The 56,929-nt window shown below is 72.5% G+C and carries 46 protein-coding genes (1 of these 46 only partly in view); 23 read left to right on the top strand and 23 right to left on the bottom strand.

The window, feature by feature from the left end:
- Both Q8W71_RS11200 and xth read right to left on the bottom strand, forming a co-directional pair.
- Positions 1 to 69: the 5' end (the start) of a glutathione S-transferase family protein gene (locus Q8W71_RS11200; protein WP_305525442.1), read on the bottom strand. The gene continues 555 nt to the left of window position 1, outside the view; only the first 69 of its 624 coding nucleotides appear in the window; its start codon is at positions 67 to 69; the stop codon falls past the left edge of the window.
- A 29-nt stretch (positions 70 to 98) separates the two neighbouring features.
- Complete coding sequence (gene xth / locus Q8W71_RS11195; protein ID WP_305525441.1) at positions 99 to 893, bottom strand: exodeoxyribonuclease III; 795 nt, start codon at positions 891 to 893, stop codon at positions 99 to 101.
- An 89-nt stretch (positions 894 to 982) separates the two neighbouring features.
- Between xth and Q8W71_RS11190 the strand changes: the two genes are divergently transcribed.
- From Q8W71_RS11190 to glpX, 3 genes are all read left to right on the top strand, one after another.
- Positions 983 to 1,696: a ceramidase domain-containing protein gene (locus Q8W71_RS11190; RefSeq protein ID WP_305525440.1), complete on the top strand. Its 714-nt coding sequence runs from the start codon at positions 983 to 985 to the stop codon at positions 1,694 to 1,696.
- Between the two features lie 98 nt (positions 1,697 to 1,794).
- On the top strand, positions 1,795 to 3,111 hold the full coding sequence (locus tag Q8W71_RS11185; RefSeq protein ID WP_305525439.1) for a homoserine dehydrogenase: 1,317 nt from the start codon (positions 1,795 to 1,797) through the stop codon (positions 3,109 to 3,111).
- A gap of 152 nt (positions 3,112 to 3,263) precedes the next feature.
- Positions 3,264 to 4,241: a class II fructose-bisphosphatase gene (glpX, locus tag Q8W71_RS11180; RefSeq protein ID WP_305525438.1), complete on the top strand. Its 978-nt coding sequence runs from the start codon at positions 3,264 to 3,266 to the stop codon at positions 4,239 to 4,241.
- Between the two features lie 88 nt (positions 4,242 to 4,329).
- Here the strand turns inward: glpX and Q8W71_RS11175 are convergent, their stop codons facing one another.
- Positions 4,330 to 5,256: a L,D-transpeptidase gene (locus Q8W71_RS11175; RefSeq protein ID WP_305525437.1), complete on the bottom strand. Its 927-nt coding sequence runs from the start codon at positions 5,254 to 5,256 to the stop codon at positions 4,330 to 4,332.
- Between the two features lie 410 nt (positions 5,257 to 5,666).
- Here Q8W71_RS11175 and Q8W71_RS11170 point away from each other — a divergent pair, with 410 nt between their 5' ends.
- From Q8W71_RS11170 to Q8W71_RS11155, 4 genes are all read left to right on the top strand, one after another.
- Complete coding sequence (locus Q8W71_RS11170) at positions 5,667 to 6,917, top strand: MFS transporter (RefSeq protein WP_305525436.1); 1,251 nt, start codon at positions 5,667 to 5,669, stop codon at positions 6,915 to 6,917.
- A gap of 215 nt (positions 6,918 to 7,132) precedes the next feature.
- Positions 7,133 to 8,425 (top strand): MFS transporter, encoded by a 1,293-nt coding sequence (locus Q8W71_RS11165; protein WP_305525435.1) that lies wholly within the window; start codon positions 7,133 to 7,135, stop codon positions 8,423 to 8,425.
- Between the two features lie 7 nt (positions 8,426 to 8,432).
- On the top strand, positions 8,433 to 9,653 hold the full coding sequence (locus Q8W71_RS11160) for a CaiB/BaiF CoA transferase family protein (protein WP_305525434.1): 1,221 nt from the start codon (positions 8,433 to 8,435) through the stop codon (positions 9,651 to 9,653).
- 18 nt (positions 9,654 to 9,671) lie between these two features.
- Positions 9,672 to 10,484 (top strand): enoyl-CoA hydratase/isomerase family protein, encoded by an 813-nt coding sequence (locus tag Q8W71_RS11155; protein WP_305525433.1) that lies wholly within the window; start codon positions 9,672 to 9,674, stop codon positions 10,482 to 10,484.
- Between the two features lie 284 nt (positions 10,485 to 10,768).
- Here the strand turns inward: Q8W71_RS11155 and Q8W71_RS11150 are convergent, their stop codons facing one another.
- Genes Q8W71_RS11150 through dctP form a run of 3 tightly spaced genes read right to left on the bottom strand, consistent with a single transcriptional unit; the run spans position 10,769 to position 13,814 of the window.
- On the bottom strand, positions 10,769 to 12,121 hold the full coding sequence (locus Q8W71_RS11150) for a TRAP transporter large permease (protein ID WP_305525432.1): 1,353 nt from the start codon (positions 12,119 to 12,121) through the stop codon (positions 10,769 to 10,771).
- Entirely contained in the window at positions 12,118 to 12,795 is a 678-nt protein-coding gene (locus Q8W71_RS11145; RefSeq protein WP_305525431.1) for a TRAP transporter small permease, read from the bottom strand. The genes Q8W71_RS11150 and Q8W71_RS11145 overlap by 4 nt, the downstream gene beginning before the upstream one ends.
- Positions 12,792 to 13,814, bottom strand: coding sequence for a TRAP transporter substrate-binding protein DctP (dctP, locus tag Q8W71_RS11140; protein WP_305525430.1), 1,023 nt, complete (start codon positions 13,812 to 13,814; stop codon positions 12,792 to 12,794). Before dctP ends, Q8W71_RS11145 begins: the two co-directional genes overlap by 4 nt.
- Before the next feature lie 197 nt (positions 13,815 to 14,011).
- Between dctP and Q8W71_RS11135 the strand changes: the two genes are divergently transcribed.
- Positions 14,012 to 14,659 carry a GntR family transcriptional regulator gene (locus tag Q8W71_RS11135; protein ID WP_305525429.1) on the top strand — a complete coding sequence of 216 codons (648 nt, stop codon included), beginning with the start codon at positions 14,012 to 14,014 and terminating at the stop codon, positions 14,657 to 14,659.
- 116 nt (positions 14,660 to 14,775) lie between these two features.
- Positions 14,776 to 15,723 (top strand): class I SAM-dependent methyltransferase, encoded by a 948-nt coding sequence (locus tag Q8W71_RS11130; RefSeq protein WP_305525428.1) that lies wholly within the window; start codon positions 14,776 to 14,778, stop codon positions 15,721 to 15,723.
- Here Q8W71_RS11130 and Q8W71_RS11125 read toward each other — a convergent pair.
- Positions 15,702 to 16,379 (bottom strand): GntR family transcriptional regulator, encoded by a 678-nt coding sequence (locus tag Q8W71_RS11125; protein ID WP_305525427.1) that lies wholly within the window; start codon positions 16,377 to 16,379, stop codon positions 15,702 to 15,704. The two genes, Q8W71_RS11130 and Q8W71_RS11125, sit on opposite strands and share 22 nt — an antisense overlap.
- Before the next feature lie 58 nt (positions 16,380 to 16,437).
- A complete protein-coding gene (locus Q8W71_RS11120) occupies positions 16,438 to 19,383 on the bottom strand; it encodes an FAD-binding and (Fe-S)-binding domain-containing protein (protein ID WP_305525426.1) in 2,946 nt (981 codons plus the stop codon).
- 282 nt (positions 19,384 to 19,665) lie between these two features.
- Between Q8W71_RS11120 and Q8W71_RS11115 the strand changes: the two genes are divergently transcribed.
- Together Q8W71_RS11115 and Q8W71_RS11110 are read left to right on the top strand one after the other, a co-directional pair.
- On the top strand, positions 19,666 to 21,177 hold the full coding sequence (locus Q8W71_RS11115; protein WP_305525425.1) for a carboxypeptidase M32: 1,512 nt from the start codon (positions 19,666 to 19,668) through the stop codon (positions 21,175 to 21,177).
- 419 nt (positions 21,178 to 21,596) lie between these two features.
- Complete coding sequence (locus tag Q8W71_RS11110; RefSeq protein WP_305525424.1) at positions 21,597 to 23,729, top strand: molybdopterin-containing oxidoreductase family protein; 2,133 nt, start codon at positions 21,597 to 21,599, stop codon at positions 23,727 to 23,729.
- 156 nt (positions 23,730 to 23,885) lie between these two features.
- Here Q8W71_RS11110 and Q8W71_RS11105 read toward each other — a convergent pair whose 3' ends face one another.
- The 3 genes from Q8W71_RS11105 to Q8W71_RS11095 all read right to left on the bottom strand — a co-directional run bounded on the left by Q8W71_RS11105 (position 23,886) and on the right by Q8W71_RS11095 (position 30,566).
- Positions 23,886 to 27,359 carry a YhaN family protein gene (locus Q8W71_RS11105; protein ID WP_305525423.1) on the bottom strand — a complete coding sequence of 1,158 codons (3,474 nt, stop codon included), beginning with the start codon at positions 27,357 to 27,359 and terminating at the stop codon, positions 23,886 to 23,888.
- A 2-nt stretch (positions 27,360 to 27,361) separates the two neighbouring features.
- Positions 27,362 to 28,612: a metallophosphoesterase family protein gene (locus Q8W71_RS11100; RefSeq protein WP_305525422.1), complete on the bottom strand. Its 1,251-nt coding sequence runs from the start codon at positions 28,610 to 28,612 to the stop codon at positions 27,362 to 27,364.
- 178 nt (positions 28,613 to 28,790) lie between these two features.
- Positions 28,791 to 30,566: a chloride channel protein gene (locus tag Q8W71_RS11095; RefSeq protein ID WP_305525421.1), complete on the bottom strand. Its 1,776-nt coding sequence runs from the start codon at positions 30,564 to 30,566 to the stop codon at positions 28,791 to 28,793.
- Positions 30,567 to 30,728: 162 nt separating this feature from the next.
- Here Q8W71_RS11095 and Q8W71_RS11090 point away from each other — a divergent pair, with 162 nt between their 5' ends.
- Positions 30,729 to 31,202: a MarR family winged helix-turn-helix transcriptional regulator gene (locus Q8W71_RS11090; RefSeq protein WP_305525420.1), complete on the top strand. Its 474-nt coding sequence runs from the start codon at positions 30,729 to 30,731 to the stop codon at positions 31,200 to 31,202.
- Between the two features lie 21 nt (positions 31,203 to 31,223).
- Complete coding sequence (locus Q8W71_RS11085; RefSeq protein ID WP_305525419.1) at positions 31,224 to 32,057, top strand: endonuclease/exonuclease/phosphatase family protein; 834 nt, start codon at positions 31,224 to 31,226, stop codon at positions 32,055 to 32,057.
- Here Q8W71_RS11085 and Q8W71_RS11080 read toward each other — a convergent pair.
- The 4 genes from Q8W71_RS11080 to Q8W71_RS11065 all read right to left on the bottom strand — a co-directional run bounded on the left by Q8W71_RS11080 (position 31,948) and on the right by Q8W71_RS11065 (position 35,254).
- Positions 31,948 to 33,384 carry a phospholipase D-like domain-containing protein gene (locus tag Q8W71_RS11080; RefSeq protein WP_305525418.1) on the bottom strand — a complete coding sequence of 479 codons (1,437 nt, stop codon included), beginning with the start codon at positions 33,382 to 33,384 and terminating at the stop codon, positions 31,948 to 31,950. The genes Q8W71_RS11085 and Q8W71_RS11080 overlap by 110 nt on opposite strands.
- A gap of 96 nt (positions 33,385 to 33,480) precedes the next feature.
- Positions 33,481 to 33,777 (bottom strand): hypothetical protein, encoded by a 297-nt coding sequence (locus Q8W71_RS11075; protein WP_305525417.1) that lies wholly within the window; start codon positions 33,775 to 33,777, stop codon positions 33,481 to 33,483.
- A gap of 129 nt (positions 33,778 to 33,906) precedes the next feature.
- Complete coding sequence (locus Q8W71_RS11070; RefSeq protein WP_305525416.1) at positions 33,907 to 34,713, bottom strand: enoyl-CoA hydratase; 807 nt, start codon at positions 34,711 to 34,713, stop codon at positions 33,907 to 33,909.
- 79 nt (positions 34,714 to 34,792) lie between these two features.
- Positions 34,793 to 35,254, bottom strand: a complete 462-nt coding sequence (locus Q8W71_RS11065) for an AMP-dependent synthetase (protein ID WP_305525415.1) — start codon at positions 35,252 to 35,254, stop codon at positions 34,793 to 34,795.
- Positions 35,255 to 35,508: 254 nt separating this feature from the next.
- Here Q8W71_RS11065 and Q8W71_RS11060 point away from each other — a divergent pair, with 254 nt between their 5' ends.
- Positions 35,509 to 35,937 carry a hypothetical protein gene (locus Q8W71_RS11060; protein ID WP_305525414.1) on the top strand — a complete coding sequence of 143 codons (429 nt, stop codon included), beginning with the start codon at positions 35,509 to 35,511 and terminating at the stop codon, positions 35,935 to 35,937.
- Positions 35,938 to 35,945: 8 nt separating this feature from the next.
- Here Q8W71_RS11060 and Q8W71_RS11055 read toward each other — a convergent pair whose 3' ends face one another.
- Positions 35,946 to 36,635, bottom strand: coding sequence for a uracil-DNA glycosylase (locus Q8W71_RS11055; protein WP_305525413.1), 690 nt, complete (start codon positions 36,633 to 36,635; stop codon positions 35,946 to 35,948).
- A 262-nt stretch (positions 36,636 to 36,897) separates the two neighbouring features.
- On the opposite strand from Q8W71_RS11055, the gene hemH reads away from it, so the two are divergent.
- Positions 36,898 to 37,980, top strand: a complete 1,083-nt coding sequence (gene hemH, locus Q8W71_RS11050; RefSeq protein ID WP_305525412.1) for a ferrochelatase — start codon at positions 36,898 to 36,900, stop codon at positions 37,978 to 37,980.
- Between the two features lie 164 nt (positions 37,981 to 38,144).
- Positions 38,145 to 38,303 (top strand): hypothetical protein, encoded by a 159-nt coding sequence (locus Q8W71_RS11045; RefSeq protein ID WP_305525411.1) that lies wholly within the window; start codon positions 38,145 to 38,147, stop codon positions 38,301 to 38,303.
- An 18-nt stretch (positions 38,304 to 38,321) separates the two neighbouring features.
- Here Q8W71_RS11045 and Q8W71_RS11040 read toward each other — a convergent pair whose 3' ends face one another.
- The gene (locus Q8W71_RS11040) at positions 38,322 to 39,221 is read right to left on the bottom strand and encodes a peptidylprolyl isomerase (RefSeq protein WP_305525410.1); all 900 of its coding nucleotides are present in this window, start codon (positions 39,219 to 39,221) and stop codon (positions 38,322 to 38,324) included.
- Between the two features lie 349 nt (positions 39,222 to 39,570).
- Here Q8W71_RS11040 and secA point away from each other — a divergent pair, with 349 nt between their 5' ends.
- From secA to Q8W71_RS11005, 7 genes are all read left to right on the top strand, one after another.
- Positions 39,571 to 42,456 carry a preprotein translocase subunit SecA gene (secA, locus tag Q8W71_RS11035; RefSeq protein WP_305525409.1) on the top strand — a complete coding sequence of 962 codons (2,886 nt, stop codon included), beginning with the start codon at positions 39,571 to 39,573 and terminating at the stop codon, positions 42,454 to 42,456.
- The gene (gene bioD, locus Q8W71_RS11030; protein ID WP_305525408.1) at positions 42,453 to 43,121 is read left to right on the top strand and encodes a dethiobiotin synthase; all 669 of its coding nucleotides are present in this window, start codon (positions 42,453 to 42,455) and stop codon (positions 43,119 to 43,121) included. Before secA ends, bioD begins: the two co-directional genes overlap by 4 nt.
- A gap of 127 nt (positions 43,122 to 43,248) precedes the next feature.
- Positions 43,249 to 45,204, top strand: coding sequence for a potassium transporter Kup (locus Q8W71_RS11025; RefSeq protein WP_370875386.1), 1,956 nt, complete (start codon positions 43,249 to 43,251; stop codon positions 45,202 to 45,204).
- 310 nt (positions 45,205 to 45,514) lie between these two features.
- Positions 45,515 to 45,937 (top strand): CsbD family protein, encoded by a 423-nt coding sequence (locus Q8W71_RS11020; RefSeq protein ID WP_305525407.1) that lies wholly within the window; start codon positions 45,515 to 45,517, stop codon positions 45,935 to 45,937.
- Between the two features lie 139 nt (positions 45,938 to 46,076).
- The gene (gene ahcY / locus Q8W71_RS11015; protein WP_305525406.1) at positions 46,077 to 47,477 is read left to right on the top strand and encodes an adenosylhomocysteinase; all 1,401 of its coding nucleotides are present in this window, start codon (positions 46,077 to 46,079) and stop codon (positions 47,475 to 47,477) included.
- Between the two features lie 301 nt (positions 47,478 to 47,778).
- Positions 47,779 to 50,322: a sensor histidine kinase gene (locus Q8W71_RS11010; protein WP_305525405.1), complete on the top strand. Its 2,544-nt coding sequence runs from the start codon at positions 47,779 to 47,781 to the stop codon at positions 50,320 to 50,322.
- Positions 50,323 to 50,378: 56 nt separating this feature from the next.
- On the top strand, positions 50,379 to 51,608 hold the full coding sequence (locus Q8W71_RS11005) for an MFS transporter (protein WP_305525404.1): 1,230 nt from the start codon (positions 50,379 to 50,381) through the stop codon (positions 51,606 to 51,608).
- Positions 51,609 to 51,618: 10 nt separating this feature from the next.
- Here Q8W71_RS11005 and Q8W71_RS11000 read toward each other — a convergent pair whose 3' ends face one another.
- The 6 genes from Q8W71_RS11000 to tolQ form a co-directional block, all read right to left on the bottom strand.
- Positions 51,619 to 51,909, bottom strand: a complete 291-nt coding sequence (locus Q8W71_RS11000; protein WP_305525403.1) for an acyltransferase family protein — start codon at positions 51,907 to 51,909, stop codon at positions 51,619 to 51,621.
- Between the two features lie 18 nt (positions 51,910 to 51,927).
- Positions 51,928 to 52,773 carry an acyltransferase family protein gene (locus Q8W71_RS10995; protein ID WP_305525402.1) on the bottom strand — a complete coding sequence of 282 codons (846 nt, stop codon included), beginning with the start codon at positions 52,771 to 52,773 and terminating at the stop codon, positions 51,928 to 51,930.
- Between the two features lie 112 nt (positions 52,774 to 52,885).
- Positions 52,886 to 54,232, bottom strand: a complete 1,347-nt coding sequence (tolB, locus tag Q8W71_RS10990; protein ID WP_305525401.1) for a Tol-Pal system beta propeller repeat protein TolB — start codon at positions 54,230 to 54,232, stop codon at positions 52,886 to 52,888.
- 50 nt (positions 54,233 to 54,282) lie between these two features.
- On the bottom strand, positions 54,283 to 55,581 hold the full coding sequence (tolA, locus tag Q8W71_RS10985; RefSeq protein ID WP_305525400.1) for a cell envelope integrity protein TolA: 1,299 nt from the start codon (positions 55,579 to 55,581) through the stop codon (positions 54,283 to 54,285).
- A 10-nt stretch (positions 55,582 to 55,591) separates the two neighbouring features.
- Positions 55,592 to 56,038, bottom strand: a complete 447-nt coding sequence (locus Q8W71_RS10980; RefSeq protein WP_305525399.1) for an ExbD/TolR family protein — start codon at positions 56,036 to 56,038, stop codon at positions 55,592 to 55,594.
- 12 nt (positions 56,039 to 56,050) lie between these two features.
- Complete coding sequence (gene tolQ / locus Q8W71_RS10975; RefSeq protein WP_305525398.1) at positions 56,051 to 56,767, bottom strand: protein TolQ; 717 nt, start codon at positions 56,765 to 56,767, stop codon at positions 56,051 to 56,053.
- Positions 56,768 to 56,929 lie beyond the last annotated feature (162 nt).

Genomic DNA, 56,929 nt, shown 5'->3' with positions numbered 1-56,929 from the left:
GCCCTTCTCCGCGAGCGCGACCAGGACCTTGCGGACGAACGGCGAGACGCTGGTGCCGTAGACGATCACGATGAGCCCTCCCACGATTTCGGGCGAGCTTACCCCGCGCTCAGCTCCACCGTCACCGGCACGTGGTCGGACGGCTTGTCGAGGCCGCGCAGGTGTTTCTGCACCGAGGCCGAGACCAGCCGGTCGGCGGCCTGCGGCGACAGCAGCAGGTGGTCGATGCGGATGCCGAAGTTCCGCGGCCAGCACCCGGCCTGATAGTCCCAGAAGGTGTAGAGCCCGTCGCGCGGGTCGCAGGCGCGCAGCCCGTCGGTCAGGCCCTCCGCCAGCAGCGCCCGGAACGCCGCCCGCGATTGCGGGAGGAACAGAGCGTCGCCCCGCCACGCCTCCGGGTCGGCGGCGTCCGAGGGTTCGGGGATGACGTTGTAGTCGCCCGCGAGCACCAGCGCGGTCTCCGCCCGCATCAGGTTCCTGGCATGAAGCCGCAGCCGCTCCAGGAAGGCGAGCTTGTAGGGGTATTTCGGGCTGTCGACGGGGTTGCCGTTCGGCAGGTAGATCGAGGCGACTCGCACCGGCGCCGTATCCGCGCCGGAGACCAGCGCCTCGATGTAGCGGGCCTGGACGTCCTCGCCGTCCCCCGGCAGGCCGCGGCGGATCTCGCTGATCGTGAGCGGCGCCCGCACCAGCAGCGCCACGCCGTTATAGGCCTTCTGCCCCAGGGTCTCGACCGCGTAGCCCGATGCCTCGACCTCGGCGCGGGGAAAAGCCTCGTCCTGGCACTTCAGCTCTTGCAGGCAGACCACGTCCGGTCGCGCCTCGTCGAGGAAGGCGGTGAGGTGCCCGACCCGCTGCTTGATCGAGTTGACGTTCCAGGTGGTGATCCGCATCGATCCCGTCCGTGCCCGCGGCCGTCATCCGATCTTCGCGCCCGGCTGACAAGACGCGGCCGGCGGGGACGGGGCGGAGGGCGCGGGTTTTGGCGATCGACTGGGTCGAGCCGATCCGCGCCTATTGCGAGCGTGGCGACGGCGGCTTCTGGGCCGAGCCGTTCGGGGCGGTCTCGAACGCCGCGTTCCTCGTGGCCGCCGCGGCGGCGGCGCTCCGGGCCCGGGCCGCGCGGGATCCGGCCGCCCTGGCGCTCGCCGGCCTCGTCGCCGTCGTCGGGTTCGGCTCGTTCCTGTTCCACACCCTGGCGGTGTTCTGGGCGATGCTCGCCGACGTGGTGCCGATCGCCGCCTTCGTCGTCGCCTACGTCCTCCTCGCCCTGCGCCGCTTCCTGGACCTGTCGTGGCTCGCAGCGACTCCGCTCACCGTCGCTTTCGCCGCCATCGACCTCGGGCTGACGCCGGTGCTGGAGGCGGCCACCGGCCTGCCCCTGGCGCGCCTCACCAACGGCTCGCTCGACTATCTGCCCGCCGCCCTGGCCCTCGCCGGGGTCACTGCCGCGCTCCTCGTCCGGCCCGATCCGGCGGGCCTGCGCCGGACGACGGCCCTGCGGCTCGCCGGAATCGCGGCCCTGTTCCTCGTGTCGCTCGCCCTGCGCACGGTCGATCGCGCCGCCTGCGCGGCGATCCCGTTCGGTACGCACGGGTTCTGGCACGTGCTGAACGCCGCGGTGCTCTACGCGCTGGTCGCCACCGCCGTGCGCCACCGAACCGGCGCCACGGCGGATTCTTGCGGGCGCACCTGAAACGTTGCAGAAGTGCGCACCGCAACACGGAGGGGCCGCGTCGCGGGCGCCTCCGGACGCCCGTCCGACGGGTCGTCGCCGCGGCCACGGAAGGATCCATGTCGCAGTCTCTCCGCCTCGGCGTCGCCGGGCTCGGCACCGTGGGTGCGTCCGTCGTCCGCATGATCGACCGTCGCCGGGCGGCACTCGCCGCCGCCGGCCTCGACATCCGCGTCGCCGCCGTCTCCTCGCGCGACCGAGGGCGCGACCGCGGCCTCGACCTCGCCGGGATCGACTGGTTCGACGACCCCGCGGCGATGGCGGGCGCGGAGGGCGTCGACTGCGTCGTGGAGCTGATCGGCGGCGCCGAGGGGCCGGCCCGGGCGACCGTCGAGGCGGCGCTCCGGGCGGGCAAGCCGGTGGTGACCGCCAACAAGGCCCTGCTCGCCCGCCACGGGGCGGCGCTCGCCGAGGCCGCCGAGGAACGGGGCGTCGCGCTCGCCTACGAGGCGGCGGTGGCGGGCGGCATCCCGGTGATCAAGGCCCTGCGCGAGGGGCTCGCCGGCAACGCCGTGTCGCGCGTCTACGGGATCCTCAACGGCACCTGCAACTACATCCTCAGCCGCATGGAGCGCGAGGGCCTGACCTTCGAGGTCTGTCTCAAGGACGCGCAGGCGCTGGGCTACGCCGAGGCCGACCCGACCTTCGACGTGGAGGGCTTCGACACCGCCCACAAGCTCGCGATCCTCACGAGCCTCGCCTTCGGCACGCGGATCGACGCCGAGGGCGTGTCGGTCGAGGGCATTTCCCGGGTCCAGCCGCTGGACCTGCGCATGGCCGACGAACTCGGCTACCGGATCAAGCTGCTGGGCGTCGCGCAGGGCACCGCGGCCGGGATCGAGCAGCGCGTCCACCCGACGATGGTGCCCAAATCCTCGGCGATCGCCCAGGTGATGGGCGTGACCAACGCGGTGACCATCGATGCCGACGCGGTGGGCGAGCTGACGCTGATCGGCCCCGGCGCCGGCGGGGAGGCGACCGCCTCGGCGGTGTTCGCCGACATCGCCGACGTGGCCCGCGGGATCGTGCGCCCGACCTTCGGGGTCGGCGCCGCCCGGATGCGCCCGAGCGAGCGGGTCGAGATGCAGCGGCACGAGGGCGGCTACTACATCCGCCTGACGGTCCACGACCGCCCGGGCGTCGCCGCCGGCGTCGCCCAGCGCATGGCCGAGCGCGAGATCTCGATCGAGAGCATCCTCCAGCGCCGGGTCGAGGGCGCGGCACCCGACCCGCACGGCCGCTCCGGCCGGCCGGTGCCGCTGGTGCTGATCACCTACGCCGCCACCGAGGGCAACATCCGCGCCGCCCTCGACGCGATCGGCGGCGACGGGCTGCTCGCCGAGCCGCCGCAGCTCATCCGCATCGAGCGGGAGTAGGGCATTCGGGGCGGAAGGACATTCGGAACGGATGACGAAACCGAAGCCGGACACATACGATATACGGTGAGGCGGGAAGCGGCGGGATGTCCGGTCGCGGCCGCGACGGGATCCGACGCGAAGATCGGGCCCGGACTTAGAGGCAGGGAACGATGTCAGACGGGTCCAGAAGCTCGCGCGCGGTGCCGCGCACGCTCGCGCTCGAACTCGCCCGCGTCACCGAGCGCGCCGCCATCGCTGCCGCGCGGCTGCGCGGCAAGGGCGACGAGAAGGCGGCCGACCAAGCGGCGGTCGACGCGATGCGCGACGAGCTGAACGGCCTGCCGATCCGCGGCACCGTGGTGATCGGCGAGGGCGAGCGCGACGAGGCGCCGATGCTGTTCATCGGCGAGCAGCTCGGCCGGGGCGAGGGGCCGGAGGTCGACATCGCCGTCGACCCGCTGGAGGGCACCACCCTCTGCGCCAAGGACATGCCCGGCGCCATCGCCGTGATGGCCATGGCCGAGCGCGGCTCACTGCTCGCCGCCCCCGACGTGTACATGCAGAAGATCGCGATCGGCCCGGGCTACCCGGCCGGCCTCGTCGATCTCGACGCCAGCCCCGCCGACAACATCGGCGCCCTCGCCCGCGCCAAGGGCGTCGCGCCGGACCAGATCACCGCCCTGATCCTCGACCGGCCCCGCCACGCCGCCCTCGTTGCCGAAGTCCGCGCCACCGGCGCCGCCGTCCGGCTGATCTCGGACGGCGACATCGCCGGCATCATCTTCACGACGAGCCCGGAGGAGACCGGGGTCGACATCTATCTCGGCACCGGCGCGGCACCGGAGGGCGTGCTCGCCGCGGCGGCCCTGCGCTGCATCGGCGGGCAGATGCAGGGACGGCTGATCCTCGACACCGCCGACCGGCGCCGCCGTGCGACCGAGATGGGCATCCGCGACCACGATCGGAAATACGAGCTGACCGATCTCGCGGGCGGGGACGTGATCGTCGCGGCGACCGGCGTCACCGACGGGGCGCTCCTGCGCGGCGTCCGCTTCCGGCCCGACCGCATCCAGACCGAGACGATCGTCTACCGCTCCGAGGCCGGCACCGTCCGCCGCATCCTCGGCGAGCACCGGCGCCCGGCCTAGGACCCGCCGCCGCGCGTTCCTGAAACGGCGAAGGGCCGCCGACCCGGTTGAGGGGCGACGGCCCGGGTCGATGCCGCGGAGCGGGCGGTCAGTTCAGGACGACGACCTTGGCGCCGACATTGACGCGGCTGAACAGGTCGATCGCGTCCTGGTTGATCATCCGGATGCAGCCCGAGGACACGCTCCGGCCGATCGTCTCCGGCTCGGTGGTGCCGTGGATGCGGAACAGCGTGTCCTTGTTGCCCTGCCACAGGTACATGGCGCGGGCGCCGAGCGGGTTGCGGTTGCCGCCGGGTACGCCCAGGCCGCTCTGGAGCTTGTCGACCTGCCCGGCGAGGTCGGGACGGCGGGCGATCATCTCCTTGGGCGGGTACCAGTCCGGCCACGCCTGCTTCGAGTTCACCGTGGCGCTGCCCGACCACGAGAAGCCCTGCTTGCCGACGCCGACGCCGTAGCGGCGGGCGCGGCCGTTCTCCTCGACGAGCGTGAGCTGGTGCGCCCGCGGGTCGACGATGATCGTGCCCGGCTCGTAGGGGCCGTGATAGGCGATCTCCTGGCGCAGGAACGCCGGGTTCGTCTTCTTGTAGTTGAAGGCCGAGATCGGGAAGACGTCGTCGTTGATCGGGCCGTAGATCCGCGCGTAGTCGATCGGACCGTTGTCGGGGGCGCGGATCACGGCCTTGGCCTTGGCGGCCTCGATCGGCGACAGGCCCTCGACCGGCGGCGCGGCCGCCGTGCCCCCGGGGGGCTCCACCGCCGTGCGGGCCGGCGGCGCCACCTCGGTGCCGGGCACCGGGCGCCCGTAATCCATCCGGCCGGTATAGGGCACGTAGCGGCCGCCGCGCTTGAGGTAGAGCGCGCCGTTCTGGTCCTGGTAGAGCTGCTGGTCGTCGACGGGGGCGCCGTAACCGTCGATCCCGGCGGCGGCGACCGGGCCGCGGTTCTGGGCGAGGGCCGGCGGGGCGACCGCGAGGGCGGCGAACCCGGCGAGGAGGAGGCGGATCGGGGCGGACATCGATGCAATTCCCTGCGTGGCGCGACCGCGGTCGTTCCGGCGGCGCGCGGGAGCGGGCGCCCTGAGACGCGGCCAAGCTCCGTCCGGGTTTTAGCAAGTTCCGATCCAGGGCGCCAAGATCCGGGCCGGCCACACCGGGCCGCGACGGCGCGGGCATCTGGACTTCTGCCGGTCTGTGTTGCCGGAGTGCCGCAAGGTTCGGCAGCCGCCGGTGCGAAAGCCGGCGGAATTCCGGGGGCGCGGCCCCGGCGAAGGCCTGCGCCGACTTGGCACGCTCGCTGCATCGCTCCCGACGCCGCGCCTGCTGCGGCGCGCGGAGCAACGGCGCTCCAGACTGCGGACGGTGTGCGTCCGGCCCCCCGGCATGCGCGGACCCGACGCGGTCCGCCTCAGCAGACGAGCACCCAGCGATGGCCAGCTTCAAGACGGTGATGAAGTCGGGGCACCCCCCGACGCTGTTCGCGGCGTTCCTGTATTTCGATTTCTGCTTCGCGATCTGGGTGCTCAACGGCGCGATGGGGCCGTTCATCACCGAGACCTACAAGCTCACCCCGGCCCAGACCGGCTTCATGATCTCCCTGCCGATCCTGGCCGGGGCCATCATGCGCTTCCCGCTCGGCGTGCTCGCCCAGTATATCGGCCGCAAGAACGCCGCGCTCACCGAGATGGGCGTCATCGTCCTGGCGATGGTCTACGGCTTCTTCTTCGTGTCCTCCTACAACGACGTGCTGGCGATGGGCGTGCTGCTCGGCATCGCCGGCGCCTCGTTCGGCGTCGCCCTGTCCCTGGGCTCCGGCTGGTTCCCGCCCGAGCACAAGGGGCTGGCCATGGGCATCGCGGGGGCCGGCAATTCGGGCACCGTGCTCGCCGTGCTGTTCGCCCCGCCGCTCGCCCAGGCCTACGGCTGGCAGGCGGTCTACGGCTTCGCCGGCGCGGTGATGCTGCTGCCGATCGCCGTGATGATCGCGCTGGCCAAGGAGCCGCCGGACTGCCACGAGCAGACCTTCAAGCAGCACGTCTCCTGCCTGTTCACGAAGGACGGCTGGGCATTCTCGCTGATCTACGTGATCACCTTCGGCGGCTTCATCGGCCTGTCGAACTTCCTGCCGACCTTCTTCTACGAGCAGTTCGCGGTGACCAAGGTCGAGGCCGGCCGGCTGACCATGCTCGCGGCGCTGATGGGCTCGGGCATCCGGATCGTGGGCGGCTACTTCGCCGACCGGGTGGGCGGTGTCGCGGTGCTCTCCGTGGTGCTGCTGGCGGCGATCGGCGCGTTCCTGGGGCTGACGGCGACGCCGTCGCTCGCGGCCACGACCGTGCTGTTCATGTTCTGCTTCGCGGCGCTCGGCGCCGGCAACGGCGCGCTGTTCCAGCTCGTGCCCCTGCGCTGGCCGTCGAACACCGCGGTGGCGGGCTCGATGATCGGCGAGGTCGGCGCGCTCGGCGGGGCGATCCTGCCGAACGTGATGGGCCTCTCGAAGCAGTACACCGGCTCCTTCGCCACCGGGTTCGTGCTCTACGCGGCCTTCGCCGCCGTGGTGCTCGGCTGCCTGTTCCTGTGGCAGCGCACGTGGGTCGGCACCTGGGTCGGGCCGCGCGGCAAGGCCCTGGGCACGCAGCCGGCCGGGGAGGGCGGCGAGCTGCGGCCGGCCACGGCCTGAACGACAGCAGATTTCGGCCGCGTCCCGCGCGGCTCTGGACGGCGACGGGGGCCTTCGGGCCCCCGTTCGCGTTTTCATCCCGTCTCCGGTGACAGAATGCGCGACGGTGTTGCCATCGGCGCCGGGAGCGGTTTGAATAACGCATACGAAAAGTGCCCGTCCGCGGTCGAGGCGCGAGAGGGCCGGCGCGGACGGCGCTCACCAGGGAGGGATCGATGATGAAGCGCGTGAGCGCCACGAACGGCGTGCTCGGGCTGCTCTGCCTGATGTACTTCATCACCTATCTGGACCGGGTGAACATCGCGACTGCCGGGTCCGTGATGATGAGCGACCTCGGCATGTCGAACACGCAGTTCGGCCTGATCCTCTCGGCCTTCGCCTACCCCTACGCGATCTTCCAGGTGATCGGCGGCTCGGTCGGCGACCGGTTCGGGGCCCGGCGCACGCTGATGATCTGCGGCATCATCTGGGCGTCGGCGACCATCCTCACCGGCATGGTCGGCGGCCTCGTCAGCCTGTTCCTCGCCCGCGTGCTGCTGGGCTTCGGCGAGGGCGCGACCTTCCCGACCGCGACCCGGGCCATGCAGAACTGGACGGCGCCGGGCCGCCGGGGCTTCGCGCAGGGCATCACCCACGCCTTCGCGCGCCTGGGCAACGCGGTGGCGCCGCCGATCGTCGCCTTCCTGATCTACCACGTCGGCTGGCGCAGCAGCTTCGTGATCCTCGGCGTGGCGAGCTTCGTCTGGGTGGTGATCTGGTACCTGTACTTCCGCGACGACCCGTCCGAGCACCCCGCCATCACGCGGGCCGAGCTCGACACGCTGCCGCCGCCGCGCAAGGTCGGCGCCCGTCAGTCGGTGCCGTGGGGGGCGCTGACCCGCCGCATGCTGCCGGTGTCGGTCACCTATTTTTGCTACGGCTGGACCCTGTGGCTGTTCCTCGGCTGGCTGCCGAGCTTCTTCAAGCAGAGCTACGGCCTCGACCTGAAGAACTCGGCGCTGTTCGCCTCGGGCGTGTTCTTCGCGGGCGTGGTCGGCGACACGGTCGGCGGCATGCTCAGCGACGGCATCCTGCACCGCACCGGCAACGTGAAGCTCGCCCGGCTCTCGGTGATCGTCGTCGGCTTTCTCGGTGCGGCGGCGAGCCTGACCGGCGTGTTCTTCACCCGCGACCTGACCCTCGTGGCCCTGCTCCTGTCGTCCGGCTTCTTCTTCGCCGAGCTGGTGATCGGTCCGATCTGGTCGGTGCCGATGGACATCGCCCCGAAATACGCGGGCACCGGCAGCGGCCTGATGAACACCGGCTCGGCCATCGCCGCGATCGTCTCGCCGATCGTGTTCGGGCTGATCGTCGACATGACCGGGAGCTGGACGCTGCCCTTCGTCGGCTCGATCGGCCTGTGCTTGCTCGGCGCCGGCCTCGCCTTCACCATGCATCCCGAGCGGGAATTCGTGGAGCCCGCGGCGGGGCCGGACGGCCGGGTGGCCGGCGTGACGGCGGGGGAGTAGGCGGGCCATGGCCGTGACGTCGCACAGGAGCGGCCCGCTCGCGGGCATGCGGGTGATCGAGCTCGCCCACATCATGGCCGGCCCGGTCTGCGGACTGATGCTCGGCGACATGGGCGCGGAGGTGATCAAGGTCGAGAAGCTCGACGGCGACGACACCCGCCGCACCGTCCCGCCCGCCCTGGAGGGCGAGAGCGCCGCCTACATGATGATGAACCGCGGCAAGCGCGGCATCAGCCTCGACCTCAAGCATCCCGACGGGATCGCGGTGCTGCGCCGCCTCCTCGACGGCGCCGACGCGCTGATCGAGAACTACCGCGCGGGCACGATGGAGCGGCTCGGTCTCGGCTACGAGACCCTGCGGCAGGACTACCCGGGCCTCGTCTACTGCTCGCTCTCGGGCTTCGGCCGCAGCGGCCCCTACCGGGACCGGGCCGGCTTCGACCTCGTGGCGCAGGGCATGAGCGGGCTGATGTCGGTGACGGGGGAGGGGCCCGGCCGGCCGCCGATGAAGTGCGGGCCGCCGGTGACCGACATCACCGCCGGCATCCTCGCGGCGATGGGCGTGCTCGCGGCCTACTCCAACCGCCTGCGCACCGGGCGCGGGCAGGCGGTCGACACCTCCCTGTTCGAGGCCGGCATCACCCACACCTACTGGCAGTCGGCCATCGCCATGGCGACCGGGGTGGCGCCGGGGCCGATGGGCTCGGCCCACCCGCTCAACGCCCCCTACGAGGCGTTCGAGACGGCGGACGGCTGGATCACCATCGGCGCCGCCAACCAGACCAACTGGCTGCGGCTGCTCACGGCGATCGGCGCCGAGGAGCTGGCGCAGGACCCGCGCTTCGCGCTCAACCGCGACCGGATGGCCAACCGGCTGGAGCTGGCCGCGACGCTCGCGCCGCGGTTCCGCGCGCACGGCTCCGCGGACTGGCTGGCGCGGCTGGAGGCGGAGGGCGTGCCGGCCGGGCCCGTGCTCGACGTAAACGCCATGCACCGGGACCCCCAGGCGCTCGCCCGGGAGATGGTGGTCGAGGTCGAGCACCCGCGCGTTGGGCCGATGCGCACGCTCGGCCTTCCCATAAAATTCTCGGACACGCCGGGCCGCGTCCACGGGCCGGCGCCGCTGCTCGGCGAGCATTCCCGCGCGATCCTGGCGGAGGCCGGCTACGCGGCCGACGCGATCGACGACTTGATCGCCCGGGGCATCGTGCGCGAGACCGTGGCCTGAGGATTTGGAGGTCCGCCGATGAACGCTCACGCTCAGACCGACGAATTGCTGTTCACGACGGACGAATCCGGCGTCGCCCGGATCGTCCTGAATCGGCCGCAGGCGCGCAACGCGCTCACCTTCGCGATGTATCGCGGCCTCGTCACCTGCTGCGAGCGGATCGCGGACGACGCGTCCGTCAAGGCGCTGATCATCACCGGCGCGGGCGACAAGGCGTTCGCGGCCGGCACCGACATCGCCCAGTTCCGGAGCTTCGAGACGGCGGAGGACGCGCTCGGCTACGAGCGCTTCATGGATCAGGTGCTCGGCAGCCTGGAGCGGCTGCGGGTGCCGACCATCGCGGCGATCGCGGGCGCCTGCACCGGCGGCGGCGCGGCCATCGCGGCCGCCTGCGACCTGCGGGTCGCGACCCGCGACGCCCGGTTCGGCTTCCCGATCGCCCGGACGCTCGGCAACTGCCTCAGCCAGGGCAACCTGAAGCGGCTCGCGAACCTGATCGGCCCGGCGCGGGTCAAGGACATCATCTTCACCGCCCGCCTCGTCGGGGCGGAGGAGGCGCTGGCGATCGGCCTCGTGGGCGAGGTCGTGGACGACCGCACCGCCCTGGACGAGCGGGTCGACACCCTGGCCGGCCTGCTCGCCAACCACGCGCCGCTGACCATGCAGGCGACCAAGGAGGGGCTGCGTCGGCTCGCCGAGGAGGAGCCGGCGGCCGACGGCGCGCCGCGGCCGGGCGATGACCTGATCCTGATGTGCTACATGAGCCAGGATTTCCGGGAGGGCATGGAAGCCTTCCTCGGCAAGCGCGCGCCGCGCTGGGCGGGGCGCTGACCATCACCGATCCATGATTCGCGGCTGATACGGTTTCCGATTGTGGGGGTGCGGGATCGGCGCTCCGTCTTTGCGAGCGGAGCGAAGCAATCCAGCGGCGCCACCCTTGGAGAGCGCCCGCTACCCTGGGTCGGTGCGCTACCGCTCGCGATGACGGCGCGGGCCGCGATCACCGAATGGTCCAGACCGGAAACGGCACGACGCCATTGGCGATCCGGGCATCGCCTCTCCCCGCGTGCGGGGAGAGGGAAACCGGCGGCCGGCTCAGGCAACGGATGGCGTGGCTACCTCGTCTGCGACAGCAGCAGGTCCGGCAGCCACATCGCGATGCCCGGCACGAGGCAGAGGATCAGGATCGCCACCGCCATCAGGATCACGAAGGGCAGGGTGCCCCAGATGATGTCCGAGAGCGGGATGTCGGGGGCGATGTTCTTGATCACGAAGATGTTCAGGCCCACCGGCGGGTGGATCAGGCCCATCTCCATGGTGATCGTCATCACCACGCCGAACCACACGAGGTCGAACCCCGCGGCCTTCAGCGGCGGCAGGATGATCGGCGCCGTCATCAGGATGATCGAGACCGGCGGCAGGAAGAAGCCGAGCACGATCACCAGCGCCAGGATGGTGACGAGCAGCACCCAGGGCGAGAGCTGCATCGCCACGATCGCCGCGGCGGCCGATTGCGAGATGTGCAGGTAGCTCATCACGTAGGCGTAGAGCAGCGACATGCCGATGATCAGCATCAGCATGGTCGACTCACGCAGGGTGGCGGTGAGGATCGGGTTGAGGTCCTTCGCCTTCCACACCCCGTAGATCACGGCGATGAGGCCGAGCGCGAGCAGGCCGCCGAGGCCGGCCGTCTCGGACGGGGTCGCGTAGCCGCCGTAGAGCGCGACCATGACGCCGGTGAGCAGCACCACGAACGGGATCACCCGCGGCAGCGTCGAGAAGCGCTCCCGCATGGTGTAGTTCTCTTCGGCCAGGATGGCCGAGGCCGGGCCGCCGCGTTCCAGGGCGGCCTTGGCGTCCGCGTATTCCGAGCGGAACCGGTACATCGCCCAGAGCGCGAACAGGATCACCAGCAGGATGCCGGGTCCGATGCCGGCCAGGAACAGCCGGCCGAGCGACTGCTCCGCGGCGACCGCGTACAGGATCATGGTGATCGAGGGCGGCAGCAGGATGCCGAGCGTGCCCCCGGCCGCGATGATTCCGGCGGCGAAGCCCGGCGAGTAGCCGCGCTTGCGCATCTCGGGGATGCCGGCCGAGCCGATCGCCGAGCAGGTGGCCGGGCTGGAGCCGGCCATGGCCGCGAACAGGGCGCAGGCGAACACGTTGGCGATGCCGAGCCCGCCGGGGATGCGGTGCATCCAGGCGTGCATCGCCGAGTAGAGGTCCTGGCCGGCGCGCGAGCGGCCGATCGCGGCGCCCTTCAGGATGAAGAGCGGGATCGACAGCAGGGTGATCGAGGCCATCTCCTCGTAGACGTTCTGCGCCACCGTATCGAGGGAGGCGGCGGGCATGAACACCCACATGAAGGCCAGCGCCACGAAGCCGAGCGCGAAGGCGATGGGGATGCCCGAGAGCATCGCCCCCAAGGTCGCCCCGGCGTAGAGGAAGCCGATCGCGGCGGTGCTCATCGCTTGCGCTCTCCGATCAGCTCGCTGCCGTCCGGCGTCAGGTCCGGGCGGTCGCGCATGTCCTTGTTGATGTCGGAGCCCAGCCCGATCTTCGGCTTGGCCCAGCCGGCCGCCCGCGGCCCGTAGAGCACGGCCTCGGCGATCTGGATGGCGAACTGGACGCAGAGCAGGCTCATGCCGAGCGCCATCAGCGTGTAGGGGATCCACAGGGGCGGTCCCCAGGTCGACTGCGAGATCTGCCCGTCGACCCAGGCCTCGTGGTCGAGGGACCAGCTCTTCCAGGCGAAGAAGACGCAGAACAGGAAGCTGACGATGTCGGCCATCAGCAGCCGCGCGCGGTTCACCGCCGGCGACAGCAGCCCGGTCAGGGCCTCGATCGCCACGTGGCCGCGTTTGGCCTGCACCGCCGCCGCCGAGAAGAAGGTGGCGCCGACGATCAGGAACACCGCCATCTCGTCCTGCCACTCCGTCGGCTCCCGGAAGTAGTAGCGGATGACGACGCTGTAGCTCAGCACGAGGCAGGCCGCGACGAGGCAGAGCCCGCCGAGGCCGAGGATGACGCGGTTGAGCAACCGCATCGCGTTGTCGATCGCCCCGAGGGGCCCGGGGATGGAGGAGACGTCCGAGGCCCGGGTTTCGGGTGCAGCGGTCGCCGCATCGAATCCGTGGCTCATGCGACCTGCTCCGCCAGCTTGAGGAGTTCGGCGCAGCTCGCGCTCTTGCCCGCGTAATCCTTCCAGGCGGTGGCGCGGGCGATGTCGCGCCAGCGGCCGAGCGTCGGCTCGTCGAGCTGCACGACCTTGGCGCCGGCCTTGGCGAACAGTTCCTCGACGCGGGTGTCGTCGGCCTTGGCCCCGGCCTGCCCGAAGGGCTCGAGCTCGGCCCCGACCGCCATGATCAGGTCCTGCTGGTCCTTGGGGAGCCGGTCGAACACGATCTTCGACATCATGATCGGCTCCAGCATGAACCAGTACGAGCGCTCGCGGCCGGAGACGAGGCCCTTCGACAGCTCCTCCAGGCGGAACGAGATCAGGCTGGTGGACGAGGTGATCACCGCGTCGCAGGCGCCGGTCTGCATCGCGGCGTAGGACTCGTTCGAGGGGATCGACAGGGTGGCCGCGCCCGCCTCCTTGAGCATCATGTCCATCTCGCGCGAGCCGCCGCGCACCTTGCGCCCCTTCACGTCCTCGGGGGTGAGCAGCGGCGCCTCGCGGCTGGCGACGCCGCCGGCCTGCCAGACCCAGGAGACCAGGACGATGCCCTTGGCCAGCATGATCTCGGTGAGCTTGCGGCCGACCGGCGCCGTCTTCCAGGCGAGCGCCTGCGCGTAGGAGGTCACCAGCGCCGGCATCAGGCCGATGTTGGTCTCGGGCACCTCGCCGCCCGCGTAGGGCATCGGGTAGAGGGACATGTCGAGCGCCCCCTTCCGCATCGCGCCGAACTGGGCGTTGGTCTTCATCAGCGAGGAGCCGGGATAGACCTGCACCTCCAGCGCGCCCTTCGAGCGCTCGCCGACCTGCTTGGCGAACATCCGGCACATCCGGTCCCGGAAATCGCCCTCGTCGATCGTGCCGCCGGGGAACTGGTGCGACAGCTTCAGGATCGTGGCCGCCTGGGCGGCGCCGAGGCCGAAGCGCAGCAGGGCCGGCGCGGCCAGGGTTGCGGCCACGAGGCCGCGGCGTGTTGGCGTCATGTCTCCTCCCGCACCGCAACAAGGCGGCCGATCTTATTTTGCGCCGCAACAAGTGCCGCCGCTTCAAGTATGCTTGAACGCCGGCCCTGTATACGTTGTCAACGGTCCGGCATAATCATGGGCGAACAACGCGGGAATTTCGTCGGACGGCGCCGGGACTCGGCGAACCGTGACCGGCCCGCCGGGAGGTCGCAGCCATGAGCCACGCGCAGCGCTTGAGGCAGGCGATCGAGGACGAGATCGTCTCGGGCACGCTCTCGGTGGGATCGCGGCTCGACGAGATGCAACTCGCGGCCCGCTTCGGCGTGTCGCGCACGCCGATCCGCGAGGCACTGTTGCAACTCACGGTGAGCGGCCTCGTCGAGGCGAAGCCGCGCCGCGGCGCCATCGTCAGCGCTCCGGAACCGCACCTGCTGCTGGCCATGTTCGAGACGATGGCGGAGATCGAGGCGTCCTGCGGGCGTCTCGCGGCGCGGCGCCATACCCGCGAGGACGCCGCGGACCTGCGCACCGCGCTCGCGGCCTGCACCGCCGCAGCGGAGGACGTGGAGGGCTACTACCGCGAGAACTACGTGTTCCACACGGTCATCTACCGGGCCTGCCGCAACGCCTTCCTCGCCGAGCAGGCGCTGTCCCTCCATCGCCGCCTCTCGCCATACCGCCGCTTGCAGTTGCGGGCGCGGCACAGGCTGGCGCACTCGCTGGCGGAGCACGAGGCGATCGTCGCCGCGATCCTCGCCGGCGACGAGGCGGGCGCGGCCGAGCAACTGCGGGTCCACGTGCTGATCCAGGGCGACCGCTTCGCCGACTTCGTCGCCGGGATGCGGGAGGCCACCGCCGCGTGAGCGCCGGGCAAGGACCAGTTAGGCATCCCGGTTGCGGGGGATTGCGGAGGCCGCGAAAGTAACTCGACTGGAAGTTGTATAAGCGACATGATGCTCGCCTCTGGGGTGAGGACATCATGTTGAAGGATCTGGTGCAGAGCGCCGGCCGACGGGCAGGCGTCGACATCTTCCGGGCGAGCAGCGAGCCGTTTCGCTGGAGCCACACGGTGCACGACTACTATCCGGTCGTCCCGAGCGCCCGCTGGCAGCCCGGTACCCTGCCGCACGGGCGGCTGAGCGCCGTCCTGGCCCGGGAGCACGCGGCCTACGAGCGCTTCCTGGACTTGCTGGACGCCCACGCGGACCTGCTGCACGCGGTACCCCACGAGGCCGGCGTCGCCGACGCGAAGACGCCCTACTGGAACAACACGTGGTTCACGGCGCTGGACGCCGCCGCCCTCGTGACCATGCTCGCCTGGAAGCGTCCCGCCCGCTACCTCGAGATCGGCTCCGGCACCTCCACGCGCTTCGCGCGCTACGCGGTCGACGCCCTGCACCTTCCGACGCAGCTCACCTCGATCGACCCGATGCCGCGGCTGGCGATCGACGCGCTCTGCGACTGGACCGTGCGAAGCCCGCTCGAAGCCTGCGACCTGAAGGTCTTCGACGAGCTTCGGGCCGGCGACATCCTGTTCTTCGACGGCTCGCACCGCGCCTTCACCAACTCGGACGTGACGGTGTTCTTCTTCGAGGTGCTGCCGCGGCTCCGGCCGGGGGTGATGGTGCATATCCACGACATCTTCATCCCCGACGACTACCCGGCCGCCTGGAACCACCGGCTCTACAACGAGCAGTACCTGCTCGCGGCGATGCTGCTGTGCGGGGCCCCGCCCTTCCGCGTCAGCCTGCCGGTGACCTACGTCTGCAAGCACGCCGCCTACGGTGCGCGGGTGCGGCGCGCCTTCGCGGCCCGAGGTCGGAGGCCGGACATCCCGTTCCTCTACCCGAACGATGCCGGGGCCCCCGGCGCCTCGTTCTGGATCGAGACCGCCGTCCCCGGCGATCAGGCCGGGGCGACGCCGTAGCTCGCCGCGATGACCGGCTTCTTGCCGCGGATGTGCTCGCGCAGCAGGTGGGCGAGCGCCGCCCCGTCGCGGGCGCGCAGCAGCACGATCATCTGCTCGTGCTCCGACATCGCCCGGGCCCACTGCTCCGGCGTCTGGTGGGCGCGGTAGCGCGAGCGCTGGATCCGGCCCGACAGGCTCTGGTAGAGGCCGCCGAGGATGGCGTTGCGGGCCGCTGCCATGATCGCCTCGTGGATGCGGCGGTTGTTGCTGAAGTAGCCGGCCTCGTCGCCCGCCCGCCACGCCACCACCATCGCATCGTGGTCGGCCTGGATCGCCGCGATCTCCGCGTCCGAGATGGAGCGGCAGGCGAGGTCGCCCGCGGTCGCTTCCAGGCCGGCGATCACCTCCATCATCTCCTCGATCTCGCGCTCGGAGATGCTCGCCACCCGCGCCCCGCGGTTGGGCAGCAGTTCCAGCAGCCCCTCGGTGGCCAGGATCTTGATCGCCTCGCGCAGGGGCGTGCGCGAGATGCCGAAGCGCTCGGTCAGCTCGGTCTCGTTGATCCGGGACTTGGGCTCCATCTCCCCCGAGAAGATCAACTCGCGCATGCGCTCGGCGACCTCGTCGTGGAGGTAGCGGCGACTGATGCCGATGCGGGTATCGATCTGATTCATATTCTGGAAAACGGACCGCCGGTCAGAGACTGTCTCCCAAGTCTAGGGGCACAAAAATTCAGTGTCGAGGCGTCAGCGCCCGGTCGAGCACGCGGGCCACATGTTCCGCGCGCAGGCCGAGTCCGTCGTGGATCTGGTGCCGGCAACTCGTGCCGTCGGCCACGACGAGGTCGTCCGCACCGGCCTTGCGCAGGGCCGGGAACAGCGACAGCTCGGCCATGGCGAAGGAGGTCTCCACCGTGTCGGCCCCGTAGCCGAAGGTGCCGGCCATGCCGCAGCAGCTCGACTCGATCGGGCGCACGTCGAGCCCGGGCACCGCGCGCAGCACGGTCTCGACCGGCGTGAACGCGCCGAAGGATTTCTGGTGGCAGTGGCCGTGCAGGTGCGCCACCCGGCCGCCCTGGTGGGCCAGCGGCAGGGCGATCCGGCCGGCGGCGAGGTCGACCGCCAGCAGCTCCTCGAACAGCACGGCCTGCCGCGCCAGCAGGGCCGCGTCCGCGCCCGGCAGCAGCGCCAGGAACTCGTCGCGGAAGGTCAGCAGGCAGGACGGTTCGAGGCCGACGATCCGGGCGCCGGCCCGCGCGAACGGCAGCAGTGCGTCGAGCGTGCGCCGCGCCTCCGCCCGCGCCCGGTCGGTCTGGCCGGAGGCGAGCCACGTGCGGCCGCAGCAGAGCGGCCGCCGGCCCCGGTCCGGGAAGACCCGGTGCAGCCGGTAGCCGCCGGCCAGCAGCACCCGCTCGGCCGCCTCCAGATTCTCCCGCTCGAAGGCGCGGTTGAACGTGTCCCCGAACAGGATCACGTCGCGGAAGTCGCCGGTGACGTCGGCGGGATGGGCGGGTTCGCCGATCTCCCGCCACGGCCGGCGCCAGCGCGGCAGCGTGCGGCGGGCGGAGAAGCCGGTCAGGCGCTCGGAGAACGCCGCCAGCGCCGGGTGCCGGTCCCGCAGGTTGAGGAGCGGCGCGAGCTTGGCGGCCACGCCCGCGTAGCGCGGCATCAGCCCGACCAGCCGGTCGCGCAGCGGCAGGCCGTGCCGGGCGTGATAGTGGTGCAGGAACTCGATCTTCATCCGCGCCATGTCGACGCCGGTCGGGCACTCGCGCCGGCAGGCCTTGCACGACACGCACAGGTCCATCGTCCGCTTCATCTCGGGGGACGTAAACGCCTCCGCACCGAGCTGCCCGGAGATGGCGAGCCGCAGGGAATTGGCGCGCCCGCGCGTGAGGTGCTGCTCCTCGCGCGTCGCCCGGTAGGACGGGCACATCGCCCCGCCCGCGAGCTTCCGGCAGGTGCCGTTGTTGTTGCACATCTCGACCGCCGGGCCGAAGCCGCCCCAGTCCGCCCAGTCGAGGGCGGTGCTCGCGGGCGCCGTCACCGCGTAGTCGGGCTTGAACCGGAACAGGCTGCGGTCGTCCATGCGCAGCGGGCGGACGATCTTGCCCGGATTCAGCCGGTTGTCAGGGTCGAAGGCGTCCTTCACCGCCTCGAAGGCGCGGGCGAGCGTGCCCCCGAACAGCGGCTCGACGAACTCCGAGCGCGAGATGCCGTCGCCGTGCTCGCCCGAGTACGAGCCCTTGTAGCGGCGGACCAGCTCGCTCGTCTCCTCGGCGATGGCGCGCATCCTCGCGACATCGCCGCCGAGCTTCATGTCGAGGATCGGGCGCACGTGCAGGCAGCCGACCGAGGCGTGGGCGTACCACGTGCCGCGGGTGCCGTGCCGCGTGAACACGTCGGTGACGGCGTCGGTGTAGTCGGCCAGATGCTCCAGCGGCACCGCGCAGTCCTCGATGAACGAGACCGGCTTCGCGTCGCCCTTCATCGACATCATGATGTTGAGGCAGGCCTCGCGCACCTCCCAGACCGACTTCTGCCGGGCCGGCTCGACCACCTCGACCACTGACCCGGGGAAGCCGTGGTCGGCCATGCAGGCGTCGAGCCGCTTCAGGTCGCGCTTGAGGGCGGGCAGGTCGTCGCCCGCGAACTCGGCGAGCAGCAGGCAGTTCGGCCGGCCCCGGGTGATGTCGGCGAGCGTCGTGCGGAACAGGGGGATGTCGGCGCCGAGCACCAGCACGTTGTTGTCGACGAGTTCCACCGCCACGGGATCGAGGGCGACGATGTGCTGCGTCGTCTCCATCGCGGCGCGGAACGCAGGGAAGTGGCACACGCCCATCACCCGGTGCGCGGGCAGGCGCGACAGCTTCAGCGTCACCGCCGTCGTGGCCGCGAGCGTCCCTTCCGAGCCGACGAGGAGGTGGGCGAGGTTCGGCCGCGCCTCGACCAGGGCGTCGAGCCCGTAGCCGCCGACCCGGCGCTGGACCTTCGGAAACCGCGCGGCGATCTCGTCCCGGTGCCGGTCGGCCAGCGCCAGCATCCGCCGGGCGATGTCGGCCGCGCGCTCGGAGCCGCTGACGCCGGAGGCGTCGTTGCCGGTGAGCGACAGGCCGAACGGCTCGCCGTCGTGCAGCAGCGCGTCGATGGCCAGCACGTTGTCGCTCATCTTGCCGTAGCGCAGGGAGCGGGCGCCGCAGGAATTGTTGCCGGCCATGCCGCCGATCGTGCACCGGGTCGCCGTCGAGGGCTCGACGGGGAAGAACCAGCCGTCGGCCTTCACCCGGGCGTTCAGGCGCTCCAGCACCATCCCGGGCTCGACCGTCACCGTGCCGGCCTCCGGGTCGTAGGCGAGCACCCGGTTGAAGTGGCGCGAGCAGTCGACCACCAGCCCGGTTCCGATCGGCTGGCCGTTCTGCGAGGTGCCGCCGCCGCGCAGGATCACCGGGGCCCCGTGATCGGCGGCGATCCGCAGCGTCGCGGCGATGTCCTCGGCCGAGCGCGGCAGCACCACGCCCGCCGGAGTGATCTGGTAGATCGAGGCGTCGGTGCTGTAGCGCCCGCGCGTGAAGGCGTCGAAGCGCACCTCGCCCTGGATCCGCTCGGCGAGTCGGCGGGCGAGGCCCGCCTCCAGCCGCGCCGCCGCGCGCGGCGTCGCCTGCGCCGTTCCTGCCGTCACCCGCGTCCCTCCCGGCGCCGCGTCCGCGGACGCCCCATAGCGCTCCGCCCGGATGCGGCTCAGCGTCCGGATCCGAGGCCTTCCGTCGCCGGACCGGCGCCCGCCGGGCGCAGACTTCCCCATCTGTATTCAAGATTCAAGGCGGCGGTCGCCGCAGGGGGAACGGGCCGCGGGCGCGATGCCGCATCCGCGCAGCCCCCGTCTTGCCACCGCGCGACCGCTCGGCCGATCCTGCCCCGATGCGCGCGGCCCCGCCGGGGCCGGCTACGACCCGGAGACCGGATGACACCCTACGGCAGCCTCGAACAGCGCTTCGCCCGCCTCTCCGCGCTGGAGGGCGCGGCGGGCATCCTCGGCTGGGACGCGCAGACGCTGATGCCGGACGGTGCGGCGGAGGCGCGCGGCGACCAGCTCGCGATCCTGCGTGGGCTCGCCCACGACCTCCTCACCGCCCCGGAGGCGGCGGACGCCCTCGACGCCGCCGAGGCGGAGCCGCCGACGGAGATCTGGCCCGCCGCCAACCTGCGCGAGATGCGCCGCGCCCACCGGCACGCCCTGGCCGTGCCGCGCGACCTCGTCGAGGCGCGGTCCCGCGCGGTGTCGCGCGCCGAGATGGTCTGGCGCGAGGCGCGCCGGGACAGCGACTTCGCCCGGCTCGCGCCCCACCTCGCGGAGGTGCTGGAACTCCAGCGTGAGACCGGGCGGATCAAGGGCGCGGCGCTCGGCCTCGACCCTTACGACGCGCTGCTGGACGGCTACGATCCCGGCATGCGCCGGGCGATCATCGATCCGCTCTTCGCCGACCTCGCGGACTGGCTGCCGGGGCTGATCGCCGAGGCCCGCGCCCGTCAGGCGGCCGAGCCCGCGCCGCTGCCGCTCGACGGTTCGTTCCCGGTGGAGGCGCAGCGCGACCTCGGGCTCGCGCTGATGCGGGCGCTCGGGTTCGACTTCACCCGCGGGCGGCTCGACGTCAGCCTGCACCCGTTCTGCGGGGGCGCGACCGACGACGTGCGCATCACCACCCGCTACGACGCCGCCGACTTCTCCCGCGCCCTGATGGGCGTGCTGCACGAGACCGGCCACGCCCTCTACGAGCAGGGTCGCCCGGCCGCTTGGCGCCACCAGCCGGTGGGGGCGGCCCGGGGCATGAGCCTGCACGAGAGCCAGTCGCTGATCGTCGAGATGCAGGCCTGCCGCAGCCCGGACTTCTTCCGGTTCCTCGCCCCGCGCTTGCGCGAGGCGTTCGGCCGGAGCGGGCCGGCCTGGGAGCCGGACAACCTCCATCGCCTGCACACCCGCGTCGCGCCGGGCTTCATCCGGGTCGATGCCGACGAGGCGACCTACCCGGCGCATATCCTGCTTCGCTACCGGCTGGAGACCGCGCTGATCGCCGGAGACCTCGCGGTGGCCGACCTGCCCGGCGCCTTCGACGACGGGATGCGCGACCTGCTCGGCCTCGCCGTGCCCGACGACCGTCACGGCTGCCTGCAGGACATCCACTGGCCGAGCGGCGCCTGGGGCTACTTCCCGACCTACACCCTCGGGGCGCTGGCCGCCGCGCAGCTCTTCCGGGCCGCCCGCGCCGCCGAACCGGCGCTGCCGGACCGCCTTGCCGCGGGCGACTTCGCCCCGTTGCGCGACTGGCTGCGCGCCAACGTCCATGCGCAGGGGAGCCTCGTCGGCACCGACGCGCTGCTCGAACGCGCGACCGGCGCTCCACTCGGCACCGGGGCGTTCCGGGCGCATCTGGAGGCGCGCTACCTCGGCCGGTCGTGGTCTTCGCCGAACCGGTGACCGACCGCTGGGGGTGGCGGGAGGAGGTCCGGTCACCCCCAGTTGTACGGTGGGCCTGCGCGGAAGCGCTGCTTGCAGGATAGTTCGGATCGTGCATGCTGAGCCGCGTGGTTCTGCGGGGTATCGATCGCCCGGATGGCTTATCCTGCCGCCTCGACGACGCGCAGCAGCGGGCCGCTCCGCCGGGGCGCCGCCTCGACGACCCGGCCCTTGATGTCGTGGATGCTCGGATGCGTACGGCGTCCCGGCGCGTCCGCGGTCTCCGGCCCGCGCACGCTTCCGCTCGCCTTTTCCACGCCCCGCCGCCCCGGAACCTGAAGCCGTAATCGCCCGCCGAGGCGCCATGCGGCGTACCCGCGTACGCCTTCGAATTTAGAAAAAGAATAAGAAACAAGAAATAGAACAACGAGGAGAGGGATATGCTGCAAGAAGTGACAACCACGCTCGGCGCCTGCCCGCACGACTGCCCTGACACATGCTCGATGCTCTACACCGTCGAGGCGGGGCGGCTGACCGAGGTGCGCGGCAATCCCGATCACCCGATGACCCGGGGGGCGCTCTGCGGCAAGCTCAAGGACTTCGACAAGCACCACTACAATCCCGACCGCATCCTCTACCCGATGCGGCGCAGCGGCCCGAAGGGCAGCGGCCAGTTCGAGCGGATCACCTGGACCGACGCTCTCGACGAGATCCACCGGCGCTGGAACGCGATCGTCGACACCCACGGGGCCGAGGCGATCCTGCCCTACAACTACCTCGGCAACGAGGGCACGGTGCAGGGCCTCACCGTCGGCGACGCCTTCTTCAACCGGCTCGGCGCGACGGTCGCGGAGAAGACCTTCTGCGGCTCGGGCTCGTGCACGGCGTGGCTGCTGACGGTGGGTCCGACCAACGGCACCGATCCGCTCAGCTTCGCGCAATCGAAGTACATCGTGATCTGGGGCTGCAACTCGGTCTCGACCAACATCCACCACTGGCACATCGTGAAGGCGGCCCAGCGCGACGGCGCCAAGGTGGTGGTGATCGACCCCTACCGCTCGCGCACCGCCAAAGAGGCCGACTGGCACTTGATGCCGAAGCCCGGCACCGACGGCGCGCTCGCCATGGCGCTGATCCAGGTCATCATCGCGGAGGGGCTGACCGACGACGCCTACATCGCCGCCCACACCGTCGGCTTCGACCAGCTCAAGGAACGGGCCGCGCCCTTCACCCCGGAATACGCGGCCGACATCTGCGGCATCCCCGCCGACGATATCCGGCGGTTGGCGCGCGAGTACGCCACAACCCGCAACGCGGCTCTGCGCCCCGGCATCGCCGTGGAGCGCAGCGCCGGCGGCGCGCAGGCGCTGCGGGCGATCTTCTCGCTGCCCGCGCTCACCGGCTCGTGGAAGGACCCGGGCGGCGGCGTCTACCAGATGCCGCTGTGGGAGTTCCCGGTGCACTGGGACCGGGTCTGCCGCCCGGACCTGATCCCCGAGGGGACGCGGGCGCTGAACGTGCTCAAGCTCGGCGAGATCCTCACCGGCGAGGCCGGGATCGACCCCGGCATCCACGCGCTGATGGTCTACAACGCCAACCCGGTCTCGAACTCGACCGAGACGGCCAAGATCAAGCGCGGCCTCGCCCGCGAGGACCTGTTCACGGTGGTGAGCGAGCACTTCGTCACCGACACCGCCCGCTACGCCGACATCCTGCTGCCGGCGACCATGGCGGCCGAGCACGACGACATGATGTTCTCGTGGGGGCACTTCTTCTTCACGCTGAACCAGAAGGCGATCGAGCCGCCGGGGGAGGCGGTGTCGAACGCCGAGCTGTTTCGGCGGCTCGCCCAGCGCTTCGGCTTCACCGAGCCGCAATTCGCCATGAGCGAGACCGAGTTGATGGAGTGGTATCTCGACTGGGACAGCCCCAAGCTCGGCGGCATCACCATGGACCATTTCCGCGAGCACGGCTGGTACCGGCTGAACCTCGGCGATCCGGCGACGCGCACGCCCCACGCGGAGGGCAACTTCCCGACGCCGTCGGGCAAGTGCGAGTTCTACTCGGAAACGGCGCTGACGACCGGCAACTTCGTGGCCCCGCCGTTCCGGCAGATGTACGAGGCCAAGCAGGGCGGCGAACCGCTCGACCCGCTGCCCGGCTACGTGCCGGCCAACGAGCGGCCCGAGACCAACCCGGCCCAGGCCGAGCGCTACCCGCTCAACATCGTCTCCCCGAAGAGCCACGGCTTCCTGAACTCGCAATACGCCAACGAGGCGCACAAGATCCGCGCCCAGGGCGGGCAGGCGATCCTGATCAACCCGCAGGATGCGGGGCCGCGGGAGATCACCGAGGGCGCGCTGGTGCAGGTGTTCAACGACCGCGGCACCTTCCACGGCCAGGCCAAGGTCACCGACGACGTGCCGCCGGGCATGGTGGTGGCCTCGCTCGGCTACTGGCACGCGCTGAACCGCGATGGGGCGGTCAACGTCATCAGCTCCGCGACCTACGGCGGCATGGGGCACTCGCCGACCTACAGCGACAACCTCGTGCAGGTCGGGTTGGCGCAGTAGCGCGCCTGGGCGGCGGTACGGCGCCGCCGCCCGGAGCGTCATCGCGAGCGAAGCGACGCGACCCAGGACAGCGCGCGTTCTCCGGACGTCGCGCTGCTGGATCGCTTCGCTCCGCTCGCAATGACGGCGCGGGCGGATCCTCGACTTGCCACGCCGCTACAGTTCCAGCACGTCGACCGCGTCGCCCAGGCGATCCCGCGCGATCTCCGCGACGTGGCGGTGATGCGTGAACAGGATCGGCTGCACCGCGCCGCCGATCTCGGCGAGCGCCGCGAGCCCGTGGCCGGTGCGGGCGTCGTCGAAGGTGGAGAACAGGTCGTCGCCGATGAACGGCGCGGGCTCGGCCCGGGCGGCGTAGTCCTCCAGGTAGGCTAGCCGCAGGGCGAGGTAGAGCTGGTCGCGGGTGCCCTCGCTCAGGCCCTCGATGCCGACGAGGCCGCCGCCCGCGCGCCGCCCGGCGAGCCGCGGCGTGTCGTCGTCGTAGCTCTGCGCCAGCCCCTCGAAGCCGCCGCCGGTGAGCGCCCGGAACAGCGCGCCGGCCCGGGCGACCAGCGGGTCCTGCTGGCCGGCCCGGTGGCGGGCGACCGCGTGGCCGAGCATCAGCCCGGCCAGCCGCAGCACCGCCCATGAGCGCGCTGCGGACGCCAGGTCCGCTTCGGCCCCCTTGCGCTCGGCGAGCGCCAGCTCGGCGCCTGTGCCGCCTTCGAGCGCGGCGCGGCGGCGCTCGTTGCGGTCGCGGTCGGCGAAGATGAACCGGCCGCGCTCCTCCACCGCCTCGGCCTCGGTGGCGAGCCGCGCCAGTTCCGCCTCGATCGCCTCGGGGGGCAGGTCGGCGAGGCCGGCGCGCAGATCGGCCTCCGGCAGGCCGTCGGCGGCACCGGCGAGGCCGCCGCGCAGGCGGGCGAGGTCGTCGCGCAGCCGGGCGCGGGCGCCGAGGCGGCCGTGCAGGGCCGCGACGGTCTCCAGCGGCGCTCCGGCCAGCTCGGGGGCCGCGTCGGCGAGGCTCCGGCGCAGGGTCTCGCCCGCCGCGTCCCGCTCCCGCACCGCCGCCGCAGCCGCGCGCTCCGCCTCCTCGCGCCGCCGGTCCAGCTCGGCGCGGCGGACCGTCCGGGCCTGCGCGGCGACGAGGCGGCCGTGCAGGGTGCGAATCCCGGCGCTCGGCGGCATCTCGGCGAGATCGGGGGCCAGCGCGCCGACGAGGGCGGCGACCGCGGCGCGGTACGCCTCCCGGTCGCGGCCGATGCCGGCGACGCGGCGGTGCAGGTCGGCGTGCTGGGCGAGCGCGCCCGGCACGTCGTGCCACGCCGCCAGCGCCCCCTCGGCCTCCTCGGGGGCGGCTCCGCCGTCGAGGCCGAGGGCCGCGACGGCGCCCGCCCAGGCGTCCCGCCACGCGGCGCGGCGCGCGCCCGTCTCGGCCAGGGCCGCGTCCAGGCGCTGCGAGGCGGCGGCGGCGGCGCGCAGCAGGCCGGCGCTCTCCAGCCCGGCCTCGCGGCGGCTGCCGAGCAGCGCCACCCGCTCCTCGGCCCGCGCCAGCACAGCGCCGACATCGAGGCCGGCGAGGTCGTCGAGCCCGGCCCGGGCGCAGATCCCGGCGAGCGGCGCGCGGGCCGCGGTGATCTCTGCGCCGAGGCGATCCCCCTCGATCCGGCGGCGGGCGATCTCCTGCTCGGTCTCGATCAGGCTCTCGGCCTCGGAGAGCCACGTCGCCATCTCGGCCGGCGGATGCGGCGCGATCCCCGCCGCCGCCCAGGCCTCGCGCCACGCCGCCTCGCCCTCGGCGAGCCGACCCGCCGCCTCGGCGAGCGCGGTCCCGGCGGCCTCGGCCTCGGCCCGGGCCGCCGCGAGGCGGCCGGCATCGGCGGCCTGCTCGGCGACCCGGGCGGCGTCGGCGGCGCGCTCGTCGGCCAGCGCGTCGGCGGAGAGAGCGGCGCGCTCGAACGCGGCGACGGCGGCGGCGCTCGCGCCGGTTCCGGCGGCGAGGGCGTCGCGCAGGGGGGCGAAGGCGTCCTCGCGGGCGGCGCGCAGGGCGTCGAGGCGCTCGCGCGTCGCCACCGGCCGTCCGGCTTCCCGCTCGCGCAGGCGCGCGGCGATCTCGGCCACGCGGGCGGTCGCGGCCTCGCACCGGTCGGCCAGCCGGTCGCGCTCGCGCTCCGCGGCGTCGAGGAGGGCGCGGAACCGGCCGATGGCCTCCGCCGAGGGCAGGGGGGCGCGGGCGAGCGCGGCCGTGTCGGCGACCGTCGGCGACAGCCGCCCGGCGGCGTTGCGCAGGACCAGGGTCTCGTGCCGGATCGCCCCGTCGAGGTCGGCGTGCCGGGCGATCACCTCGCGCAGGCGCGCGAAGGGCCGGAGCATCTCGCGCAAGGGGGCCGGGTCGACGACGGCGCCCGCCGCCTCGACCGCGGCGGCAAGCCGGTCGTGCTCGGCGCGCGCCGCGTCGCGGTCGCGGGCGAGCTGCGCCTCGGCCGCGTCGAGGGAACGCGCTTCACGGAGCAGGCGCTCGATCCGGGCACGGGCCGCATCCGAGGGCTGGGCCGACGACAGGGCGGCGAAATCGGGGACGCCGACGCGCGCGCGCAGCCGGTCGAGGTCCGCGGCGAGCCGGTCGGCCTCGGCGCCCACCCGCGGCAGGTCGATCCCGTCCTTGTCGAAGCGGTCGATGCCGCGGAACGCCTCCAGGATCTCCTCCGCCCGCGCGGTCAGGGCGGCATCGACGGGTACCGCCTCGGCCTCGGCCCGCGACCGGGTGCGGGCGGCGTCCGCGCGCGCGGCCTCGGCCCCGGCGGTGCGGCAGCCCTCCAGCGCCGCCCCGAGCCGCTCGATCCAGGCCGCGTCGGCCTCGACCAGCCCGGCCTCCTCCGCCAGCCGCGCCTCCAGGGCGTCGATCCCGGCGAGCAGCGGCGCCGCCCGCTTCAGCCGCTCCAGGCGGGCCCGCTCCGTGGCGAGCCGGACCCGCTCGGCGCCGACCGCGTCGAGTTGGCCCGCGGCCTCCGCGATCTCGTCGTTGAGCGCCCGCCAGTCCCCGGCGCGCAGGCCGGTCTCGCGGATCGCCTTGCGGGCCCCGTCGTAGCGGTCGAGCGCCTGATAGAACACCCGGTGCCCGGCCCGGCGCGGCGCGTAGATGCCGTCCGCCTCGCGGTCGAGATCCTCTTGGAGGTCGGTCAGCCCGCGCAGGCCCGAGCCCGCCGCGAACAGGCTGGCGCCGACCTCGCCCTCGACGTCGACCATCTCGCGGCCCCCCGCCCGGAGAGCCGCCGCGTCGAGGCCGAAGGCGCGGCAGAACACGGTGCGGGAGATGCCGCCGAGGAACGGGGCGAGCGCGTCGTCGGGCAGCGCCGTCTCGGCGGCGTCGATCAGCGTGCGCCCGCGGCCCTTGCGGCGGCGGAAGGCGAGGCGGCGCCCGTCGGCGGCGGCGATCTCGGCGCCGAGGCGGAGCTGCGGCATCTCGTGGTGGAAGGCGTAGCGGGTGCGCTCCTCGATGCCGAACAGCAGGTCGGTGACCGCGGCGAGCGCCGTGCTCTTGCCGGCCTCGTTGGCGCCGAGCACCACGTGCAGCCGCGCGTCCTCGCGGAAGCGCACCGCGCGGTCGGTGAAGGCGCCGTAGCGCTCCAGGGCGAGGCTGAGGAGGCGCATCGTCAGCAGCGCCGGCCGGAGAGGCGGCCGAGGATCAGCGCCTCGGCCTCGGCGCACAGGGTGTCGAACTCGGCCCCGAGGTCGATCTCCTCGCCCGGCAGCGCCGGCATCTTCTGGCCGATCTCGGCGAGCGCCGCGCGGGCGCGGGCGGCGAACTCGGGATCGCGGTCGATGTCGGCGAGCAGCGCGGCCGGGTCGATCGCCGCGGCGGTCGCCGGGATCGCGGCCGGCGGGCGCCGGGTCTCGATCTTCAGCCGCTCCAGCCAGATGTCCTCGTGGACCCGGTGGGCGGCCGCCTGGATCTCGGCGGACAGACCTTCGCGGTCGGCGCAGAGCCGGTCGTGGGCCGGGCTCGTGCCGGTGAGGTGCACGCGGACCAGCACGAGACGGCCCGAAGCGGTCTCGGCCAGCGGCCGCAACGCCGCCTCGACCGCGTCGAGCGCGGCGCGCTCGTCCCCGACCTCGGCGCAGTCGACGTCGAGCCGGTGGAACCGGGCGCGGTCGAGGACGAGGCGGTGCACCTCGGCCACCCGCCCGTCCGCGACCGTGACGAGCACCGCGCCCCGGGGCCCGCATTCGCGGACGCTGCGGCCCTGGAGGTTGCCGGGGAAGACGATCCACGGGTCCCGGGACAGTTCGGCGTAGTCGTGGACGTGGCCGAGCGCCCAGTACGCGTAGCCCCGCGCCCGCAGGTCGGCGACCGAGCAGGGGGCGTAGGTCTCGTGCGCCGCGTGGCCCGTGCAGGAGGTGTGCAGGACGCCGAGGTTGAACCAGCCCGGCACGGCGGCCGGGTAGCTGAGCGACAGGTTCTCCTCCACCGCCCGGGATCCGAAGCTGCGCCCGTGCAGGGCGACGCGGCACGCCTCCAGCCGGTGCGTGGACGCCCGCGCGGCGGGGAAGACGTGCACCGAGGGCGGCAGGGTGATCGAGCGGGTGATGACGCTCTCGGCGTCGTGGTTGCCGCGCACCATGATCGTGGGGATCCCGGCCCGGTCGAGGCGGGCGACCTGGCGGGCGAAGAACAGGCCGATCGTGTTGTCGGTCCAGTCGCCGTCGTAGATGTCGCCGGCGACCACGACGAAGGCGACGGCGCGCTCGACCGCGAGGCTCACCAGATCCTCGAACGCCTGCCGGCCGGCCGCGGCGAGCCGCCGGGCCAGCTCCGGATCGCGGCTGCCGAGCCCCGTCAGTGGGCTGCCCAGATGCAGGTCCGCGGCGTGGACGAAGCTGAAGCTCTGCTGCGGGTTCGACATCCGGCTCGGTGCGAGAGAGCGCGTCACGACAAAGGCCTGGAGCCGGGCACGATCGCAACGCGATCGGGAACGGCTCCCGGTGCCCCGCGACCGGCGGGGAACGGCCGGCGTTCTTAGGCCGGCCGCGCGCGTCTCCTCAAGCGCCCGGCGGACGCATCCACGGCTTCGCGCGGGACCCTCACCCCGCTCCCGCCGTTCCCCGACCGGCGCGGCGGCGCGCGAAGTAGGCGCGCCGCTCGGCCTCCGCCCGCACGGTCGTCGCGCGCACCTTCAGCAGGTCGCGGCGGGTGAGCAGCCCGATCAGGGTGCCGGTCGCCGGATCGGTGACGGCCAGCCGCCCGAGGCCGGTGGCGAGCATCACGTCGAGGGCGTGGGAGACCACGTCCTCCGGGTGGGCGATCGGCAGTGAGGCGTCGGAGACGCGCTCGCTCAGCGGCTCGTCCGGGTCCGCGTCCTCCACCTTCCAGCGCAGCACGTCGTTGCGGGTCACGAAGCCGAGGGGGCGGCGGGCGTCGTCGACCACCGGGTAGGCGTGGTGGGCCCCGACCTCCACCGCGGCGGCGGCTTCCCCCGCCGGCAGCGCGCTGGACAGCACCGCGACCTCGCGGGTCATCACCGCGCCGACCCGGGTGAGGTCGTAGGGGTCGATGCCGTATTCCCGGGTCACGTGCTGCCCGCGCCGGGCGATCTTCTCCGTGAGGATCGAGCGCTTGAGGAGCAGCACCGTCACCGCGTAGGCGGCCACCGTCGCCGCCAGGACCGGGACCAGGGCGGCGAAGTCGCCGGTCACCTCGACGGCGAACAGCGCCCCGGTCAGCGGCGCCGGCAGCGTGCCGCCGAGCATCGCGGCCATGCCGACGAGGGCCCAGAAGCCCGGATCGCCCGGCAGCGCGTGGCCCAGGACCCAGCCGGCGGCGCCGCCGATGATCAGGAGCGGGGCGAGCACGCCGCCCGAGGTGCCGGAGGACAGGGCCACCAGCCAGATCGCCGCCTTCACCGCGAGGATCAGCAGCACCGCCGTCACCACGAGGTGTCCGGTGAGCAGGTCGGCGATCACGTCGTAGCCGACGCCGAGCGCCCGCGGCTCGATCAGGCCGCCGAGGCCGACGACGAGGCCGCCGAGCGCCGGCCACCACATCCAGTGGATCGGCAGCCGCGCGAACCCGTCCTCTAGGGCGTAGAGCGCCCAGGTCAGCGCGCCGGACAGCAGGCCGCACAGCAGGCCGACGCCCGCCGCGGCGGCGATGGTCCCGCCGGTGATCGCCGGGTTGGCGGCGAAGGGGAACAGGGGGCCGCCCCCGAAGACCAGCGGGCGCCAGCACGCGGCGGTGACGGCGGCGACCGCCACCGGGATCAGACTGCGCGGCCGCCACTCGAACAGCAGCACCTCCAGCGCCAGCAGCACGGCGGCGACGGGGGTCCCGAAGATCGCGGTCATGCCCGCGGCTGCGCCCGCCACCAGCAGCGTCTTCCGCTCGGCCGCGCTGAGATGGAAGAACTGGGCGAACAGGGAGCCCAGGGCGCCGCCGGTGACGATGATCGGACCCTCCGCGCCGAACGGGCCGCCGGTGCCGATCGAGATCGCCGAGGAGACCGGTTTCAGCACCGCCACCTTCGGCGACATGCGGCTGCCGCCGATCAGGATCGCCTCCATCGCCTCCGGGATGCCGTGGCCGCGGATCTTCTCCGAGCCGAACCGCGCCATCAGGCCGACGATCACGGACCCGATCACCGGGACCGCCACCATCCACGGCGTGCGCGCCGCATCGGCCAGCGACACGGGGGTGGCGTCGATCCGGCCGAACCACGCGAGGTTGGTCACGAGCGCGATCAGGCCGAGCAGCACCCAGGCCGCGCCGGTGGCCACCGTCCCGGTCACGAGCGCCATCGCCGCCAGCCGGAGAACCCGCCGGTCGGCGGTGTAGTCGGCGAGCCTGCGTCTGCCCGGGCCCATCGCGGCCGGGCGGGGCCCCCCTGTCGGCATCGCGCTGCCCGGTTCGCGTCCTCCCTCGTCCGACCCCGTGCCCGCATGCGTCCCCGCGTGCATAACCTCTCCCGATCACCGTGTGATATATGTCGTGATGCGATACATTACGGTGGGGGCCGGAGGCAAGCGATGGCGCAGGGCGCGGGCGACGATCTCTCATCCGACCAGTACGCGGCGCTGGCCGCCTTCCGCTACCGGCTGCGGCGTTTCCTGGCCTTCAGCGAGGCGGCCGCGGCGCGGGAGGGGCTGCCGCCCCAGCAGCATCAGGCGCTGCTGGCGCTCGCCGGCCACCGGGGGGAGGGCGCACCGACGGTGGGCTTCCTCGCCGAGCAGCTCCTGATCGCGCCGCACACGGCCGCCGAGTTGGTCAGCCGCATGGTCGAGGGCGGCCTGCTCACCAAGGCGCGGGGCACCGAGGACAGGCGGCGCGTGGAACTGGCGCTCACGCCGCGGGCGGAGGCGCTGCTGCGCGGGCTCACCGCCGCGCACCTCGCGGAGCTGCGCGGCCTGGAACCGGCCCTGCGGGCGGTGCTGCGCGAGAGCCTGCCGGGCGCGCCGCGCGGGGGCATCGAACGCGGCGGCCGCGCGCGCGTTGAAGCGTGACGGTCTGGGGAGGCGGTCTGGATGGAGAGTCAGTTCGACCCGGCGACGGGGGGGCCGAGCGCGGACCCTGCCAGCCGCGCCGCGGTGTCGCCGCTGCCGATCCGGCAGGCCGACCGGGAGCAATCGACGTTCAAGATCGTGAGCTGGAACCTGCTGCGCCGGGTCGGCGCGGCGGTCGACGACGTGGCGGCCCTGGTGGAGCAGGAGAAGCCCGACCTGCTGCTGATGCAGGAGGCGACCCGCGCCATCGGCTTCCTGAAGGAGCGGATCGGCGGCCACTACGCCTGGGCGCCGCTGCCGGGGCGCATCCACGGCCTCGCCATGTGGAGCCCGACGCCGTTCCCGGCCCATCCCCGGACCGTGCGCCTGCCCTCCGGCGCCCTCGTCCACCGGGTCTGCCAAGTGCTCGACCTCGGGACGTTCGGGGTAGCCAACGTGCATCTCTCGCACGGGCAGATGCTGAACCGCCGCCAGCTCCGCCGGATCGTGGCCGGCCTGCCGCCGAGGGCCGCGATCCTCGGCGACTACAACATCGTCGGGCCGGCCCTGGTGCCGGGCTTCCGCGACGTCGGCCCGCGGCGGCCGACCCACGCGATGGTCGAGGTGCTGCCCCTGCGGCTCGACCGCTGCCTCGCCCGTGGGTTGATCTGCCACGAATCGGCGGTGCTGCCGCGGGGCGCCTCCGACCACCGGCCGATCGTGGTGCACCTCGGCCCCGCCCCGGACGAGCCGAAGCCGCGCAGGCTCAGAGATATGGCAGCAGCAGTCGCACGGCTGCGTCGCGCAGACGGGTGGGCAGGGGGCGCGCGGCGAGATCCGCCGCCGTCAGCCGACGCTCCATCTTCCCGCGCATGAAGCGGTCGAGCTCGGCCGCGAGACCCGCGTCGATGATCTCGACGTTCAGCTCGAAGTTGAGGCGGAAGCTGCGCATGTCCCAGTTCGCGCTGCCGACGAAGCACCACACGTCGTCGACGACCAGCGCCTTGGAATGGTCGAAGGGCGGCTCGTCGAGCCAGATCCGGACGCCGGCCTGGAGCAGGGGTTCGAGATGGGCCCGGGTCGCCCAGTCGATGAAATGGTGGTCGCTGACCCGCGGGATGATGACGTCGACGGTGATGCCGCGGGTGGCCGCCTGGGCGAGCGCGCCGGTCACCAACTCGTCCGGCAGGAAGTAGGGGGTCACGAGGCGCGCGGAGCGCTGCGCGCAGGCGAGCGCCTGCATCACCACCTGCTCGATCTTCTCCACGTCCGCGTCCGGCCCGGAGGTGACGACGCGGGCGACGCTGTCGCCGGCCGGCTCGCAGGCGACGAAGAACGGCGGCCCGTCGAGGTTCTCGCCGGCGACGAACGCCCAATCGGCCGAGAACGCGGCGGCGAGCTGCTCGACCACCGGCCCTTCGAGCCGGAAATGCGTGTCGCGAATCGGGTGCTCGGGCCGGGTCGCGACGCGGTTCGCCTGCGCGATGTTGAGGCCGCCGGTGAAGGCGACCGTCCCGTCGAGGATCAAGAGCTTCTTGTGGGAGCGCAGGTTGAGGAACGGCATCCGCCAGGGCAGGGCCGAATGCATGAACAGGGCGGCCGGAACCCCGGCCTTCCGCAGGCGGCGGTAGGTCGGGGTGCGGAAGTAGCCGCCCCCGATCCCGTCGATGATCACCCGCACCTGCACGCCGCGCCCGCGCGCCTCGGCGAGGGCGGCGCTGAATTCCCGGCCGGTGGCGTCGTCGCGGTAGATGTAGCTCGACAGGACGACGCTCCGGCGCGCGCCGCGGATCGCGGCGAGCATCTCCGGGTAGGCCGCATCGCCGTTGCGGAACATCCGCACCGCGTTGCCCGCCATCGCCGGCACGCCGGCGATGCGCCGGACGGCCCGGTCGAGGGGCCACAGCGCCTCCGGCACGACCGCGTCGTCGGTATCGGCCGGCTCCGGCGCCTCGGACGGGCGGCCGCGCATCCGGCGGGCGCGCCGGTACACGCGGTTGATCCCGAAGGTGACGTAGAGGAGGCTGCCGAACAGCGGCGACAGCCACGCCAGCCCGATCCAGCCGACCGCGACGCTGACCCGGCGCTTGCGCAGCAGCGCGTGCAGCGTCACCGCGACGGCCAGGACGAGGCCGAGCAGAGCCTCGACATCCGCCCGCAGCAGCGCGGTGGACTGGACCCATCGGTAGAGTGCGTTGTCCACGGTGCTGATCGGGTCCGTTCGCGGGGTTCCGGGCGGATATAGCCCAGCCGGAAGCGCTGTAACCGGTCCCGCGTTCCGCCTCTGCGTGCGCGCGGTCTATCCGTGCGTGCGGTGGGCCGCGCTCGTCGCGGCGGGCACGCAGGTGGGATTGCTGCCGTCGAGCGCGCCGTAGACGATCCGTCCGCCTTGCGCGAGGCAGCGCGCCTTGATCGCCTCGTGCGGGCGGTGGAAGCTCCAGATGGTGATCATTGGTCCCACCGTCGCGAGGCAGACGGCGCCGATCACCAGCGCGGCGATCCAGGTCGGGCCGTCGCGGCCCGGCCGCGGCGGGCGCGGCGGCGGCATCGCGCCGAGGAAGGCGCAGGTCAGACCGAGCAGATCGGATGTGCTCATCGGCCGTTCCGAGGCGGTGCGGGCGAGGCGGGCCCGACCATAGCAGTCTACCGCGGTGCGCCTCGGCCTCACAGGGCGCGATACGCCGCGCCGGCAGGCTCCGAGGGTTCTCCCCTCGGCCTGAGGCCTTCAGGGCTCCCAGCGCGGTTCGCGCTTGCCGAGGAAGGCGTCGATGCCCTCCCGCGCGTCGGCCATCAGCATGTTCCGGGTCATAACCTCGGCGGCGTAGGCGTAGGCCTCGTCGAGACTCAATTCGAGCTGGCGCCCGAACGCCTCCTTGCCGATCGCCACCACCCGGCGCGGCTTCTCGGCGATCCGGCCGGCCAGCGACCGCACCGCGCCGCTCAGCTCGTCGCGGGGCACGACGCGGTTGACGAGGCCGATCCGCAGCGCCTCGGCGGCGTCGATCGGCTCCCCGACCAGCAGCATCTCCATCGCGGCCTTGCGCGGGACCGCCCGCGACAGGGCGACCATCGGCGTCGAGCAGAACAGCCCGATCTGCACGCCGGGGGTGGCGAACCGGGCGTCCGCGGCGCAGACGGCGAGGTCGCAGGTGGCCACGAGCTGGCAGCCCGCGGCGGTGGCGATGCCGTGCACCTGGGCGATCACCGGTTGCGGCAGGCGCGCGAGGCTCAGCATCAGCCGGGCGCAGGTGCGAAACACCGTCTCGGCGGCCTCGCGGCCGGGTGTCGCGCGCATCTCCTTGAGGTCGTGGCCGGCGCAGAAGGCGGGGCCGGCGCCCTGGAGGACCACGACCCGCACTTCGGGCTCGTCCCGGATGGCGTCGAGCGCGTCCTGGAGCGCGCCCATCAAGGCCATCGACAGGGCGTTGCGGGCCCCCGGACGGTTCAGGGTCAGGATCGCGACGCCGTCCGCATCCTCCCGCAGCAGGAAAGGCGCGTCGGCCACGCTCGGCATCGACAGGGCTGCGGACATGACGGGCCTCCCGGGGGCCGGTCCCGGGGCCGGCTTCGAGGGCAGCCTAGCATGGCGGGTCCGGCGGTGCAGCCCGCGCTCAGCGCGCCGCAGGGACGGCGTACTCGGCGAGCGCCCGGTCGAGCCGGCAGAAATCGGCGCCCGGCCCGTTCCACCAGACCGCCGGATAGGCGTCGAGCCGGCCCATGACCCCCGCATAGGCCTCGGCGAGGGCCGAATCGACCACGGCGAGACCCGCGCCGGTGGCGGTCAAGGCGCTGGCCAGCGCCGCGCCGCGCAGCCCGGGATCGAGGGACGTGGCGCGCACCCCGGCCCTGGCGAGACCGAGGCCGAGGGAAGCGGCCTCGGCCGGCTCGCGCATCATCAGGGCGACGGCGTCGCCCGGCGCCAAGCCCTCGACGGCGGCCCAGGCCGCGCAGGCGCGGGGGTCGAACGCCGCCGGGATCGTCCGGGGCAGGGCGCGCGGCGCGGCGGCCGGCCGGAGCGGGGCGGCGAGCCCGACGATCGGGGTTTCGGCAGCGTGGGGCGCGTGGGTGAGCATGTGGGACGAACCGGGCTGATCGTTCGAGCGATCGGACTCCGGCGTGAGGCCGACGGGTTAACACTTCGATCCCGTGGCGGTCGCGGCGGCCGGCAAGCGGGCACATGGCGAACGGACCCTCAACGCGATCCCTCGCCTTGCCCGGATCCGCGCCGCCCTGCGGCGGGGCGCACCCTGGCGCGGGGCCGGAGCGCGGCGTATCCCGCGTCCCGGAACCCGCCCGCGAGAGGCGGCCCGATCCTCGTGAGGTCTGGATGCGCCCGTTCACTCCCATCGCCCTCGCCGCGGCCCTGGCGGCGGGACCGGCCTGCGCCGAGATCCGCAACGCCCCGTCGCCCCGGGCGCTCGAATTCTCGGCCTACATCTTCGCCGCCGTCAACGTCTGCGGCTACCGGATCGGCGCCGCCCCGTTCGAGGCGCTGCTCGCCAAGCAGGGAACCCGGGTGGCGGACGTTCAGCCGGGCGGCCCGTTCGGCAGCCGCGTGCAGATGATGTTCACGCTGATGTCGAACCAGATGCAGATGAACCGGGAGCAGGCCTGCCTCGCGGTGGCCGGCGAGTACGGGCCGGAGGGCAACATCGCCCGCAACGTGCTGCTGCCGGCCGGGGCCGAGCAGCCGGCGGCGGAGGGCGCCGCGCCCGGGGCCACCAAGCCTGCGGAGCCGGCCAAGCCGGCGCAGTAGCCCGCGTCTCAGCCGAGCCGCCAGTCGATCGGCGCGATCCCCCGGGCCTCCAGCCACGCGTTGGCGCGGCCGAACGGGTCGGATCCCGGAAAATCCCGGGCGCGGTTGAGGGGCGAGGGGTGGCCGCTCTCGAACACCCCGTGGCGCGCCGTGTCGATCAGCGCGGCCCGGGCCCGGGCCTGGGCGCCCCAGAGCAGGAAGGCCGCCGGGTGCGGCCCGTCCGAGACCGCGCGCACCGCCGCGTCGGTCAGCGCCGCCCAGCCGTAGCGCAGGTGCGCGCCGGCTTTGCCCGCCTCGACGGTGAGCGCGCTGTTGAGGAGCAGCACCCCCTGCCGCGCCCAGGGGGTGAGGTCTCCCCCCGCCGCCCGGTCGGACCCGGCCTCGGCGAGGATCACCCGCAGCGAGGCCGGCAACCGGCCGCTGCCGACATAGGAGAAGGCCAGCCCGTTGGCATCGCCCGGCGTCGGGTAGGGGTCCTGGCCCAGGATCACCGCCCGCACCGCCGGCAGCGGCGTCTCCGTCAGGGCCCGAAAAATGTTGTCCGGCTCCGGCAGGACCCGCGCCCCCGCCGCGATCCGCGCGTCGACCCGCTCCGCCACCGCGTCGGCCGCGCCGTCCGCGAAGAACGGCAGCGCCAGCCACGGGGAGCCGGATTCGCGGAATCGGGCGAGGGCGGCGGCGACGGGTCCGTCGGTCATCTCTGGCTTCGGCTCACGCGGTCGGATGGGCCCGAGATAGGTCGCACCGTCGCGGGGACGACGGATCGGCGGCGGTTGCCGGGCTCCGCGGCCCGCGTGTACGGAAGGGGACCCAGTCGGGACGGCATGCCGCCCCCGAGCGGCCTTCGCCGGACGCGGTCGGCGTCCTAGATAGGCGGTGCAGGCCGGATCGGCGCGACGCCCCCGATCTGTCGGCCCGGAACACGTGTAAGGAATCGGCGCCCGTCGCCGGAACGATGGCATGAACGAACGCGTCGAACCCGCCACCCTGGCGGATCGCCGGCCCGTGGCGCCGCGGGCCCCCGCCGCCGGCAGCCTGCCGGGGGACCATCCGGCCGTGGCCTGGGGCCGGGTCGGCGTGCTGCTCATGAACCTCGGCACCCCCGAGGGCACGAGCTACTGGCCGATGCGGCGCTACCTCAAGGAATTCCTGTCCGACCGGCGGGTGATCGAGGTGCCGCGCCTGATCTGGTGGCCGCTCCTCAACCTCGTCATCCTGTCGAAGCGCCCGGGGCCGAAGGGCCGCGACTACGCGAGCGTCTGGAATACCGAGCTGGACGAGGGCCCGCTCAAGACCATCACCCGCGGCCAATCCGAGCGGCTCCAGGCGGCAATGGGCGACACCGTCGTCGTCGACTGGGCGATGCGCTACGGCAAGCCCGAGGTGGCGGGCCGCCTTCAGGCGCTGCTCGACCAGGGCTGCGACCGCATCCTGCTCGTGCCGCTCTACCCGCAATACGCCGCCGCCACTTCGGCCACCGCCTGCGATCAGGCGTTCCGGGCGCTCATGGAGATGCGCTGGCAGCCGACCGTGCGCGTCTCGCCGCCCTACCACGACGACCCCGTCTACATCGCGGCGATGGCCCAATCGATCCGCGAGGGGTTGGACAAGCTCGATTTCGAGCCGGAGGTGATCCTCACCTCGTTCCACGGGGTGCCGAAGAGCTACCTGCTCAAGGGCGACCCCTATCACTGCCAGTGCCACAAGACCGGCCGGCTGATCCGCGAGGCGCTGGGCCTCTCGACCGAGCGGATGCGCGTCACCTTCCAGTCGCGCTTCGGCAACGAGGAGTGGCTGAAGCCCTACACCGACGAGACCGTGCAGGAGCTGGCCAAGTCCGGCGTCAAGCGCATGGCGATCGTGGCCCCCGGCTTCACCGCCGACTGCCTGGAGACCCTGGAGGAACTCGACGGCGAGAACCGCCACTATTTCGAGGGCAACGGCGGCGAGCGCTTCGCCTACATTCCCTGCCTCAACGACTCGGAGCTCGGCATGCGCGTGATCGAGCACGTGGTCCGCCGCGAGCTTCAGGGCTGGATCTGAATTCGGGCGTCGGGCCGCCTCCCGGCGGAAAATTCTCTCCGGGAGCGCTTGCCGCGGCGGCGCGTCCGCCTATCCTGTCCGGGCTCGGCCACGCTTGGGAGCCGCGCTCGCCCGGGCCGAACCGACTCCGTCGTCGGCGGCGAGCGCTCAGGGAGAGTCGTCACATGGCGTTCTTCATCGGGATCGCGTGCCCGTGGATTCTCGTGGCGATCATGAGCAGTCTGTCCGAGACGCGCCGCGTCAACGAGTTGGAGGCGCTCGGCGTCACGCCGCAGCCCGCCACCGCCCGCTCGTCCTACCTCGTGCCCGACCGGCCCTACTGAGCCGGCCGGGCGACCGGTTCAGGGCTTCTTCGCCGGCGGCGCCTCGGGCTTGCCCGGCGCCGCGTCGGTGCGCTCGATCTTGGCCTCGGAGCGCAGCTTCAGGATCAGGTCCTGCTGCGCCTTGCGGATCAGGTGCTGGTCGATCTGCTCCTTCAGCTCCTCGAAGGTCGGCTGCGGCTTGGTCCGCTTCTCCTCGACCTTGATGACGTGCCAGCCGAACTGGGTCTTGACCGGGTCCGAGACCTGACCGGGCTTCAAGGCGAAGGCGGCGGTCGCGAAGTCCGGCACCATGCGCTCCTTGGTGAACCAGCCGAGGTCGCCGCCCTCGGTCTTCGAGCCCGGGTCCTTCGAGGTCTCGGCCGCGACCTTGGCGAAGTCCTCGCCCGCCTTGATCCGCGCGGCGATCTTCTTCGCGTCGGCCTCGTTGTCGACGAGGATGTGGCGGGCGTGCACCTCCTCCTCGGGCTTCATCAGCTTGACGGTCTGGTCGTAGATCGCGTGCTCGGCCTCGGGCGTGACCGCCTTCTTGGCCTCCTGCTCCAAGTAGTCGTCGAGCAGCAGCTTGTCGCGGAAATAGGCGAGCTTGCGCTTGAAGTCGGCGCTGTCGCCCACCTTGGCGGCCTCGGCCGCCTGCGCGCCGACCTTGAGGTCGACCATGTAATCGACGAGCAGACCCTTCTTCTGCGCCTCGTCCACGCCCGGCAGCGACAGGGCCGGATCGTCGGCCGCAACCGCGATGTCGCCCTGCGTGATCGGCTGGCCGTTCACCTTGGCCACCACCGTGCCCGGTGCCGGCGTCGCGCTCGCCGTCGGCGTCGGAGCGGCCGGGGCCTGCGCCCGGACGGGGAGCGGCGCGGCGCAGGCGAGGGCGAGCGTGAGCAGGGCGCCCGAGCGCCGGAGATGGGACAGGCTCGACATGGGTACGGTCCTCGGCGTCGGAGCCGGCCGCCTCGCCCGGGCGGGCGCGGGCGGCGGCGCGCGTGCGGCTGCGGCCGCGGAAGTGCGCGACACAAGTGGACCGGGGCTCGGGCAAAGGCAAGCGCGGCCGGACCTGCGTTTCAGCGCGCACGGGTTCATCCGGCGAGGCAGACGGACAGGCCCGCGCGATGGGATTCCGGGTTCCGAACGGGCCTTCGTGCCGCCCCTGTGGGCACCGCCTCTTTCAGGTGCGCGGGGCGATGTTTACCTCTATAAGCCCGGCCAACTCCGCCCAGGCCGGCCCGCGACGCGCTCTCCGTCGCCGGGCTCGCGCGTCCGCAGGTTCACGATGCTCGGCTCCATCGCCAAGAAGATTTTCGGCTCCTCCAACGACCGTCGGGTCAAGGGCTACCGGCCCCGGGTGGCGCAGATCAACGCGCTGGAGCCCGAGATCCAGGCGCTCACCGACGAGCAACTGCGCGCCCGGACCGACATGCTGAAGGCGGAACTCGCCGCCGGCAAGAGCCTCGACGACATCCTCGTCCCCGCCTTCGCCACCGTGCGCGAGGCGGCCAAGCGCGTGCTCAGCCAGCGCCACTTTGACGTGCAGCTCATCGGCGGCATGGTGCTGCACGAGGGCGGCATCGCCGAGATGAAGACCGGCGAGGGCAAGACGCTGGTGGCGACGCTGCCGGTCTACCTCAACGCCCTGGAGGGCAAGGGCGTCCACGTCGTCACCGTCAACGACTACCTCGCCTCCCGCGACGCCGAGTGGATGGGCCGGATCTACAAGTTCCTCGGCCTGAGCGTCGGCATCATCGTCCACGGGCTCGACGACGAGCAGCGCAAGGCGTCCTACGCCTGCGACATCACCTACGGCACCAACAACGAGTACGGCTTCGATTACCTGCGCGACAACATGAAGTACGAGCTGTCGCAGCTCGCGCAGCGGGGACACAACTTCGCGATCGTCGACGAGGTCGACTCGATCCTGATCGACGAGGCGCGCACGCCGCTGATCATCTCCGGACCCGTGGACGACCGCTCGGAACTCTACGTCGCCGTCGACGCGCTGATGCCGCGCCTGGAGAAGGCGTTCTACGACCTCGACGAGAAGCAGCGCACCGTGTCGCTGACCGAGGAGGGCAACGAGTTCATCGAGGAGGCGATGCGCGAGGCCGGCCTCCTCAAGGAGGGCGACCTCTACGACGCGCACAACGTCACCCTCGTCCATCACGTGAACCAGGCGCTGCGCGCCCACACCCTGTTCACGCGCGACAAGGACTACATCGTCAAGAACGACGAGGTGGTGATCATCGACGAGTTCACCGGCCGCATGATGCAGGGTCGGCGCTACTCGGAGGGCCTCCATCAGGCGCTCGAGGCCAAGGAGCGGGTGACGATCCAGCCCGAGAACCAGACGCTGGCCTCGATCACCTTCCAGAACTACTTCCGCCTCTACAAGACGCTGGCCGGCATGACCGGCACGGCCTCGACCGAGGCGGACGAGTTCGCAGAGATCTACAAGCTCGACGTGGTCGACATCCCGACCAACAAGGAGGTCGAGCGCGTCGACGAGGACGACGAGGTCTACCGCACCGTCGAGGAGAAGTACGCCGGGATCATCGCCGAGATCGACAAGGCGCATACGCGCCACCAGCCGATCCTGGTCGGCACCGGCTCGATCGAGAAGTCCGAGTACCTCGCCGAGCTCCTGAAGAAGCACGGCTACACGCTGCTCGACTACTCCGACCCGAACGCGCTCACCGACGTCTACAAGGCCGCCCGCGAGGGCCGCGTCACCAAGCGCTTCGCGGTGCTGAACGCCCGCTTCCACGAGCAGGAGGCCTACATCGTCGCCGAGGCCGGCGTGCCGGGCGCCATCACCATCGCCACCAACATGGCCGGCCGCGGCACCGACATCAAACTCGGCGGCAACGTCGAGATGCGCGTGGAGAAGGAACTCGCCCACCTGCCCGAGGGGCCGGAGCGCGACGCGGGCATCGAGGCGATCAAGGCGGAGATCGCCGAGAACCGCGCCAAGGTGCTCGCCGCGGGCGAGCCCGCCGACCCGGCCGCGGGCCGCAAGAAGGACCTGCCCGGCGGCCTCTACATCATCGGCACCGAGCGCCACGAATCGCGGCGCATCGACAACCAGCTCCGCGGCCGCTCCGGCCGCCAGGGCGATCCCGGCCGCTCGAAGTTCTACCTGTCGCTCCAGGACGACCTGATGCGGATCTTCGGGTCCGACCGCATGGACGGCATGCTGACCAAGCTCGGCCTGGAGCAGGGCGAGGCGATCATCCATCCCTGGATCAACAAGGCGATCGAGAAGGCGCAGCAGAAGGTCGAGGCGCGCAACTTCGACATGCGCAAGAACGTGCTCAAGTACGACAACGTCATGAACGACCAGCGCAAGGTCGTATTCGAGCAGCGCCGTGACTTCATGGGCCAGGAGAGCGTGCGCGAGACGGTCGACGAGATGCGCCAGGGCGTGATCGACGACCTCGTCGGCCGCCACATCCCCGAGAACGCCTACGCCGAGCAGTGGGACGCGGCGGGCCTCCAGGAGCAGGCGAAGGAGATCCTCAACCTCGACGAGCCGATCGAGGACTGGGCGAAGGAGGAGGGCATCGCCGACGAGGAGATGCGCGAGCGCCTCGTGAAGGCGGCCGAGGCCGCCTATCAGGCACGGGTCGAGCGCAACGGCGCCGAGGTCTCGGCCTATATCGAGAAGCAGGTGCTCCTCCAGACCCTCGACCACCTATGGCGCGAGCACCTCGTCACCCTCGACCACCTGCGGCAGGTGATCGGCTGGCGCGGCTTCGCCCAGCGCGACCCGCTCAACGAGTACAAGTCGGAGGCGTTCGACCTCTTCAACGGCCTCGTCGCGTCGCTGCGCGAGCAGGTGACGACGCAGCTCGCCCGGGTCGAGATCGTGTTCCAGGATCAGGATCAGCCGCCGCCCCCGCCGACCCTGCCGCCGATGTTCGCGCAGCACCTCGACCCCGTCACCGGCGAGAACGAGATGGACTACGACGGACGGGGAACCGGCAGCGACGGCGGCGGCGGACCGGCCTACGGCTACGCGGCGCAGGCCCTCTCGGCCGACGGCGCGGTGCTGGAGCGGGATCCCTCGGACGCCGCGACCTGGGGCCGGGTCGGGCGCAACGAGCCCTGCCCGTGCGGCTCGGGCCGGAAGTACAAGCACTGCCACGGCAGCCTCCAGGCGTGAGCCCCCGGGCGGTCTTCGTCGCCGGGGCCGGCACGGAGATCGGCAAGACCTACGTCACCGCGGCCCTGACCCGCCGCCTGCGCGCGCGCGGCCCGGTCAGGACCCTGAAGCCCCTGGCGAGCGGCGTGCCCCCGCTCGACGACCCGGCTTTCGCCGGGAGCGACACCGCCCGGCTCCTGGCGGCGCAGGGGCTCGCGCCGGACGCCGCGGCGGTCGAGGCCTGCTCGCCCTGGCGCTTCGCCGCCCCGCTGGCCCCGGATCAGGCCGCCGCGCTGGAGGGGCGGGCCGTGGCGCTGGCCGATCTCGTGGCGTGGTGCCGGGCGCGGATCGCCGAGGCGGAGGGGCCGCTGCTCATCGAGGGGGTCGGCGGGCTGATGAGCCCGGTCACGGTGGAGGCGACCGGCCTCGACTGGCTGAAGGCGCTCGGGGTGCCGGCGCTCCTCGTCTCCGGAAGCTATCTCGGCGCGATCAGCCACGCGCTCACTGCCCGCGAAACCCTCCGCGGCCACGGCGTGCCGGTGCTGGCGGTCGCCGTCAGCGAGAGCGCGGACGCGCCGACGCCGCCGGAGACCGTCGCCGCGGCGATCGGGCGGCACGCGGGTGCGCCCGTCTTCTGCCTGCGCCGGGACGCGCCCTGTCCGGACGGGCTCGCCGACCTGATCTGAGGCCGCAGCGCGACAGCGCCGCGGGTTCTGTACCGAGCCGCCCGCGCCCGCCCTGGACGGAACGCCCGCGCCTGTTAGCTTGCCGCGCGCGGCGCCAGAGCGCGGGCGCCGGTGCGGGAGCCCTCCGTTGAGCCAGACCCTCGCCCCGGCCGAAGAGGCCGAGCCCGCCGGCGATGCGGCGCATCCCGCCGACGGCGGACACGCGCGCGGCCGGCTGCGGCCGGCGCTCCTCCTCGGCGCGCTGGGCGTCGTCTACGGCGACATCGGCACCAGCCCGCTCTACGCCTACAAGGAGGCGGTGCGCGCCGCGAGCGACGGCGCCCACCAGGCCGCGCCGATCGCCGTGATGGGCTCGGTCTCGCTGATCTTCTGGGCGCTGATCCTCATCGTCTCGCTGAAGTACGCGATCCTGATCCTGCGCGCCGACAACCGCGGCGAGGGCGGCATCGTCGCGATGCTGGCGCTGCTCGGCGCCCGCCACGCCCGGCCGAGGACGTGGCAGGGCCTGCTCCTCGTGGTCGGCCTCGTCGGCGCGGCCCTGCTCTACGGCGACGGCGCGATCACCCCGGCGATCTCGGTCCTGTCGGCGATCGAGGGACTGAAGGTCGACGCGCCCGCCCTCGGCGCCTACGTCGTGCCGATCACCATCGTCATCCTCGTCGGCCTGTTCGCGGTGCAGAGCAAGGGCGTGGCCGCGATCGGCCGGGTGTTCGGGCCGGTGATGCTGGTGTGGTTCATGGTGCTGGCGCTGCTCGGCATCGGCGGCATCGTCCACCATCCCGAGATCCTGCAGGCGCTCAACCCGCTGCGCGCGGTGGACTTCCTGCTGCACGCGGGGTGGCACGTCAGCTTCATGATGCTGGGCGCGGCCTTCCTCGCGGTCACCGGCGGCGAGGCCATGTACGCCGACCTCGGCCATTTCGGCGCCAAGCCGATCCGGGTGGCGTGGTTCGTCCTCGTCCTGCCGGCGCTGGTGATCAACTATTTCGGCCAGGGCGCCCTGCTGCTCGCCGAGCCCGACGCGATCGAGAACCCGTTCTACCGACTCGCCCCGGACTGGGCGCACTACCCGCTGATCGGCCTCGCCACGATGGCGACGATCATCGCCTCGCAGGCGATCATTTCCGGCGTCTACTCGCTGACCCAGCAGGCGATCCAGCTCGGCTTCCTGCCGACCATGCGCATCGTCCAGACCGCGAGCGACGAGCGCGGCCAGATCTACGTCCCCGCGGTGAACTGGCTCCTGGCGATCGCGACCCTGTCGGCCGTCCTGATCTTCGGGTCGTCCGATGCCCTGGCCGGCGCCTACGGCATCGCGGTCTCGATGCTGATGGCGATCACCACCCTGCTCGCCGCCCTCATCGCCCTGCGCTGGGGCTACAGCCCGATCGCGGTGTTCGCGGTCAACGGCTTCTTCCTCGCCATCGACCTCGTGTTCCTCGGGGCCAACAGCGTGAAGATCATCGAGGGCGGCTGGTTTCCGCTCGTGCTGGCGGGCTTCGTCGCGATGATGATGCTCACGTGGCAGAAGGGCAACCAACTGGTCGAGGAGGCGCGGATCGGGCTCCGCCTGCCGGAGGACGCCTTCCTCGCCGGGCTCCAGCACCGCGCTCTGATCCGCCTGCCGGGGACCGCGGCGTTCCTGTCCTCGGCCGAGCACGGGATCCCGCTCCACCTCTCCCGCTTCGTCGAGCGCAGCCACGCGCTGCACCAGCGCGTGCTGATCATCACCGCCCTCTACGAGGAGACGCCGACCGTGCCGCGCAGCCAGCGCGCCCACGTCACCCTCCTCGCCCCCGACTTCTACCGGGTCACCCTGCGCTACGGCTTCATGGAGGACGCCTCGATCCTCGAAGGCCTCGCCTGCGCCGCCGAGTCCCGCCACCTGCCGGCCCACCTCGTCGACGACATGACCGTGTTCGTCGGCCACGAGACCGTCATCCCGAAGAGCGACGACCGCGGCATGGCGGTCTGGCGCGAGAGCCTGTTCGCGTTCCTCCAGCGCAACGCCGAGCGCACCGGCGCCTTCTTCGGCGTGCCGACCCGGCAGGTGATCGAGGTCGGCACCGAGATCGAGATCTGATTTTCTTCGGACTCGGCCGTGCGGGCGCGGCCGCCCCGCCATCGGGGTCAGCGCAGATCCTGACCGGCCACTGACCGTCCGCGGATCCGAGCCGTCGCGGCGGCGCCGGATCATACAACCCCCGGGTATCACACGAAGATTTGAGCACCCGCGTGCGGGGAACCTGTGCCGCACGTGGCCGTTCGGTCCCCAGCGAAAGCCGGCCGCGGCAGCGCTTGAGGCCCGCGGCGAGCCACCTCCACATCCCGGCAGCAGCACCGCGCCCGCGGTCGTGCGCCGTCGCGAGGGGCAGAACCAGAGGAGTGTTGCGATGAACAGCGATCACATCGAGGGCGGGATCCGCCACCTGCGCGGTCGGGTGAAGACCGCGACCGGCGCGCTTCGCGGCCGCCCGCGCCAGCAGGCCGAGGGCGCCTTCGATCAGGCCGCCGGGGCCGCCCAGTATGCCTATGGCCGGGCGCGCGACACGGTCCACGACCTGCGCCGCGACGGCGAGCACCTCGTGGCCGAGGGCCGGTCCCGCGGCCGCGCCTTCATCGACGAGGCCGAGGCCCGGGGCCACGCCCTGGCGGACGAGGCGGTCGAGCGCGGGCGTCACTACCGCGGCCGGGCCGAGCACCACGGGCGCGCGCTCGCTCGCCGCGCCGACGAGAACCGCGCCGCCACCGTGGCCCTCGTCGCCGCCGTCGCCTTCGGGCTGGGCTGGCTGATGCGCCCGAGCGGCCGCGCCTGACCGCTCGCCGGCCCGCCGCGCATCCGGGCGGCGGGCCGGCGATACGCATAAAGACATCTTTATGTCTTGATTGCTTCGTAGCCCGCGGAGTGGTAGGGCCTCGCCCCGAGCCGCAACGCACACACGGAGCCGCCAGGACATGGCCAAGGATTACGTCGTCAGGGACATCGCGCTGGCCGATTACGGCCGCAAGGAGATCTCGATCGCCGAGAGCGAGATGCCGGGGCTGATGGCGGTCCGCGAGGAGTACGGTTCGAGCCAGCCGCTCAAGGGCGCCAAGATCGCCGGCTCGCTGCACATGACCATCCAGACCGCGGTGTTGATCGAGACGCTGAAGGCGCTCGGCGCCGACATCCGTTGGGTGTCCTGCAACATCTACTCGACCCAGGACCACGCCGCCGCCGCCATCGCCGCCGCGGGCATCCCGGTCTTCGCCGTGAAGGGCGAGACGCTGGAGGATTACTGGGACTACACCTCGCGCCTGTTCGACTGGCACGACGGCGGCATGCCGAACATGATCCTCGACGACGGCGGCGACGCGACGATGTTCGTGCATCTCGGCCTGCGTGCCGAGAACGGCGACACCGCCTTCCTCGACAAGCCGGGCTCCGAGGAGGAGGAGATCTTCTTCGCGCTCCTGAAGAAGAAGCTCGCCGAGAAGCCGAAGGGCTGGTTCGCCAGCCTCGCGGAGGCGATCAAGGGCGTCTCCGAGGAAACCACCACCGGCGTGCACCGCCTCTACGTGCTCGCCAAGGAGGGCAAGCTGCTCTTCCCGGCGATCAACGTCAACGACTCGGTGACGAAGTCGAAGTTCGACAACCTCTACGGCTGCAAGGAGTCGCTGGTCGACGGCATCCGCCGCGGTACCGACGTGATGATGGCCGGCAAGGTCGCGATGGTCGCGGGCTTCGGCGACGTCGGCAAGGGCTCGGCCGCCTCGCTGCGCAACGCCGGCTGCCGGGTGATCGTCTCCGAGATCGATCCGATCTGCGCGCTCCAGGCCGCGATGGAGGGCTACGAGGTCGTCACCATGGAGGACGCGGCGCCCCGCGCCGACATCTTCGTGACCGCCACCGGCAACAAGGACATCATCACCATCGACCACATGCGGGCGATGAAGGACCGGGCGATCGTCTGCAACATCGGCCACTTCGACAACGAGATCCAGGTCGCCGGCCTGAAGAACCTCAAGTGGACCAACATCAAGCCGCAGGTCGATGAGATCGAGTTCGCCGACGGCCACCGCATCATCCTCCTGTCGGAGGGCCGGCTGGTGAACCTCGGCAACGCGACGGGCCACCCGTCCTTCGTGATGTCGGCCTCGTTCACCAACCAGACGCTCGCGCAGATCGAGCTCTGGACCAACCCGGGCAAGTACGAGCGTCAGGTCTACACCCTGCCCAAGACGCTCGACGAGAAGGTCGCCGCCCTGCACCTGGAGAAGATCGGCGCGAAGCTGTCGAAGCTGCGGCCCGATCAGGCCTCCTATATCGGCGTGCCGGAGAGCGGCCCGTTCAAGCCCGAGCACTACCGCTACTGAGCGGTCCGCACGGACGGATCGAGGGGCCCGGCGCGCTGCGCCGGGCCCCTTCGCGTGTCAAGGCCCGATCGCCGGTCCCGACTGTGTCTTCTGTGTGTCGTTAACCGGTCTTCAACGCCGGCCGCATCCGGCCACGGTTCGTTCCTCTTCCGGTGCGGATTCGCGCCACGGTAGAGTGGTCTCGACTCATCGAAAGGTCGGGTCCGCGGAAGGCCCGCAGGGGGCGGCTGCGGGGACGGTGCGGATCGCGCCGCGCTTGCGCGCGCGCCGCACGGGCCGGCGCGGGAACCAGAGGGGCAACATGGCGGTCGGACGTGCGGCGCGCGTGCGGATCATCGTCGGCGCCGTCACCTTGACCGCGGCGAGCGCGGCGCTGGCGGAGCTGCCGGCGGGCGCCACGGTCCAGGCGCATCGGGAGATCCACAGCATCGCCGGGCTCGCGATCTTCGGCGGCCTCGTCGTCTTCGCGGTGATCCTCTCGCTGCTCTACCTGTACGAGCGGAACCGCTGGACGCGCCGCGAGCGCGAACTCGCCGCGGCCCTCGACGTGCTGCGCGGCGCGCACGACCGCGCCGAGATGCTGCTCAACGCCGAGCGGCAGATCGTCATCACCTGGGACCGGCGCAGCGAGCCGGAGATCGAGGGCGATGTCGGCCTCGCCTTCCACGGCGAGCGGCCGGTCTCGGGCTCGGCCCGGCGCGTCCTCGCTTTCGGGACGTGGCTGGTCGCGCCCGACGCCGCCGCGGTCGAGGCCGCCCTGGAGGCTCTGCGGGCGCGGGGGACGGCCTTCTCCCTGAGTTTGCGCACCCAGCGCGGCCGCAGCATCGAGGCCCAGGGCCGGGCCGTGGCCGGGCGCGCGCTCCTGCGCCTGCGCGAGACGAGCCGGGAGCGGCGCGAGATCGCCGAGCTGCGCGCGGGCCTCGACGAGGCGCGCCGGGGGCTCTCCGCCCTCGCCGGCCTGCTCGACGCGATCCCGCAGCCGGTCTGGCGGCGCAACCGCGAGGGCGGGCTCGCCTGGGTCAACGCCGCCTACGTCGCCGCCGTCGAGGCGGAGAGCCGCGAGGCCGCCCTCGACGGCTGTGTCGAGCTGTTCGACCGCGGGGCCCGCGAGACGATCGCCCGCGACGACGCGGTCCGGCCCGGCGCGGCGCCGCGCGCGGTGCCGCGAGTCTCGGCGGTGGTCGCCGGCAGCCGCCGCATGCTCGACGTGTTCGAATCCGGCCTCGACAGCGGCCGCGTCGGCGTCGCGGTCGACGTGTCCGAGCTGGAGAGCGTGCGCGCCGACCTCCAGCGCCAGATGAACGCCAACGTCCGCACCCTCGACCAGCTTCCGACGGCGGTGGCGATGTTCGACGTGTCGCAGCGCCTGATCTTCCACAACGCCGCCTATCGCCAGCTCTGGGACCTCGACCCCGCCTTCCTCGACGGCCGGCCCGCCGACGGCGAGATCCTCGACCACCTGCGCGCCCAGCGGAAGCTGGAGGAGCACGCCGATTTCCGCGGCTGGAAGCAGGGGGTGCTCGCGGCCTACCGCGCCGCCGAGGCCAACCAGAGCTGGTGGTATCTCCCCGACGGCCGGACCCTGCGCGTCGTCGCCGACCCGAACCCGCAGGGCGGCCTGACCTACCTGTTCGACGACGTGTCCGACCGGGTCAACGCCGAGTCGCGCTACAACGCCCTGCGGCGGCTCCAGGCCGAGACCCTCGACACCCTGGCCGAGCCGGTGGCGGTGTTCGGCGCCGACGGCCGCCTGCAACTCGCCAACCGGGCCTTCTCGACCGTGTGGCGGCTCGAACCCGGGATGATCGACGAGCGCGCCCACGTCGACGCGGTGATCGCCCGCTGCCGGGCGCTGGCCCCGGCCGAGGAGCCCTGGCTCGACATCCGCGACGCCGTGGTCGGCCTCGAATCGCGGGCCGGGCTGGCCTGCCGGCTCGAGGTGCTCGACGGCACCGTGCTCGACTGCGCGGCCCAGCCCCTGCCGGAAGGGGCGACCCTGCTGACGCTCATCGACGTGACCGCGAGCGTCAACGTCGAGCGGGCGCTGACCGAGAAGAACGAGGCGCTGGAGAAGGCGGCGCAACTGCGCGACACCTTCGTGCACCACGTCTCCTACGAGCTGCGCTCGCCGCTCACCAACATCATCGGCTTCACGCAGCTCCTCGGCGACGAGACCGTGGGCGCCCTCAACGACCGCCAGCGCGAGTATTCCGACCACATCATGCGCTCGTCGGCGGCGCTGCTCGTCATCATCAACGACATCCTCGACCTCGCCTCGATCGATGCCGGGTCGCTGGAGCTGGAGCGGGAGACGGTCGACGTCCAGGCGACCGTCGAGGCGGCCCTGCGCGGCGTCGAGGACCGGCTGGCGGAGTCGCGCATCACCCTGGCGGTCGACGTCCCGGAAGACATCGGCAGCGTGCTCGCCGACGGCAAGCGCGTCCGCCAGATCCTGTTCAACCTGCTCTCGAACGCGGTGGGCTTCTCGGATCCCGGCCAGCGCGTCGAGATCCGCGCCCGGCGCGAGGCCCAGGACCTCGTGCTCAGCGTGCGCGACCACGGCCGCGGCATGCCGCCCGAGATCCGCGCCCTCGTCTTCGACCGCTTCGAGAGCCACACCCTGGGCACCCGCCACCGCGGCGTCGGGCTCGGCCTGTCGATCGTGCGCTCCTTCGTCGAGCTGCACGGCGGGCGGGTCGCGCTGGAGACGGCGCCGGGGCAGGGGACCTGCGTGACCTGCCGCTTCCCGCTCGCGCCCGCCGGCGACCCGACCTCGGGAGATCCGACGCGGGACGGCGCCCCCGACGGACGCCCGGCGCAGCCGCCCCGCAACGCGCTGGCCTGAGCCCGGCGCCGCAGGCCCGGCTTGACCGGCCGGCCGCTTCCGATCAGCAGGGCGACATGTCCCAACACGACACATCCGGCTGGGCCGTCTTCGGAATCGGCGATTTCCGCCTGTTCGGCACGGCGCGCTTCCTCACCGGCCTCGCCTACCAGATGCAGGCGGTGGCGATCGGCTGGTTCGTCTACGACCTCACCCGCTCGGCCCTGGCGCTGGGCCTCGTCGGTCTGGCCGGCTTCCTGCCGGCGATGCTGTGCGCGCTGATCACCGGCCACGTCGCCGACGCCTACGACCGGCGGATCGTGGGCGCCGCGGCCTTCGCGCTCCAGGCCGCCGCGAGCCTGTGCCTGCTGCTCTACGCGCTCGGCGGGCACGGGGCGGTCTGGCCAGTCTACGCCCTGGTGGTGGTGGTCGGCACCGCCCGCGCCTTCGCCAACCCGGCCCTGCAGGCCCTGCTGCCGACGCTGGTGCCGACGCCGCTGTTCGGCTCGGCCATCGCCTGGAACGCCTCCCTGTGGCAGAGTTCCTCGGTGGCCGGCCCGGCGCTCGGCGGGCTGCTCTACGCGCTGGGGCCGGCGGTGGTGTTCGGGGCGGCGGGGGCGAGCTTCGCGCTGGCGAGCCTCGCGACCGCGCTGATCCGGTTCCGCCCCGCCGCCGTGTCCGAGCGGCCGCCGATCACCTGGGCGGCGCTCTCGGCGGGCATCCACTACATCCGCTCGCAGCCCGTGGTCCTCGGGGCGATCAGCCTCGACCTGTTCGCCGTCCTGCTCGGCGGGGCGACGGCGCTGCTGCCGATCTACGCAGGCGAGGTGCTCCACGTCGGCCCCCTCGGTCTCGGCGCGCTGCGCAGCATGCCCGCCGCGGGCGCCGTGACCATGGCGGTGTTCCTGGCCTATCGGCCCCTCCGGCGCCATGCCGGGGTGCGGATGCTGCGGGCGGTCGCCGTGTTCGGGATCGCGACCCTGGTCTTCGGGCTCTCGACCTCGCTGCCCCTGTCGATGCTGTGCCTGTTCGTGACCGGCGCGGCGGACATGATCTCGGTCTACGTCCGCCAGAGCTTCGTCCAGGGCGAGACACCGGACGCGATGCGCGGCCGCGTCTCGGCGGTGAACACCGTGTTCATCGGCGCCTCGAACGAGCTCGGCGAGTTCGAGTCGGGCGTGCTGGCCGCGGCGGTCGGCGCGGTGCCGGCGGTGGTGCTGGGCGGGGCGGCGACCGTCGGCGTCGCGCTGCTCTGGGGGCGCCTGTTTCCAGCGCTCAAGGCCCGGGACCGGCTGCTCGGCCAGTAGGGCCGCCCCGTCAGGGCCGGACCGGTTCCGCCGGCGCCGCGGCGACGGACGGGACGGCTTCGAGCCGGCGGGCGGCCACGAAGGACAGGCGCCGCCGCAGGCCCAGGATCGGCCGCTCGATCGCGTGCCAGGAGACCATCGCGAACAGCAGGATGCAGGGCAGCGCCAGCAGGATCTGCTGCGCCGTGTCGCGCACCGGCACCAGCGTCACCATCGCCTGCTGGATCGGCCAGCCGTAGAGGTAGATCCCGTAGGAGTAGTCGCCCCGCCGGAGCAGGCCGGGCACCGGCACGTCGGTCACGCCGAAGCAGGCCGTGAGTTAGACCAGCGCCGGCAGCACCACGAGGTTCATGAGCGGGTATTGCGGCAGCGCCGCCGTGTCCGCGAGGTCGAGCGCGCCGGCCGCGAGCACCAGCGCGGCCGCCAGGGTGATCGGCGCCCAGTGGTAGGGCAGCCGGTGCCGGTAGAGGTAGACGGCGATGCCGAGCAGGAACGCCACGTAGAGCCGCGAGGCCTTGCCGACGAACAGCTTGTCGGCGACGAGCGCCGGCAGGGCGGGCAGGCCGTTCCCGGCGCCCCAGGCCAGGAGGAACCCGAGGACGATCACCGCGCCCGCGGCGGCGAGGACCAGCCCGGGCCGCCGCAGCGCTCCCGACAGCACGCAGACCGACATGATCGCGTAGCAGGCGATCTCGTGCGGGATGGTCCAGAGCGACCCGTTGACCACGTCGGTCGGATTGCCGGCGAACACGCCGGGCAGCACGTAGGTGATCACCCCGACGATGTTGGCGAAGTACCGGTAGGTCCCGGGATCGGCGAAGTAGCCGCGCGTCGCCAGCACCGTGAACAGCGGCCCCAGGACGAGGGCGCTGAGCACCACCTCCACGGCCAGCGCCGGCACGATGCGCAGCGCCCGGTTCAGCAGGAAGTCCCGCAGCCGCAGCCGCAGTGCGCTGGCCGTGATGAGGAAGCCGCTCAGGCCGAAGAAGGCCGAGATGATCGAGTAGCCGCCGAGTTCGAAGAAGCGGTTGCCCGGCGCGATGTCGCCCTGCACGATCGCGCGCCCGTGCCAGACGACGACGCCGACCGCGAGCGCGATGCGCAGGATGTCGAAGCCCGGCGCGAGGCCGCTGTGCCGGTCGAGGCGGGAACCGATGGTCTGCATGGGACGCCGCCGCGCCGGTCCGCTCCGGCCCCGGAGAGGCTAGTCCGGGCGGCCGCCGGGCTGAAGGGCGGGCCGTCCGGATGCGTAGTCTGCGCCTGTGGGCAGCGGGGACTCAGCGTCCCGCGAGCAGCGGCGACCACGTCGGGTCGGAGGCGTAGCTCGGGGTCGGCACCGGCTGCTCCACCCGGCCGGTGATGTCGACCATGTAGAGCTTGCCGCCGCCCTGGCCGCCGGGATCGCGGAAGAACAGCACGTACTGGCCGTTGGGCGAGAAGGTCGGCCCCTCGTTGTGGAAGCCCTCGGTCAGCACCCGCTCGCCGCTCCCGTCGGGCTTCGACACGCAGATCGCGAAGCCGCCGTTGCGCTGCCGGGTGTAGGCGATCAGGTCGCCGCGCGGCGACCACGCCGGCTGCGAGGCGGAGCCCGCGCCGAAGGTGATGCGGTGCGGGTTCGAGCCGTCGGCGCCCATCACGTAGACCTGCTGCGAGCCGCCGCGGTCGGATTCGAACGCGATCTGCGTGCCGTCCGGCGCGTAGGTCGGCGAGGTGTCGATGGCGATGCCGTTGGTGATCGGGCGCTGCGCCTTGGAGGCGAGGTCCATGGTCACGATGTCGGCGTTGCCGCCCTGCTGCACGCTCATCACCAGCCGGCGCCCGTCCGGGGAGAAGCGCGGGCTGGAACTCATCGACTCGGCGGTGCCGAAGGCCTGCCGCGAGCCGGTCTCCAGGTTGATCACCTGCACCCGCGGCTGGTGGCCGCTGGCCTGGGCCATGAACGCGATGTCCTGGGTGGCCGGCGAGTAGCGCGGGGCGACGATCGACATCTCGCCGCTGGTGATCGCCCGGACGTTGGCGCCGTCCTGGTCCATCACCATCAGCCGCTTGCGGCGGTTCTCCTTCGGGCCGGACTCGTCGACGAAGGCGATGCGGCTGTCGAACCACGGCCCGAGGCCGGTGATCTTGGTGTAGACCGCGTCCGAGATCAGGTGGCCGGTGCGGCGCGCGTTGGCCGGCTCGGTGGCGTATTGCTGGCCGGTCATCTGCTGGCCGGAACTCACGTCCCACAGCCGGAACTCGACCTTGAGCCGCCCCGAGCCGTCGCGCGAAACGCGGCCGGTGACGAGGCCCTGGACGCCCGCCGCCCGCCACTTCTCGAAGTTCGGGGCGGCGTCGAAGGGCGGGTTCTCGGGGAACTTGGCGTGGTCGAGGGGCGCGAAGTAGCCCGAGCGGCGCAGGTTGTTCGTCACCACGCCGGAGACGAGGCCGCCGAGGCTGGCGTCGCCCCCGAAATCCGCCACCGCGATCGGCATCGGCTGGAACGCGCCGCTGCCGATGCGGAGCTGGAGCTGGGCCTGGGCCGGCCCGGCGAGGCCGAGTGCGGCCGTCATCAGGGCGAGGAGCGTCAGCAGGCGCGCGGGCAGGGACGCCGTGCGGCGCCGGAGGGTCAGGCTGTCGGGCATGGTCTCGGTCTGGGGCGGTCAGTCGGCAGGGGGAGACGGGCGGCGCGGGGTCATGTCGCCGAGAACTCGAACTCCGCGTTGATGGCCTTCCAATCGTTGTAGTACGGCGCGTAGGTGGCGGGGATGTGATACGGCGCGCACCGCCGCACCGCCCGCAGAGCCGCCTGCGCGATCGACTGGTCGACGGAGCTGGCGCCGCCGCGCATGATTCGCGGCTCGGAGCCCAGCGACCCGTCCGGGTTCAGACGGATGTCGAGCACCGGCAGCACCACCCCCTGCGCCGCGCCGGGGGGCGCCGAGTAGCAGCGCTCGATCTGCTGCTGGAGCAGGCCGACCAGGGCGTCGCGGAGCGAGGGCGACAGGCGCTGCGCCGTGCCGGTGGCCGCGCCGAGCGCCGCCACCTTCTGCACCGCGTGGCCGGTGGCGCCCGTCGACTGCGACGGCGCCTTGGAGGCGAGCAGCGAGCGGATGTCGCCCGCGTTGAACTTGTCGGCGAGTTCGGCCTGCTTGCGGGCCTTGGCCTCGGCGTCGGCCTTCGCCTTGGCGTCGGCGACCGCCTTGGCCTTCGCTTTGGCCGCGGCGTCCGCCTTGGCCTTCGCGGCGGCCTCGGCCTTCTCGCGCTCGGCCTCCGCCTTCGCCTCGGCGATCTGCTTCTGGCGCTCGGCCTCGGCCTCCGCCTTGGCCTGCGCGTCGGCCTTGGCCTTCGCCTCCGCGACCTTCTTGGCCGCTTCGGCCTTGGCGGCCTCGGCCTTCGCCTTGGCTTCCGCCTTCGCGGCCGCGGCGGCCTCGGCTTCCTGGCGCTCGATCAGCTTGTCGAGCTGCTCGCGCTTCTCGGCCTCGGCCTTGGCGTGCGCCTCCGCCTTGGCTTTCGCCTCGGCCGCCTTCTCCGCCGCAGCCTTCGCCGCAGCCGCCTTCTCGGTAGCGGCCTTCTCCGCCTTCTCGGCGTCGCGCTTCTCCTGCGCGGCCTTGGCCGCCTTGGCGACCTCGGCCGGGTCGGGCTCGGGCGGCATCCGCAGCGGCATCTCCTCCGCGTAGGCGAGCTTCATGTCGGCGGTGCGGGTGGGCGCGGTCGGCGCGTCGGTCTTGGCGTTCTCCGGCTCGCGATCCTCGACCTTCTCGGCCTGACGGTCGGCCCGCGTCTGCGCGTTCGGCATCGGCTTCTCGGCCTGCCGCTCGCCCCGGGTGATCTCGGAGAGCTGGTTCTCGGTGATGACCTCGACGGGCACGCCCTCCTGCGCCTCGGGCAGGGCCGGGGCGGCGACGCTGACCAGCGCCAGGGTCAGCAGCGCGACGTGCGTGCCGGCCGAGATCCAGACGCCGGGTTCCCTGCGGTCGAAGGAAAGCGCCACGGGCTCGTCCTTACTGGTGCTCGGGCTCGGTCACGAGGGCGACCCGCTTGAAGCCGCCGCCGGTGACGATCGCCATGACCTGGGCGACGCGGCCGTAATCGACCCGCTTGTCGCCGCGCACGAACACGCGCTCGTCGGGACCGGATTTGGCCGCCGCGGTGAGCCGCTCGACGATCGCGCCGTCGGTCAGCTCGTCCTCGCCGAGGAAGACCTGGCCGGTCTGCCGGATGGAGAGGGTCAGCGGTTTGGTGTCGGAGTTGAGCGGCGAGGCCTTCGACTGGGGCAGGTCGAGGGGCACGCCGACCGTCATCATCGGCGCCGCCACCATGAAGATGATCAGCAGCACCAGCACGACGTCGATGAACGGCGTCATGTTGATCTCGTTGATGGCGCCGCTGCGCCGTCCCCGCCTGCGCCGGCGCTTCGCGCCGCCGGCCGCGCCTGCCGCCATGGCCATCGCGTCGTCTCCTCAGGCCGCCAGCGAGAGGCGCTCGTCGATCTGGCGGGAGAGGATCGCCGAGAACTCGTCGGCGAAGCCTTCGAGCCGCGACTGCGCCTTGGCGACCTCGGCCTGGAGCTTGTTGTAGGCGAGCACCGCGGGGATCGCCGCGAACAGGCCGATGGCGGTGGCGAACAGCGCCTCGGCGATGCCGGGCGCCACCACCGCGAGCGAGGTGTTCTTGGAGGCCGCGATCGAGGTGAAGGCGGTCATGATGCCCCAGACCGTGCCGAACAGGCCGATATACGGGCCGGCCGAGCCGATCGAGGCGAGGAACAGCAGGCGCGATTCCAGCCGCTCGACCTCGCGGTGGATCGTCACGTCGAGCTGCTTCTCGATGCGCTGCGACAGCGACTGCACCTGCCGGCCCGAGCCCTCGAACGAGCGCTTCCACTCGCGCATGGCCGCCACGAACACCGCGGCGAGGCCCGTCGCCGGGCGGTCGTTGAACGAGCGGAACAGCTCCTCAAGGGAGCGGCCGGACCAGAACGCGTCCTCGAACGCGTCCATCTCGGTCTTGGTGCGGCGGAACAGCAGCGTCTTGTCGACGATGATCGACCAGCACCAGATCGAGGCCCCGAGCAGGCCGAGCATCACCGCCTTCACGACGAAGTGGGCCTGAAGGAACAGGCCGAGCAGCGACATGTCGGCGACAGGCGCGGCCTGCATCGCGTCGGCTGGGGTCATCCGTCGAGGTCTCCTGCTCCGGGCCGGTGCCGAACGGGCATCCACGTCGGCGACGAGCGCTTCGAGACGCAGCGGCCGCCGGAAGCGTGAGCGATATCAAGGCTGTCGCCCGCGAATCTGTCGAAAGTAAGGGTCGCGCCCCGGCGGGGCGGGCCCTCACGC

Origin of the sequence: Methylobacterium amylolyticum (genome assembly GCF_030700245.1) — a bacterium.
GTDB lineage: Bacteria > Pseudomonadota > Alphaproteobacteria > Rhizobiales > Beijerinckiaceae > Methylobacterium.
This window is presented reverse-complemented; position numbering and strand designations above follow the sequence as displayed.

Bases quoted from the DNA above. Each gene is read 5' to 3' on its own strand.
- xth (WP_305525441.1), bottom strand. From the start codon at position 893: ATGCGGATCACCACCTGGAACGTCAACTCGATCAAGCAGCGGGTCGGG.
- Q8W71_RS11185 (WP_305525439.1), top strand. From the start codon at position 1,795: ATGTCGCAGTCTCTCCGCCTCGGCGTCGCCGGGCTCGGCACCGTGGGT.
- glpX (WP_305525438.1), top strand. From the start codon at position 3,264: ATGTCAGACGGGTCCAGAAGCTCGCGCGCGGTGCCGCGCACGCTCGCG.
- Q8W71_RS11175 (WP_305525437.1), bottom strand. From the start codon at position 5,256: ATGTCCGCCCCGATCCGCCTCCTCCTCGCCGGGTTCGCCGCCCTCGCG.
- Q8W71_RS11170 (WP_305525436.1), top strand. From the start codon at position 5,667: ATGGCCAGCTTCAAGACGGTGATGAAGTCGGGGCACCCCCCGACGCTG.
- Q8W71_RS11165 (WP_305525435.1), top strand. From the start codon at position 7,133: ATGATGAAGCGCGTGAGCGCCACGAACGGCGTGCTCGGGCTGCTCTGC.
- Q8W71_RS11160 (WP_305525434.1), top strand. From the start codon at position 8,433: ATGGCCGTGACGTCGCACAGGAGCGGCCCGCTCGCGGGCATGCGGGTG.
- Q8W71_RS11155 (WP_305525433.1), top strand. From the start codon at position 9,672: ATGAACGCTCACGCTCAGACCGACGAATTGCTGTTCACGACGGACGAA.
- Q8W71_RS11150 (WP_305525432.1), bottom strand. From the start codon at position 12,121: ATGAGCACCGCCGCGATCGGCTTCCTCTACGCCGGGGCGACCTTGGGG.
- Q8W71_RS11145 (WP_305525431.1), bottom strand. From the start codon at position 12,795: ATGAGCCACGGATTCGATGCGGCGACCGCTGCACCCGAAACCCGGGCC.
- dctP (WP_305525430.1), bottom strand. From the start codon at position 13,814: ATGACGCCAACACGCCGCGGCCTCGTGGCCGCAACCCTGGCCGCGCCG.
- Q8W71_RS11135 (WP_305525429.1), top strand. From the start codon at position 14,012: ATGAGCCACGCGCAGCGCTTGAGGCAGGCGATCGAGGACGAGATCGTC.
- Q8W71_RS11130 (WP_305525428.1), top strand. From the start codon at position 14,776: ATGTTGAAGGATCTGGTGCAGAGCGCCGGCCGACGGGCAGGCGTCGAC.
- Q8W71_RS11125 (WP_305525427.1), bottom strand. From the start codon at position 16,379: ATGAATCAGATCGATACCCGCATCGGCATCAGTCGCCGCTACCTCCAC.
- Q8W71_RS11115 (WP_305525425.1), top strand. From the start codon at position 19,666: ATGACACCCTACGGCAGCCTCGAACAGCGCTTCGCCCGCCTCTCCGCG.
- Q8W71_RS11110 (WP_305525424.1), top strand. From the start codon at position 21,597: ATGCTGCAAGAAGTGACAACCACGCTCGGCGCCTGCCCGCACGACTGC.
- Q8W71_RS11105 (WP_305525423.1), bottom strand. From the start codon at position 27,359: ATGCGCCTCCTCAGCCTCGCCCTGGAGCGCTACGGCGCCTTCACCGAC.
- Q8W71_RS11100 (WP_305525422.1), bottom strand. From the start codon at position 28,612: ATGTCGAACCCGCAGCAGAGCTTCAGCTTCGTCCACGCCGCGGACCTG.
- Q8W71_RS11095 (WP_305525421.1), bottom strand. From the start codon at position 30,566: ATGGGCCCGGGCAGACGCAGGCTCGCCGACTACACCGCCGACCGGCGG.
- Q8W71_RS11090 (WP_305525420.1), top strand. From the start codon at position 30,729: ATGGCGCAGGGCGCGGGCGACGATCTCTCATCCGACCAGTACGCGGCG.
- Q8W71_RS11085 (WP_305525419.1), top strand. From the start codon at position 31,224: ATGGAGAGTCAGTTCGACCCGGCGACGGGGGGGCCGAGCGCGGACCCT.
- Q8W71_RS11075 (WP_305525417.1), bottom strand. From the start codon at position 33,777: ATGAGCACATCCGATCTGCTCGGTCTGACCTGCGCCTTCCTCGGCGCG.
- Q8W71_RS11070 (WP_305525416.1), bottom strand. From the start codon at position 34,713: ATGTCCGCAGCCCTGTCGATGCCGAGCGTGGCCGACGCGCCTTTCCTG.
- Q8W71_RS11065 (WP_305525415.1), bottom strand. From the start codon at position 35,254: ATGCTCACCCACGCGCCCCACGCTGCCGAAACCCCGATCGTCGGGCTC.
- Q8W71_RS11060 (WP_305525414.1), top strand. From the start codon at position 35,509: ATGCGCCCGTTCACTCCCATCGCCCTCGCCGCGGCCCTGGCGGCGGGA.
- Q8W71_RS11055 (WP_305525413.1), bottom strand. From the start codon at position 36,635: ATGACCGACGGACCCGTCGCCGCCGCCCTCGCCCGATTCCGCGAATCC.
- hemH (WP_305525412.1), top strand. From the start codon at position 36,898: ATGAACGAACGCGTCGAACCCGCCACCCTGGCGGATCGCCGGCCCGTG.
- Q8W71_RS11045 (WP_305525411.1), top strand. From the start codon at position 38,145: ATGGCGTTCTTCATCGGGATCGCGTGCCCGTGGATTCTCGTGGCGATC.
- Q8W71_RS11040 (WP_305525410.1), bottom strand. From the start codon at position 39,221: ATGTCGAGCCTGTCCCATCTCCGGCGCTCGGGCGCCCTGCTCACGCTC.
- secA (WP_305525409.1), top strand. From the start codon at position 39,571: ATGCTCGGCTCCATCGCCAAGAAGATTTTCGGCTCCTCCAACGACCGT.
- Q8W71_RS11020 (WP_305525407.1), top strand. From the start codon at position 45,515: ATGAACAGCGATCACATCGAGGGCGGGATCCGCCACCTGCGCGGTCGG.
- ahcY (WP_305525406.1), top strand. From the start codon at position 46,077: ATGGCCAAGGATTACGTCGTCAGGGACATCGCGCTGGCCGATTACGGC.
- Q8W71_RS11010 (WP_305525405.1), top strand. From the start codon at position 47,779: ATGGCGGTCGGACGTGCGGCGCGCGTGCGGATCATCGTCGGCGCCGTC.
- Q8W71_RS11005 (WP_305525404.1), top strand. From the start codon at position 50,379: ATGTCCCAACACGACACATCCGGCTGGGCCGTCTTCGGAATCGGCGAT.
- Q8W71_RS10995 (WP_305525402.1), bottom strand. From the start codon at position 52,773: ATGCAGACCATCGGTTCCCGCCTCGACCGGCACAGCGGCCTCGCGCCG.
- tolB (WP_305525401.1), bottom strand. From the start codon at position 54,232: ATGCCCGACAGCCTGACCCTCCGGCGCCGCACGGCGTCCCTGCCCGCG.
- Q8W71_RS10980 (WP_305525399.1), bottom strand. From the start codon at position 56,038: ATGGCCATGGCGGCAGGCGCGGCCGGCGGCGCGAAGCGCCGGCGCAGG.
- tolQ (WP_305525398.1), bottom strand. From the start codon at position 56,767: ATGACCCCAGCCGACGCGATGCAGGCCGCGCCTGTCGCCGACATGTCG.